General features: G+C 63.1%; 54 protein-coding genes, 2 tRNA genes and 2 pseudogenes (2 of these 58 only partly in view). 32 read left to right on the plus strand and 26 right to left on the minus strand.

Annotated features, from left to right (window positions below; translation table 11 throughout):
- Positions 1 to 93, minus strand: partial view of a YhbY family RNA-binding protein gene (locus ACTJK4_RS12200; protein WP_440818156.1) — the start only. 408 nt of this gene lie to the left of the window's left edge; the window shows 93 of its 501 coding nt (coding positions 1-93); its start codon is at positions 91 to 93; its stop codon lies off the left edge, out of view.
- A gap of 108 nt (positions 94 to 201) precedes the next feature.
- On the opposite strand from ACTJK4_RS12200, the gene ACTJK4_RS12205 reads away from it, so the two are divergent.
- The 11 genes from ACTJK4_RS12205 (at position 202) to phoR (ending at position 12,269) form a co-directional block, all read left to right on the plus strand.
- Positions 202 to 867: an RlmE family RNA methyltransferase gene (locus ACTJK4_RS12205; RefSeq protein WP_232040335.1), complete on the plus strand. Its 666-nt coding sequence runs from the start codon at positions 202 to 204 to the stop codon at positions 865 to 867.
- A 130-nt stretch (positions 868 to 997) separates the two neighbouring features.
- On the plus strand, positions 998 to 2,884 hold the full coding sequence (gene ftsH / locus ACTJK4_RS12210) for an ATP-dependent zinc metalloprotease FtsH (protein ID WP_232040334.1): 1,887 nt from the start codon (positions 998 to 1,000) through the stop codon (positions 2,882 to 2,884).
- A 130-nt stretch (positions 2,885 to 3,014) separates the two neighbouring features.
- On the plus strand, positions 3,015 to 3,890 hold the full coding sequence (gene folP / locus ACTJK4_RS12215) for a dihydropteroate synthase (RefSeq protein ID WP_440818017.1): 876 nt from the start codon (positions 3,015 to 3,017) through the stop codon (positions 3,888 to 3,890).
- A gap of 108 nt (positions 3,891 to 3,998) precedes the next feature.
- On the plus strand, positions 3,999 to 5,342 hold the full coding sequence (gene glmM / locus ACTJK4_RS12220) for a phosphoglucosamine mutase (RefSeq protein WP_260802311.1): 1,344 nt from the start codon (positions 3,999 to 4,001) through the stop codon (positions 5,340 to 5,342).
- A gap of 191 nt (positions 5,343 to 5,533) precedes the next feature.
- Positions 5,534 to 6,568, plus strand: coding sequence for a phosphate ABC transporter substrate-binding protein PstS (gene pstS / locus ACTJK4_RS12225; protein ID WP_232040331.1), 1,035 nt, complete (start codon positions 5,534 to 5,536; stop codon positions 6,566 to 6,568).
- Between the two features lie 117 nt (positions 6,569 to 6,685).
- A complete protein-coding gene (pstC, locus tag ACTJK4_RS12230; RefSeq protein ID WP_232040330.1) occupies positions 6,686 to 7,660 on the plus strand; it encodes a phosphate ABC transporter permease PstC in 975 nt (324 codons plus the stop codon).
- A gap of 38 nt (positions 7,661 to 7,698) precedes the next feature.
- Complete coding sequence (gene pstA, locus ACTJK4_RS12235) at positions 7,699 to 8,583, plus strand: phosphate ABC transporter permease PstA (RefSeq protein ID WP_440818018.1); 885 nt, start codon at positions 7,699 to 7,701, stop codon at positions 8,581 to 8,583.
- The gene (gene pstB / locus ACTJK4_RS12240; RefSeq protein ID WP_004634243.1) at positions 8,580 to 9,371 is read left to right on the plus strand and encodes a phosphate ABC transporter ATP-binding protein PstB; all 792 of its coding nucleotides are present in this window, start codon (positions 8,580 to 8,582) and stop codon (positions 9,369 to 9,371) included. The genes pstA and pstB overlap by 4 nt, the downstream gene beginning before the upstream one ends.
- Positions 9,372 to 9,411: 40 nt before the next feature.
- Positions 9,412 to 10,119, plus strand: a complete 708-nt coding sequence (gene phoU, locus ACTJK4_RS12245; protein ID WP_232040328.1) for a phosphate signaling complex protein PhoU — start codon at positions 9,412 to 9,414, stop codon at positions 10,117 to 10,119.
- 24 nt (positions 10,120 to 10,143) lie between these two features.
- The gene (gene phoB / locus ACTJK4_RS12250) at positions 10,144 to 10,857 is read left to right on the plus strand and encodes a phosphate regulon transcriptional regulator PhoB (protein WP_004634238.1); all 714 of its coding nucleotides are present in this window, start codon (positions 10,144 to 10,146) and stop codon (positions 10,855 to 10,857) included.
- Positions 10,858 to 10,940: 83 nt separating this feature from the next.
- Positions 10,941 to 12,269: a phosphate regulon sensor histidine kinase PhoR gene (phoR, locus tag ACTJK4_RS12255; RefSeq protein ID WP_260802313.1), complete on the plus strand. Its 1,329-nt coding sequence runs from the start codon at positions 10,941 to 10,943 to the stop codon at positions 12,267 to 12,269.
- A gap of 83 nt (positions 12,270 to 12,352) precedes the next feature.
- Here phoR and ppk1 read toward each other — a convergent pair whose 3' ends face one another.
- Positions 12,353 to 14,524, minus strand: coding sequence for a polyphosphate kinase 1 (gene ppk1, locus ACTJK4_RS12260; protein WP_232040326.1), 2,172 nt, complete (start codon positions 14,522 to 14,524; stop codon positions 12,353 to 12,355).
- 169 nt (positions 14,525 to 14,693) lie between these two features.
- Here ppk1 and ppx point away from each other — a divergent pair, with 169 nt between their 5' ends.
- Positions 14,694 to 16,217 (plus strand): exopolyphosphatase, encoded by a 1,524-nt coding sequence (gene ppx, locus ACTJK4_RS12265; protein WP_232040325.1) that lies wholly within the window; start codon positions 14,694 to 14,696, stop codon positions 16,215 to 16,217.
- An 87-nt stretch (positions 16,218 to 16,304) separates the two neighbouring features.
- Here ppx and ACTJK4_RS12270 read toward each other — a convergent pair whose 3' ends face one another.
- The 5 genes from ACTJK4_RS12270 to ACTJK4_RS12290 all read right to left on the minus strand — a co-directional run bounded on the left by ACTJK4_RS12270 (position 16,305) and on the right by ACTJK4_RS12290 (position 19,182).
- Positions 16,305 to 17,138 carry a GNAT family N-acetyltransferase gene (locus tag ACTJK4_RS12270; protein WP_092969910.1) on the minus strand — a complete coding sequence of 278 codons (834 nt, stop codon included), beginning with the start codon at positions 17,136 to 17,138 and terminating at the stop codon, positions 16,305 to 16,307.
- 128 nt (positions 17,139 to 17,266) lie between these two features.
- Complete coding sequence (sixA, locus tag ACTJK4_RS12275) at positions 17,267 to 17,740, minus strand: phosphohistidine phosphatase SixA (RefSeq protein ID WP_232040324.1); 474 nt, start codon at positions 17,738 to 17,740, stop codon at positions 17,267 to 17,269.
- A 140-nt stretch (positions 17,741 to 17,880) separates the two neighbouring features.
- A tRNA-Pro gene (locus tag ACTJK4_RS12280) sits at positions 17,881 to 17,957 on the minus strand.
- Between the two features lie 35 nt (positions 17,958 to 17,992).
- Positions 17,993 to 18,814 (minus strand): sulfite exporter TauE/SafE family protein, encoded by an 822-nt coding sequence (locus ACTJK4_RS12285; RefSeq protein ID WP_433864567.1) that lies wholly within the window; start codon positions 18,812 to 18,814, stop codon positions 17,993 to 17,995.
- A 2-nt stretch (positions 18,815 to 18,816) separates the two neighbouring features.
- A complete protein-coding gene (locus ACTJK4_RS12290; RefSeq protein ID WP_440818019.1) occupies positions 18,817 to 19,182 on the minus strand; it encodes an ArsR/SmtB family transcription factor in 366 nt (121 codons plus the stop codon).
- A 101-nt stretch (positions 19,183 to 19,283) separates the two neighbouring features.
- On the opposite strand from ACTJK4_RS12290, the gene ACTJK4_RS12295 reads away from it, so the two are divergent.
- Positions 19,284 to 20,144 (plus strand): MBL fold metallo-hydrolase, encoded by an 861-nt coding sequence (locus tag ACTJK4_RS12295; protein ID WP_440818020.1) that lies wholly within the window; start codon positions 19,284 to 19,286, stop codon positions 20,142 to 20,144.
- Positions 20,145 to 20,148: 4 nt separating this feature from the next.
- Here the strand turns inward: ACTJK4_RS12295 and ACTJK4_RS12300 are convergent, their stop codons facing one another.
- The gene (locus ACTJK4_RS12300; protein WP_440818021.1) at positions 20,149 to 21,045 is read right to left on the minus strand and encodes a LysR family transcriptional regulator ArgP; all 897 of its coding nucleotides are present in this window, start codon (positions 21,043 to 21,045) and stop codon (positions 20,149 to 20,151) included.
- 74 nt (positions 21,046 to 21,119) lie between these two features.
- Here ACTJK4_RS12300 and ACTJK4_RS12305 point away from each other — a divergent pair, with 74 nt between their 5' ends.
- Positions 21,120 to 21,761 carry a LysE/ArgO family amino acid transporter gene (locus ACTJK4_RS12305; protein ID WP_440818022.1) on the plus strand — a complete coding sequence of 214 codons (642 nt, stop codon included), beginning with the start codon at positions 21,120 to 21,122 and terminating at the stop codon, positions 21,759 to 21,761.
- Positions 21,762 to 21,771: 10 nt separating this feature from the next.
- Here the strand turns inward: ACTJK4_RS12305 and ACTJK4_RS12310 are convergent, their stop codons facing one another.
- Both ACTJK4_RS12310 and ACTJK4_RS12315 read right to left on the minus strand, forming a co-directional pair.
- Positions 21,772 to 22,008, minus strand: a complete 237-nt coding sequence (locus ACTJK4_RS12310) for a hypothetical protein (RefSeq protein WP_440818023.1) — start codon at positions 22,006 to 22,008, stop codon at positions 21,772 to 21,774.
- Between the two features lie 401 nt (positions 22,009 to 22,409).
- Positions 22,410 to 22,868 (minus strand): MerR family transcriptional regulator, encoded by a 459-nt coding sequence (locus ACTJK4_RS12315; protein WP_440818024.1) that lies wholly within the window; start codon positions 22,866 to 22,868, stop codon positions 22,410 to 22,412.
- A gap of 91 nt (positions 22,869 to 22,959) precedes the next feature.
- On the opposite strand from ACTJK4_RS12315, the gene ACTJK4_RS12320 reads away from it, so the two are divergent.
- Together ACTJK4_RS12320 and ACTJK4_RS12325 are read left to right on the plus strand one after the other, a co-directional pair.
- Positions 22,960 to 24,195 carry an NADH:flavin oxidoreductase/NADH oxidase family protein gene (locus ACTJK4_RS12320; protein ID WP_232040316.1) on the plus strand — a complete coding sequence of 412 codons (1,236 nt, stop codon included), beginning with the start codon at positions 22,960 to 22,962 and terminating at the stop codon, positions 24,193 to 24,195.
- A 90-nt stretch (positions 24,196 to 24,285) separates the two neighbouring features.
- Complete coding sequence (locus ACTJK4_RS12325; protein ID WP_440818025.1) at positions 24,286 to 25,119, plus strand: aldo/keto reductase; 834 nt, start codon at positions 24,286 to 24,288, stop codon at positions 25,117 to 25,119.
- Between the two features lie 22 nt (positions 25,120 to 25,141).
- Here the strand turns inward: ACTJK4_RS12325 and ACTJK4_RS12330 are convergent, their stop codons facing one another.
- On the minus strand, positions 25,142 to 25,561 hold the full coding sequence (locus ACTJK4_RS12330) for a hypothetical protein (RefSeq protein ID WP_232040314.1): 420 nt from the start codon (positions 25,559 to 25,561) through the stop codon (positions 25,142 to 25,144).
- A gap of 302 nt (positions 25,562 to 25,863) precedes the next feature.
- Between ACTJK4_RS12330 and ACTJK4_RS12335 the strand changes: the two are divergent.
- A pseudogene (locus tag ACTJK4_RS12335) lies at positions 25,864 to 26,100 on the plus strand (alanine-zipper protein); the annotation flags it as partial.
- Here the strand turns inward: ACTJK4_RS12335 and mdeB are convergent.
- Both mdeB and ACTJK4_RS12345 read right to left on the minus strand, forming a co-directional pair.
- Positions 26,055 to 28,754 carry an alpha-ketoglutarate dehydrogenase gene (gene mdeB / locus ACTJK4_RS12340; protein ID WP_440818026.1) on the minus strand — a complete coding sequence of 900 codons (2,700 nt, stop codon included), beginning with the start codon at positions 28,752 to 28,754 and terminating at the stop codon, positions 26,055 to 26,057. The pseudogene ACTJK4_RS12335 and the gene mdeB overlap by 46 nt on opposite strands.
- A 91-nt stretch (positions 28,755 to 28,845) precedes the next feature.
- Entirely contained in the window at positions 28,846 to 29,862 is a 1,017-nt protein-coding gene (locus ACTJK4_RS12345; RefSeq protein WP_440818027.1) for a 1-aminocyclopropane-1-carboxylate deaminase, read from the minus strand.
- A gap of 145 nt (positions 29,863 to 30,007) precedes the next feature.
- Here ACTJK4_RS12345 and ACTJK4_RS12350 point away from each other — a divergent pair, with 145 nt between their 5' ends.
- A complete protein-coding gene (locus ACTJK4_RS12350; RefSeq protein ID WP_440818028.1) occupies positions 30,008 to 30,529 on the plus strand; it encodes an Lrp/AsnC family transcriptional regulator in 522 nt (173 codons plus the stop codon).
- Here the strand turns inward: ACTJK4_RS12350 and ACTJK4_RS12355 are convergent.
- Complete coding sequence (locus ACTJK4_RS12355) at positions 30,526 to 32,025, minus strand: aminotransferase class V-fold PLP-dependent enzyme (RefSeq protein WP_440477135.1); 1,500 nt, start codon at positions 32,023 to 32,025, stop codon at positions 30,526 to 30,528. The genes ACTJK4_RS12350 and ACTJK4_RS12355 overlap by 4 nt on opposite strands.
- Before the next feature lie 146 nt (positions 32,026 to 32,171).
- Between ACTJK4_RS12355 and ACTJK4_RS12360 the strand changes: the two genes are divergently transcribed.
- Positions 32,172 to 32,642 carry an Lrp/AsnC family transcriptional regulator gene (locus ACTJK4_RS12360; protein WP_012435937.1) on the plus strand — a complete coding sequence of 157 codons (471 nt, stop codon included), beginning with the start codon at positions 32,172 to 32,174 and terminating at the stop codon, positions 32,640 to 32,642.
- Here ACTJK4_RS12360 and ACTJK4_RS12365 read toward each other — a convergent pair.
- Positions 32,593 to 33,561, minus strand: a complete 969-nt coding sequence (locus ACTJK4_RS12365; RefSeq protein WP_440818157.1) for an AraC family transcriptional regulator N-terminal domain-containing protein — start codon at positions 33,559 to 33,561, stop codon at positions 32,593 to 32,595. The two genes, ACTJK4_RS12360 and ACTJK4_RS12365, sit on opposite strands and share 50 nt — an antisense overlap.
- Before the next feature lie 168 nt (positions 33,562 to 33,729).
- On the opposite strand from ACTJK4_RS12365, the gene ACTJK4_RS12370 reads away from it, so the two are divergent.
- On the plus strand, positions 33,730 to 34,779 hold the full coding sequence (locus tag ACTJK4_RS12370) for an NAD(P)-dependent alcohol dehydrogenase (protein WP_440818029.1): 1,050 nt from the start codon (positions 33,730 to 33,732) through the stop codon (positions 34,777 to 34,779).
- Between the two features lie 144 nt (positions 34,780 to 34,923).
- On the opposite strand, the gene ACTJK4_RS12375 is transcribed toward ACTJK4_RS12370, so the two are convergent.
- Together ACTJK4_RS12375 and ACTJK4_RS12380 are read right to left on the minus strand one after the other, a co-directional pair.
- Positions 34,924 to 35,745 (minus strand): ImpA family type VI secretion system protein, encoded by an 822-nt coding sequence (locus ACTJK4_RS12375; RefSeq protein ID WP_440818158.1) that lies wholly within the window; start codon positions 35,743 to 35,745, stop codon positions 34,924 to 34,926.
- Between the two features lie 31 nt (positions 35,746 to 35,776).
- A pseudogene (locus ACTJK4_RS12380) lies at positions 35,777 to 36,046 on the minus strand (type VI secretion system baseplate subunit TssG); the annotation flags it as partial.
- Between ACTJK4_RS12380 and ACTJK4_RS12385 the strand changes: the two are divergent.
- Positions 36,019 to 36,549 carry an OmpA family protein gene (locus ACTJK4_RS12385; protein ID WP_440818030.1) on the plus strand — a complete coding sequence of 177 codons (531 nt, stop codon included), beginning with the start codon at positions 36,019 to 36,021 and terminating at the stop codon, positions 36,547 to 36,549. The pseudogene ACTJK4_RS12380 and the gene ACTJK4_RS12385 overlap by 28 nt on opposite strands.
- A 168-nt stretch (positions 36,550 to 36,717) precedes the next feature.
- Here the strand turns inward: ACTJK4_RS12385 and ACTJK4_RS12390 are convergent.
- Positions 36,718 to 36,794 (minus strand) — tRNA-Arg (locus tag ACTJK4_RS12390).
- Positions 36,795 to 37,458: 664 nt separating this feature from the next.
- Here ACTJK4_RS12390 and ACTJK4_RS12395 point away from each other — a divergent pair.
- Entirely contained in the window at positions 37,459 to 37,662 is a 204-nt protein-coding gene (locus ACTJK4_RS12395; protein WP_440818031.1) for a hypothetical protein, read from the plus strand.
- 17 nt (positions 37,663 to 37,679) lie between these two features.
- Here ACTJK4_RS12395 and ACTJK4_RS12400 read toward each other — a convergent pair whose 3' ends face one another.
- From ACTJK4_RS12400 to wrbA, 3 genes are read right to left on the minus strand one after another with little or no spacing between them, the layout of a single operon-like run.
- Entirely contained in the window at positions 37,680 to 39,092 is a 1,413-nt protein-coding gene (locus tag ACTJK4_RS12400; RefSeq protein WP_440818032.1) for an FAD-binding oxidoreductase, read from the minus strand.
- A gap of 6 nt (positions 39,093 to 39,098) precedes the next feature.
- Positions 39,099 to 39,491: a DUF2069 domain-containing protein gene (locus tag ACTJK4_RS12405; RefSeq protein ID WP_260802350.1), complete on the minus strand. Its 393-nt coding sequence runs from the start codon at positions 39,489 to 39,491 to the stop codon at positions 39,099 to 39,101.
- Complete coding sequence (wrbA, locus tag ACTJK4_RS12410; protein ID WP_260802351.1) at positions 39,488 to 40,081, minus strand: NAD(P)H:quinone oxidoreductase; 594 nt, start codon at positions 40,079 to 40,081, stop codon at positions 39,488 to 39,490. Before wrbA ends, ACTJK4_RS12405 begins: the two co-directional genes overlap by 4 nt.
- Positions 40,082 to 40,149: 68 nt before the next feature.
- On the opposite strand from wrbA, the gene ACTJK4_RS12415 reads away from it, so the two are divergent.
- Positions 40,150 to 41,475 carry a YihY family inner membrane protein gene (locus ACTJK4_RS12415; protein ID WP_260802352.1) on the plus strand — a complete coding sequence of 442 codons (1,326 nt, stop codon included), beginning with the start codon at positions 40,150 to 40,152 and terminating at the stop codon, positions 41,473 to 41,475.
- A gap of 4 nt (positions 41,476 to 41,479) precedes the next feature.
- Here ACTJK4_RS12415 and ACTJK4_RS12420 read toward each other — a convergent pair whose 3' ends face one another.
- Genes ACTJK4_RS12420 through ACTJK4_RS12430 form a run of 3 tightly spaced genes read right to left on the minus strand, consistent with a single transcriptional unit; the run spans position 41,480 to position 43,983 of the window.
- Entirely contained in the window at positions 41,480 to 41,797 is a 318-nt protein-coding gene (locus ACTJK4_RS12420) for an Mpo1-like protein (RefSeq protein WP_232040282.1), read from the minus strand.
- Positions 41,798 to 41,824: 27 nt separating this feature from the next.
- A complete protein-coding gene (locus ACTJK4_RS12425; protein ID WP_440818033.1) occupies positions 41,825 to 42,649 on the minus strand; it encodes an alpha/beta fold hydrolase in 825 nt (274 codons plus the stop codon).
- Complete coding sequence (locus tag ACTJK4_RS12430) at positions 42,649 to 43,983, minus strand: O-acetylhomoserine aminocarboxypropyltransferase (protein ID WP_440818034.1); 1,335 nt, start codon at positions 43,981 to 43,983, stop codon at positions 42,649 to 42,651. Before ACTJK4_RS12430 ends, ACTJK4_RS12425 begins: the two co-directional genes overlap by 1 nt.
- A 240-nt stretch (positions 43,984 to 44,223) precedes the next feature.
- Between ACTJK4_RS12430 and ACTJK4_RS12435 the strand changes: the two genes are divergently transcribed.
- The 4 genes from ACTJK4_RS12435 to aroC all read left to right on the plus strand — a co-directional run bounded on the left by ACTJK4_RS12435 (position 44,224) and on the right by aroC (position 48,362).
- Entirely contained in the window at positions 44,224 to 44,679 is a 456-nt protein-coding gene (locus ACTJK4_RS12435; protein WP_004634176.1) for a CBS domain-containing protein, read from the plus strand.
- A gap of 82 nt (positions 44,680 to 44,761) precedes the next feature.
- Positions 44,762 to 46,669, plus strand: a complete 1,908-nt coding sequence (locus ACTJK4_RS12440; RefSeq protein WP_433864536.1) for an MFS transporter — start codon at positions 44,762 to 44,764, stop codon at positions 46,667 to 46,669.
- A gap of 93 nt (positions 46,670 to 46,762) precedes the next feature.
- Entirely contained in the window at positions 46,763 to 47,176 is a 414-nt protein-coding gene (locus tag ACTJK4_RS12445; protein ID WP_440818035.1) for an FKBP-type peptidyl-prolyl cis-trans isomerase, read from the plus strand.
- Between the two features lie 85 nt (positions 47,177 to 47,261).
- Complete coding sequence (gene aroC / locus ACTJK4_RS12450) at positions 47,262 to 48,362, plus strand: chorismate synthase (RefSeq protein ID WP_232040277.1); 1,101 nt, start codon at positions 47,262 to 47,264, stop codon at positions 48,360 to 48,362.
- Between the two features lie 68 nt (positions 48,363 to 48,430).
- On the opposite strand, the gene ACTJK4_RS12455 is transcribed toward aroC, so the two are convergent.
- On the minus strand, positions 48,431 to 50,116 hold the full coding sequence (locus ACTJK4_RS12455) for an electron transfer flavoprotein-ubiquinone oxidoreductase (protein ID WP_440818036.1): 1,686 nt from the start codon (positions 50,114 to 50,116) through the stop codon (positions 48,431 to 48,433).
- Between the two features lie 223 nt (positions 50,117 to 50,339).
- Between ACTJK4_RS12455 and ACTJK4_RS12460 the strand changes: the two genes are divergently transcribed.
- Entirely contained in the window at positions 50,340 to 51,125 is a 786-nt protein-coding gene (locus tag ACTJK4_RS12460) for an SDR family oxidoreductase (protein WP_316871472.1), read from the plus strand.
- Between the two features lie 11 nt (positions 51,126 to 51,136).
- Here the strand turns inward: ACTJK4_RS12460 and ACTJK4_RS12465 are convergent, their stop codons facing one another.
- A complete protein-coding gene (locus ACTJK4_RS12465) occupies positions 51,137 to 51,682 on the minus strand; it encodes a LuxR C-terminal-related transcriptional regulator (RefSeq protein WP_004636022.1) in 546 nt (181 codons plus the stop codon).
- 153 nt (positions 51,683 to 51,835) lie between these two features.
- Between ACTJK4_RS12465 and ACTJK4_RS12470 the strand changes: the two genes are divergently transcribed.
- The 4 genes from ACTJK4_RS12470 to ACTJK4_RS12485 form a co-directional block, all read left to right on the plus strand.
- Positions 51,836 to 52,537 (plus strand): CoA transferase subunit A, encoded by a 702-nt coding sequence (locus ACTJK4_RS12470; protein WP_045203198.1) that lies wholly within the window; start codon positions 51,836 to 51,838, stop codon positions 52,535 to 52,537.
- A gap of 10 nt (positions 52,538 to 52,547) precedes the next feature.
- Positions 52,548 to 53,183, plus strand: coding sequence for a 3-oxoacid CoA-transferase subunit B (locus ACTJK4_RS12475; protein WP_232040273.1), 636 nt, complete (start codon positions 52,548 to 52,550; stop codon positions 53,181 to 53,183).
- 13 nt (positions 53,184 to 53,196) lie between these two features.
- Entirely contained in the window at positions 53,197 to 53,976 is a 780-nt protein-coding gene (locus tag ACTJK4_RS12480; protein WP_440075985.1) for a 3-hydroxybutyrate dehydrogenase, read from the plus strand.
- A gap of 145 nt (positions 53,977 to 54,121) precedes the next feature.
- Positions 54,122 to 54,886: the 5' portion of an alpha/beta fold hydrolase gene (locus tag ACTJK4_RS12485; RefSeq protein WP_232040271.1), read on the plus strand. Its footprint extends 105 nt past the window's final position; only the first 765 of its 870 coding nucleotides appear in the window; the start codon lies at positions 54,122 to 54,124; its stop codon lies beyond the right edge, outside the window.

Raw genomic sequence — 54,886 nt, forward strand, 5'->3', positions numbered from 1 at the left:
GCCCTCCGCACCGATGATGACGACCGGGTTCAACGCGTGCGCTTCGGAGCGCAGTTCCGATCGTTGGGCAGGGGTGAGGATAAGGGCGGGCATAAATAAGGGCGGAATCGCGCAAAAAGACAAACGGCGCGTATTATCCGCCAAAACCAGTCCTGGCTGCCATGTTTGGCGCGACATCCGGGCGAAATTGCAACCAATTCGATGGCAAAGAACAAGTTCAACCAGTCGTGGCTGCACGACCATATCAACGATCCGTACGTAAAGCTCGCGCAGCGCGAAGGCTATCGCGCGCGAGCCGCCTACAAGCTCAAAGAGATCGACGAGCAGGACAAGCTGATCAAGCCGGGCCAGGTCATCGTTGATCTGGGCGCCGCGCCGGGCAGCTGGAGCCAATACGTGCGCAACAAGCTGGCCGCATCGCCGCGCGCCAAGGATGGCCGTATCGATGGGGCAATCGTCGCCATCGACATCCTCCCAATGGAAGCCATTGCCGACGTCACTTTCATCCAGGGTGACTTTCGCGAGGACGACGTTTTCCGGCAGTTGGAAGAAATCGTGCTGGAAGCTAGTGGCGGCGGCAAAGTGGACCTTGTTTTGTCCGATATGGCCCCCAATCTCTCAGGCGTGGCGTCGGCAGACGCCGCGCGTATGGAGCACATCGCTGAACTGGCTGTGGAATTTGCCATGGCGCACCTGAAACCTGAGGGCGCACTGCTGATCAAATGTTTTCACGGCAGTGGCTATAGTCAGATCGTCGAGATGTTCAAGCGCCATTTCAAGATCGTTGCGCCGCGCAAGCCTAAAGCCTCCCGCGACAAATCGTCCGAAACATTCCTGTTGGGCCGGCAGCTCAAGCAACCGGGCTGACGGACGATACTCACAGAGGGCCCCCTGCTAGCACGGTGGTGCCTCGGTCTTGCGGGCAATCAACCCGCGGCGGTGTCCGTGCATTACAATGCCAAGCATCCCGTCAAGGCATTTCTAAAGGAGTCTCGCCTTGAATAACAACTGGTTTCAGAAGGCGGCCATCTGGCTGGTGATTGCCTTGGTGCTGTTCACCGTCTTCAAGCAGTTCGACAAGCCGCGCACCCAAGAGGGTGTGACGTACTCGCAATTCATGGATGACGCGAAGGCCGGCAAGGTCAAACGTGTCGAAGTCCAGGGCCGCACGCTGTTGGTCACGCCCAACGAGGGCAACAAATATTCCATCATCTCGCCCGGCGACATCTGGATGGTGGGCGACCTGATGAAGTACGGCGTGCAGGTGACCGGCAAGGCAGAAGAAGAGCAAGGTGTGCTTCTCACCGCGCTTTACTACCTCGGCCCCACGTTGCTGATCATCGTGTTCTGGTTCTACATGATGCGGCAGATGCAGGGCGGCGGGAAAGGCGGCGCCTTCTCGTTCGGCAAATCGCGGGCGCGGTTGATCGATGAGAACAACAACAGCGTCACGTTTGCTGACGTGGCAGGCTGTGACGAGTCCAAGGAGGAAGTCGTCGAGCTGGTTGACTTCCTGAAGGATCCGCAGAAATTCCAGAAGCTGGGCGGGCGCATCCCCCGCGGCGTACTGCTGGTGGGTCCTCCGGGTACCGGTAAGACGCTGCTGGCTCGCGCCATTGCCGGCGAAGCCAAGGTGCCGTTCTTCAGCATTTCCGGTTCGGACTTCGTTGAAATGTTCGTTGGCGTGGGCGCAGCCCGCGTGCGCGACATGTTCGAAAACGCCAAGAAGCAGGCCCCCTGCATCGTGTTTATCGATGAAATCGATGCGGTTGGCCGTCATCGTGGCGCGGGCATGGGCGGCGGCAACGACGAGCGCGAGCAGACCCTGAACCAGATGCTGGTCGAGATGGACGGCTTCGAGGCCAACTCGGGCGTCATCGTGATCGCGGCGACCAACCGTGCAGATGTGCTCGACAAGGCGCTGCTGCGTCCGGGCCGCTTCGACCGTCAGGTCTACGTTGGGCTGCCTGACATTCGCGGCCGCGAGCAGATTCTCAAGGTGCACATGCGCAAGGTGCCTATCGGCAACGACGTTGATGCATCGGTGCTGGCGCGCGGTACCCCGGGCTTTTCGGGTGCCGATCTGGCCAACTTGGTCAACGAAGCTGCGTTGTTTGCTGCACGCCGTAACAAGCGCGTGGTCGACATGCAGGACTTCGAAGATGCAAAGGACAAGATCTTCATGGGGCCGGAGCGCAAGTCGGCTGTGATCCGCGAAGAGGAACGCCGCGCTACGGCGTACCACGAGTCGGGTCACGCGGTGGTGGCCAAGCTGCTGCCGAAGGCTGATCCAGTGCACAAGGTCACGATCATGCCGCGCGGCTGGGCTGGCGGTCTGACATGGCAACTGCCGGAGCACGACAAGCACTATGCCTATAAGGACACGATGCTCGAAGAGGTCGCGATTCTGTTCGGTGGCCGTGCTGCAGAAGAGGTGTTCCTGGGTGCGATGAGCACCGGTGCTTCCAACGACTTCGAACGTGCCACCAAGATGGCCCGCGACATGGTGACGCGCTATGGCATGAGCGATGCGCTTGGCACCATGGTCTACGTCGATACGGAGCAGGACGGTTTCTTCGGCCGCATGGCATCCAAGACGGTGTCTGAGGCCACGCAGCAGAAGGTGGATTCGGAAATCCGCCGCATCGTCGACGAGCAATACGCCCTGGCCAAGGGGCTGCTGGAAGCGAATCGCGAAAAGGTTGAAGCCATGACTGCGGCGCTGCTCGAGTGGGAAACCATCGACGCCGATCAGGTCAACGACATCATGGACGGCAAGCCGCCGCGCCCGCCGCGCTACGGCTCGACCGGCGGTGGCAGCACCCCGCCGGGTGGTGGTACGCCGGCTGGTGTGAATCCGGGCAACGTGCCTGCCACGGCCTGATGACTCGTTAGTTTGTCGCCCCGGCGGTGACACAGAAGAGCCGGTGCAAACGCACCGGCTTTTTTGTTGGCGCTTTCCGGCATGCCTGGCGTAGCATTCCGGTCCTGCGCAGCATTTCCATCGATCTATCTTGTCCGCTTCCAATTCCACCACAACGCACTTCCAGTGCGGACGTTTCCGTTACGCACGTAACCGGCGTCCGCTGGTGATGGGCATTCTCAACGTCACGCCCGATTCATTCTCCGATGGAGGGCAGCACGCCACGCGCGATGCGGCCTTGCGCCATGCTGAAAAACTGATCGCAGAAGGCGTCGACATGATCGACATTGGTGGCGAATCGAGCAGGCCTGGTGCCGAACCGTTGAGCCTGCAAGCCGAGTTGGATCGCGTGATGCCCATCGTCGAGGCGCTGCGCGAATGCGGCAAACCGTTGTCCATCGATACTTACAAGCCCGAGGTGATGCGCGCCACGCTGGATGCAGGCGCCGATCTGATCAACGATATCTGGGGCTTTCGCCGGCCTGGCGCGATTGAAGCAGTGGCCAAGGGCGACGCGGGCCTGTGTGTCATGCACATGCAGCGTGACCCTGAAACGATGCAGGAATCGCCCAGCTATGCGGACCTGATGGGCGAGGTTGATACCTTCCTGTGTTCGCAAACGGAGGCGCTGATGGCCGCTGGCGTGGCGGTTGAGCGTATTTCGCTCGATCCGGGATTTGGTTTTGGCAAAACGCCGGATCACAATCTCACCATGCTCAATCGCTTGGCGGAGTTCAATCGGATCGGTTTGCCGCTGCTCGTTGGTTTATCGCGCAAATCGACGCTCGGCGCTGTGCTGGGTGGCAAGCCGCCGGCCGAGCGCGTGGCGGCCAGTGTAGCGGCCGCATTGCTGGCCGCAGAGCGAGGCGCGTTCATCGTGCGTGTGCACGACGTGCGGCCAACGGTGGAAGCGATTCAATTGTGGTGGGCGATGCGTCATGAACGCGTCGATCCGCCAGTCGCCTGAGAGCCGCCCCGGCCTCACGCGGCTGGGGGTCAAGCAAATAGAGGATTGCCCGGCGATGGCCGGCGCCTTACAAACAAAGAAAGAAACATTCTCCAGGAGAGACTCCCAATGTCCAGGAAGTATTTCGGCACCGACGGCATCCGTGGGCGTGTCGGTGAAAGCCCGATCACGCCGGATTTCGTGTTGCGCCTTGGGTATGCAGCAGGCCGTGTGCTGGCCCATGGCGGAGAGGCGCACGGCCATGGCCGTCCCACCGTGCTGATCGGCAAGGACACGCGCCTGTCGGGCTACATGCTGGAAGCCGCGTTGGAAGCGGGCTTTACCGCAGCCGGTGTTGACGTCCTGATGAGCGGGCCGCTGCCCACGCCGGGTGTGGCGTATCTCACGCGCGCACTGCGGCTGTCGGCGGGGGTGGTGATTTCTGCGTCACATAACCCGTATTACGACAACGGCATCAAGTTTTTCTCAGCCACCGGCGACAAGCTGCCGGACGAAACCGAACTGCAGATTGAGGCCGAGCTGGAAAGGCCGATGGAGTACGCAGCCTCAGACGCGTTGGGCCGTGCCCGTCGTATCGAGGATGCCGCTGGCCGCTACATTGAGTTCTGCAAGAGCACGTTCCCCAGCGACCTGAACCTGTTCGGCATGAAGGTCGTGCTGGACAGCGCGCATGGCGCGGCCTATCACATCGCACCGCACGTCTTCCATGAGCTGGGTGCGGACGTCGTGTCGATCGGCAACCAGCCGAATGGTCGCAACATCAACGACGGTTATGGCGCGACGGCGCCAGGCAAGTTGGTCGAGGCCACGCGCGAGCATGGGGCCGACATCGGCCTGGCCTTCGACGGCGATGCCGACCGCCTGCAGGTGGTGGACCGCAATGGCCGGCTCTACAACGGCGACGAACTGCTCTACGTCATGGTGCAGGCGCGCCGCGCGGCGGGCCAGACGGTGCCGGGTGCGGTCGGCACGCTCATGACCAATCTTGCTGTGGAGCTGGCGCTCAAGGCGCAGGGCGTTGAATTCGTGCGCGCCAAGGTGGGCGACCGCTACGTGCTGGAAGAGCTGAAGAAGAATGGTTGGCTCCTGGGCGGCGAAGGGTCGGGCCACTTGCTCTGCCTGGATAAGCACAGCACGGGCGACGGCATCATCTCGGCGCTGCAGGTGCTTGCGGCATTGCGTCGCAGCGGTCAGACGCTGGACCAGATGCTGGACGGCGTGCGCCTGTTCCCGCAAAAGCTCATCAATGTGCGGGTCGAAAAGGGTTTCGACTGGAAATCGCACGCTGGCCTGCAAGCGGCGCTGAAGACCAGCGAGGCAGAGCTTGACGGCAAGGGGCGGGTGCTGATTCGTCCGTCGGGTACGGAGCCGGTCGTCCGCGTGATGGTGGAAGCGCAGGACGCAGAGCTGGCCAACCAACATGCGGAGCGTCTTGCCGCGACGTTGCAGTAAGCTCCTGCCCTGTCAAGTCAGCGAGCAAGAAAGCGGCCTTCGGGCCGCTTTTTTTATGCGCGCGGGTCGACTTTCATGCTCTGCAGGTCAGTTATGAGAAGTTTTCGTGTTGTCACAGAACTGTCATCCAAGCCGCCTAAAGTTCGGATGTCAAAAATCTGTCATCGCTCAACCGCTCCTCTGGAGAACTCATGAAACTGGTCAAAACCGCAATCGCTGGCGTGGCTGCACTCGCTTTCGCTGGTGCCGCATTTGCTGTAGACATCACTGGCGCAGGTGCAACGTTCCCGGCACCCGTCTACAACAAGTGGGCGGCCGACTACAACAAGGCGACCCAAACCAAGGTGAACTACCAAGGTATCGGCTCGTCGGGCGGCATCAAGCAGATCACCGCCAAGACCGTCGACTTCGGCGCATCGGACATGCCGCTGAAGGACGAGGAGTTGAACAAGGATGGCCTGATCCAGTTCCCGACCGTGATCGGCGGCGTGGTGCCTGTGATCAATCTGCCGGGCGTGAAGCCGGGCGAGCTGACGCTGAACGGCCAGTTGCTGGGTGATATCTACCTGGGCAAGATCAAGAAGTGGAATGATCCGGCCATCGCCAAGCTGAATCCGAAGGCCAAGCTGCCGGACCAGGACATCCTGGTGGTGCGCCGTGCTGACGGTTCGGGCACCTCGTTCATCTTCACGAACTACCTGTCGAAGGTGAATACTGAGTGGAAGAGCAAGGTCGGTGAAGGCACGACCGTGAACTGGCCCACCGGTACGGGCGGCAAGGGCAACGAAGGCGTGGCTGCGTTCGTGCAGCGTCTGGGTGGTGCAGTGGGCTACGTTGAGTACGCCTACGCCAAGCAGAACAAGATGACGTACGTGAACCTGCAGAACAAGTCGGGCGCCGTGGTGCAACCGACCGCTGAAGCCTTCAAGGCTGCGGCTGCTGGCGCCGAGTGGAGCAAGTCGTACTACCAGATCCTGACGGACGAACCGGGCAAGGACGCATGGCCGATCGCTGGTGCGACGTTCATCCTGCTGCACAAGACGCAAGCCAAGCCGGCGCAGGGCGCTGAAGTCATGAAGTTCTTCGACTGGGCCTACAAGGGTGGCGATGAGGCTGCCAAGGGCCTGGACTACGTGCCGCTGCCGGACGCTGTGAAGAACCAGATCCGCGCAACGTGGAAGTCGAGCGTGAAGGATGCATCGGGTAAGGTTGTCTACAACCAATGATGGTTGCCTGCTGCATCAGGGTTCGTAAGTAGGTGCAGCACAAGGTGCGGGAGGGCGGTACGAATCGGCCGCCCGCACCATTTCAAAAGCTTCTTTCTCGGCTGACCGGTTTCCCTCATGGCCACGCTCTCTGATTCCTCTGGCGCTTCCCGTATGCGAGCACCCAGCCGCCTTGGCGATCTGGTGTTCGGCGGTCTGACCCGCCTTGCCGCAATCGTTACGCTGTTACTGCTGGGCGGCATCATCATCTCGCTCATCATCAGCTCCTGGCCCACGATTCAGAAATTCGGCCTGTCGTTCCTGTGGAATTCGGAGTGGGATCCACCCTCCGATATTTATGGCGCGCTGGTGCCCGTCTACGGCACGCTGGTCACGTCGCTGATCGCGCTCATCATTGCCGTGCCCGTGAGCTTCGGCATTGCGCTGTTTTTGACCGAGCTGTCGCCGGCGTGGCTGCGCCGACCGCTGGGTACCGCCATCGAGCTGCTCGCTGCAGTGCCGTCCATCGTGTACGGCATGTGGGGTCTGCTCGTGTTTGCTCCGATCTTCGGCGAATACTTTCAAAAACCGCTGGCCGCGACCGTCGGCAAGATCCCGTTCATCGGGGTGCTGTTCCAAGGAGCGCCGATCGGCATCGGCCTGCTGTGCGCTGGGGTGATCCTGGCGATCATGATCATCCCGTACATTTCGGCGGTGATGCGCGACGTGTTCGAAATTACGCCGACGCTGCTCAAGGAATCTGCCTACGGCGTGGGCTGCACGACGTGGGAAGTCATGTGGAACGTGGTGCTGCCGTACACCAAGGCGGGGGTGATCGGCGGTGTGATGTTGGGCCTGGGCCGCGCGCTGGGCGAGACCATGGCTGTGACGTTCGTAATCGGCAACACCAACCTGCTGTCCGATCCATCGTTGTTCTCGCCGGGCAACAGCATTACGTCGGCGCTGGCCAATGAATTTGCGGAAGCGGGGCAGGGCCTGCATACCGCGGCGCTCATGGAGCTGGGCTTGATCCTGTTCGTCATCACGTTCATCGTGCTGGCGGCCTCCAAGTTGCTGCTTCTGCGCCTGCAGAAGAGCGAGGGGCAAAAGTGAACCAACGCGATCTGCCTGACGCTATGAGACCCAACACCATGCGTACGTCTTCCATTCCTGCCGTCCGCGCCGACTCTGAAAAGGTCAAGGCACGCCTGCAGGCCCGCCGCCGCAACGTCAACTGGATTGCGCTGGCGCTGTCGCTTGCCGCCATGGCGTTCGGCCTGGTGTGGCTGGCATGGATTCTGTGGACCACGCTGTCGCTGGGTGTGGGCGGCCTGTCGATGTCGCTCTTCACTGAGATGACACCGGCGCCCAACACCCCGGGAGGCGGCCTTGCCAACGCCATCGCAGGGTCGTTCTTGCTGGTGGGCATGGCCACGCTGGTCGGTACGCCGCTGGGCATCCTGGCGGGCATTTATCTTGCCGAATACGGCAAGACTTCAATGCTTGCGAGCGCCACCCGCTTCATCAATGACATCCTGCTGTCGGCGCCGTCCATCGTGATCGGCCTGTTCGTGTATGCCGTCGTGGTGGCGCGCGTGCAGCACTTCTCGGGTATCGCCGGCGTGCTTGCACTCGCGCTGCTGCAGATTCCGATCGTGGTACGGACCACCGAAAACATGCTGAACCTGGTGCCCAACGCGATGCGTGAAGCTGCCATGGCGCTTGGCACGCCCAAGTGGAAGATGATCCTGTCGATTACGCTCAAGGCGTCGTATGCCGGCGTGATTACCGGTGTGCTGCTGGCCATCGCCCGCATTGCCGGTGAAACCGCGCCGCTGCTCTTTACCGCGTTGAACAATCAGTTCTGGAGCTTGGATCTGAATCAGCCGGTGGCCACGCTGCCGACCGTGATCTTCAAGTTTGCGATGAGCCCGTTCCCCGAGTGGCAGCAATTGGCCTGGGCCGGGGTGTTCCTGATTACGCTGGGTGTGCTGGGGCTGAACGTCCTTGCGCGTGCCTTGTTCACCAAGAAATGACCATGACTGCTACGTCCCTCGAAGTGCGCACGCAAAGCCCGAAGATCGATGTTCGCGACCTGAACTTCTACTACGGCAAGTTCCACGCGCTGAAGAACATCTCGCTGCAGATTCCCGAGAAGCAGGTGACGGCGTTCATCGGTCCGTCGGGCTGCGGCAAGTCGACACTCCTGCGTACGTTCAACAAGATGTACGCGCTGTATCCGGAGCAGCGCGCCGAAGGCCAGATCAACATGGACGGCGAGAACCTGCTGACCTCGCGCATGGACATCGCCCTGTTGCGTGCCAAGGTCGGCATGGTGTTTCAGAAGCCGACGCCGTTCCCGATGTCGATCTACGACAACATCGCGTTTGGTGTGAAGCTGTTCGAGCGCCTGTCGCGTTCCGAAATGGACGACCGCGTGGAATGGGCGCTCACCAAGGCCGCGTTGTGGAATGAAGTGAAGGACAAGCTTAACCAGTCGGGCTACGGCTTGTCGGGTGGTCAGCAGCAGCGTCTGTGTATCGCGCGCGGCATTGCCATCCGCCCTGAAGTGCTGCTGCTGGACGAGCCGTGCTCGGCGCTGGACCCGATTTCCACGGGCAAGATCGAAGAGCTGATCGCCGAACTGAAAGACGACTACACGGTCGTCATCGTCACGCACAACATGCAACAGGCGGCGCGTTGCTCCGACTACACGGCGTACATGTACCTGGGTGAGTTGATCGAATTCGGCGATACCGAAAAGATCTTCATCAAGCCGCAGCGCAAAGAAACAGAAGACTACATTACCGGCCGCTTCGGCTGACCTGCAACAACGCTGAAGCTGAAGCGACAAGGAGAAACCGATGTCTGAGAAGCATCTGTCATCGCAGTTTGACACCGACCTGACCTCCATCAGCACCAAGGTGCTGCAGATGGGCGGTCTGGTGGAAGCACAGATTGCACGCGCCATGCGTGCGCTGGCCAATTTCGACATCGCCATGTGCGATCAAGTCATGGCCGTGGAGCTGGAAATCAACGCGCTCGAGATCGAGATCGACAGCGATTGCAACAACATCATCGCGCGCCGCCAACCGACCGCACGTGACCTGCGTTTGGTGATGGCCATCTCCAAGACCATCACCAACCTCGAGCGTGCCGGCGACGAAGCCGAGAAGATCGCCAAGCGCACCAAGCGCATCATGCAAGACCCGTCGGCACATGCACTGAACTACGCCGGTGTGGAGCGCTCGGGTGAGATGGCCGCGACCATCCTGCGTCATGCGCTGGACGCCTTCGCGCGCCTGGATACCGCTGCTGCTGTGTCGATCCTGCAGGAAGACAAGGCCATCGATGAGGAATTCCGCGGCTTCATGCGCGAACTCATCACGTACATGATGGAGAACCCGCGCACGATTTCGGTGGCGCTGGATCTGCTGTTCATTGCCAAGGCTATCGAGCGTATTGGCGATCACGCCAAAAACATCGCCGAGTTTATTATCTACATCGTCAAGGGAACGGACGTCCGGCATGCTTCGCGTGAAGCGCTGGAACGCGAGATCCTGGGTGAGTAAAAGGGCAGGACTGGAGACGTGAGCATGCCGAGCAGTATTCTCGTCGTAGAAGACGAACCGGCGATCGCTGAACTGATCGCCGTCAACCTGCAGCACGCAGGTCACTACCCGATCCGCGCATACAACGCCGAGCAGGCGCTGTCGCTGATGAGCGATGTGCTGCCCGACCTCGTCCTGCTCGATTGGATGCTGCCGGGCAAGTCAGGCGTGATGTTCGCCAAGGAGCTGCGCGCCAACGAGCGCACGCGCCAGATCCCGATCATCATGCTGACGGCCCGCAGCGAAGAGCAGGACAAGATCATGGGCCTCGACAGTGGCGCCGACGATTACGTCACGAAGCCGTTCTCGCCCAAGGAATTGTTGGCCCGCATCAAGGCGGTTCTGCGCCGCCGGGCGCCGCAGCTGACCGACGACGTGGTGGCCATCAACGGTCTGAAGCTGGACCCTGCCACGCACCGTGTGACGGCCACGAACGTCGAAGCAGAAAACCCGATCAAGCTGGATCTCGGTCCGACGGAGTTCCGATTGCTGCATTTCCTGATGACGCATCCGGAGCGCGTGCACAGCCGCTCGCAGCTGCTCGACCAAGTGTGGGGTGACCACGTGTTCGTCGAAGAGCGCACGGTGGATGTGCACATCAAGCGTCTGCGCGCGGCGCTCGCTCCGGGTGGCTACAGCAACATGATCGAAACCGTGCGCGGCAGCGGCTATCGCCTGGCGCGCAATCCGGGGCAATAACGTAGCAGTCAGACGATCGCGCGAGCGGGGGGATCCATCGCGCGTTCACACGTCCGTCGCGGTCCAGCGCTTAGAATGCCTTCATGAACGTCTTCTGGACCCGCTTTGCCGTCTTTGCCGCCCTGATGGGCATTGTCACGGCATGCCTCTATCTCTTCGTCGACCACGTGGTTGCGCTGGCCGTGCTCAGTGCAATGCTGCTGGCGATGCTCCTCTATTACATCTATCAGATCCAACGCCTGTGGCGCGTGCTGGACTCGCCCGCCTATGGCGAGATCCCCAGCGCGCTGGGTCTGTGGGGCGAGGTCTACTACCGCCTGCACCGGTTGATGAAGGCCTGGCGCACCCAGGTGCTGCAGGTTGAGCAACAGCACAGCCGCTTCATCCAGGCCATCCAGGCTTCGCCCAACGGCGTGCTCATGCTTGACGGTGAAGACCAGATCGAATGGTGCAACGCGGTGGCGGAAGAGCACTTCGGCCTCTCTGCCAAGCGTGATTTGCGTCAACGCATTACCCACCTGATTCGCCGACCGGAGTTCGTGCGCTACCTGGCGCGCGGCGAGTTCGAGGAGCCGCTCACCATGCATGACGTGGGCCCGCACAAGCAAAGCATCATTTCTGCCCAGATTTTGCCGTATGGCGAAGACCGCAAGTTGTTGGTGTCGCAGGACATCACCAAGTTGGAGAACACCGAAGCGATGCGCCGCGATTTCGTGGCCAACGTCTCGCACGAGCTGAAGACGCCGCTGACTGTGCTCTCGGGTTTTCTTGAGACGGTGCGCGACCTACCGCTGCCGGAAGAAGACAAGAGGCGCTACCTGGACATGATGCATACGCAGGCCATGCGCATGCAGCATCTGGTGGAAGACTTGCTGGCGCTCGCCACGCTGGAAGGCAATTCCGAGCCGCCGTCATTGGCGCCCGTGCCGATGCAACGCATGATGCTGCAGCTCCAGCACGATATCGAAGCGCTGTCTGCGGGCCGGCACACCGTCAGCATGACATGCGACCCAGCCGTGAGCGTGTGCGGCGCCGAGCTTGAATTGCTTTCCGCGTTCAGCAATCTGGCATCCAACGCGGTGCGCTATACACCGGATGGCGGCACGATCCGCCTGGATTGGGGCGTGCGTGATGGGCACGCGGTGTACTCCGTCACCGACACAGGGATCGGCATTGCGCCCGAACATATTCCGCGCTTGACCGAGCGTTTCTATCGCGTGGACCGCAGCCGTTCACGCGACACCGGCGGCACCGGGCTGGGGTTGGCCATTGTGAAGCACGTGCTGTCACGCCACGGTGGGGAACTGCAGGTGACCAGCGAGCACGGCAAGGGCAGCACCTTCCGCGCCGTGTTCCCGCCGGAACGCACGGTGGTGCGCAGTGCCAGTGTTACCGATGAACGCGTGGCCTGAACGCTGGTTCTTTCCATCCATTGAACGCAAAAAAACGCACGCTGTTGAGCGTGCGTTTTTGTTTGCAGGCACGGGCTGGCGGATCAGCCCGCGGAGATCTCCACCGGCGCGCGCACCGTCGGTTCCGCAGCCGTTGCCGCCGCCACTGCGGCAGCCGTCTCCGCCGCCGCGGCAGCCTGCGGCGAGAAGTGGTTCAGCAGTTCCAGCTGGCTGATGCGCACGTGCTTGCCACGCGTCTGGCGCTGCACGTAGCTGCCATCCTGCTGCATGACCCATGCCGACGCGTTGTCGCGCAGATGCACCTGCAGGCTTTCCCTGATGACGCGCGCCTTGAGCTTGCGGTCGAGCACGGGGAACGCCACTTCCACGCGGCGGAACAGGTTGCGGTCCATCCAGTCCGCGCTTGAGAGATAGACGACTTCCTCGCCGCCAGCATGGAAGTAATAGACGCGGTGGTGCTCAAGGAAGCGCCCGACGATGGAGCGCACGCTGATGTTTTCCGACAGCCCTGGCACGCCCGGCTTGAGGCCACATACTCCGCGCACGATCAGGTCGACCTTCACGCCTGCGCGCGAGGCCTTGTACAGCTCGTCGATGATGGCCGGCTCCAGCAGCGCGTTCATCTTGCCGATGATGCGCGCACGTTTGCCTGCGCGAGCGGCACGCGCTTCGGCTCGGATGTGCTCGATCAGGTTGTCGTGCATCGTGAACGGCGAGTGCCACAGATGATGCAGCTTGATCTGCGCGCCCGTGCCCGTGAGCAACTGGAACACGTGATGCACGTCTTCGCAGATCTGCTCGTTGGCCGTCATCAGGCCGAAGTCGGTGTAGAGGCGGGCGGTCTTGGGGTGGTAGTTTCCCGTGCCCAGGTGCGCGTAGCGGCGCAGCTTGACCGCCTTGCCCTTGCCGGACACCTCACGACGCACCACCAGCAGCATCTTTGCGTGACACTTGTGGCCCACCACGCCATACACGACATGGGCGCCGGCCGATTCAAGCTGGTCCGCCCAGTTGATGTTCGTCTCTTCGTCAAAGCGCGCGAGCAGTTCGACGACAACGGTCACCTCCTTGCCGTTGCGCGCCGCTTTGATGAGCGCTTCCATCACCGTGGATTCGTTGCCGGTACGGTAGACAGTCTGCTTGATGGCAACCACGTCCGGGTCGCGCGCAGCTTGCTGCAGCAATTCCAGCACGGGCGTGAAGCTTTCGTACGGATGGTGCAGCAGGATGTCACCCTGGCGGATGGCGTCGAACACGTTCGAGCTGTTGGCGATCTGCCGCACCGTGGCCGGCACGTGCGGCGGGTACTTCAGCACCGGTTTGTCAACCATGTCAGGCACCTGCAGCAGGCGCACCAGATTCACAGGGCCCTTGACGCGGTAGCAGTCCGCATCGGTCAGCCCGAACTCCTGAAGCAGCCGCACCACCAGTGCCGGCGATGTGTCGTGCGCGAGTTCCAGACGCACCGCGTCGCCAAAATGGCGCGTGGACAGTTCGCCCTGAAGCGCTTCGCGCAAGTCCGTGATTTCATCTTCCGACACGAACAAGTCGGAGTTGCGCGTCACGCGGAATTGATAACAGCCGTGTACGTCGATCTGCGGAAACAGCTCATGCACAAAGCCCTGCATGAACGACGACAGCAGCACGAACCCGTACTGGTAGCCCGAGAGTTCCGGCGGCATCTGCACAAGCCGCGGCAGGGCGCGCGGCGCCTGCACGATGGCCAGTTCAGCCTCACGGCCGAAGGCATCCTTGCCCGACAGCTCGATGATGAAGTTCAGGCTCTTGTTGAGCACGCGTGGGAAGGGGTGAGCCGGGTCCAGCGCCATCGGCGTCAGGATGGGCACCAGTTCGCGCTGGAAGAAACTGCGGCACCAGGCGCGCTGGGCTTCATTCCAGTTGGTCGTCATGTGGAAGAAGACGCCTTCCTTCTCCAGCAAGGGCAGGATCTCGTCTTGCAACATGGCATACTGTTGCGCGACCAGTTGCCGCACACGCTCCGAGACCACGCCAAAAGCCTGCTGCACCGACAGCCCGTCAGGCGTGACCGATGAAGGGTTGTCGCGCATCTGTTCCTTCAATCCGGCAATGCGGATTTCAAAGAACTCATCGAGATTGCTCGACACGATGCAGATGAATTTCAGCCGCTCCATCAGCGGCACACCCGGGTCAGCAGCCTGGGCGAGCACACGGGCGTTGAATTCCAGGATGCCCAGTTCGCGATTGAGCAGATCGCCCGCGGGCAATGTCGACATGTTGTGTTCAGACGGATGACGATCCGGCCACTTTTTCATAATTCAGTGTCAAATTTGTGACACATTGGATTTGTCACGTTCGGGACACAATAAAGACATATTTTGTTGCGCATTGTTTCGAACGACAATACTCCGCGCCCCTGATTTTGCTCCTCTCCCGTTTTCATTCATGAGTCCCACCCCCCGTCTGCTGGCTGCTGTCGACATGGGCTCCAACAGCTTCCGGCTGATGATCGGCCGCGTCGACGAAACCCCTGGTGGTACCCAGATATTCCAGGTCGATGCGCTGCGCGAACCCGTGCGTTTGGCCGCCGGGCTTACGCAAGATAAATACCTGGATCAACCGGCACGCCGGCGTGGCGTCGATGCGTTGCGCCGCTTTGGCGATCGCTTGCGTGATTTCCCGCCGGAACATGTACGTGCCGTGGCCACCAACACCTTGCGCGTGGCCAAGAATGCGCAGGAATTCCTGATCGAGGCGGAAGCCGCCCTCGGGTTTCCCATCGAGGTGATTGCCGGCCGCGAAGAGGCACGGCTGATCTATCTCGGTGCATCGCATGACGCACCGGCGTGCCAGGGCAACCGGCTCGTCGTCGACATCGGTGGCGGCTCCACGGAGTTCATCATCGGCAATGGCTACAAGCCCAAGCTGATGGAGTCGCTGTACATCGGTTGCGTTTCGCACAGCCGGCATTTCTTTCCGAACGGTAACGTTGATGAATATGCGATGAAGCAGGCCGAGCTGGCGGCGCGTCGCGAGATCCAGGTGCTCGTGCAGCAATACCGCACGGCGGGCTGGAACCAGGCCGTCGGGTCATCGGGTACGGCGCGCGCGCTGGCCGAGCTGATCGAGCTGAACGGCTTCAATGACAAGAGTAACGAGCACGGCATCACGCGCGAAGGACTGGAGCGCCTGAAGCGCGCGCTCGTCAAGTCGGAGAACACCAACCGACTGAAGCTCAATGGTCTGAAGGCGGACCGGATTCCGGTGCTGCCGGGCGGCTTGTCGATCATGCTCGGCGTGTTTGCAGAGCTCGATGTCGACCGCATGGACGTGACCGATGGCGCCTTGCGCCTGGGCGTGCTGTATGACCTGCTCGGCCGTACGCACCACGAAGACATGCGCACGGTGACGATCGAGCAGTTCATGCGCCGCTACAGCGTCGACCGTGCGCAGGCGAGCCGCGTTCGCGATGCGGCAACCGCGCTGCTGTCACAGTTTCCCGATCCGCCCGACGAGCGCCGTGAAGACAATCTCGCGCTGCTGGGTTGGGCGGCAAACCTGCACGAGATCGGTATGAGCATCTCGCACAGCGGGTATCACAAGCATTCAGCGTACATTGCCAGCCATGCCGATATGCCGGGCTTCTCCAAGACCGACCAGGCGCGCCTTGCGACGCTGCTGCTAGGCCATGCCGGCAAGTTGGGCAAGCTCTCGGGCGGCGGCAAGTTCCTGGATTGGCGGATGCTGTTCAGCCTGCGTCTGGCGTTTGTGCTGTGCCGGCGGCGGGGAGCGATCCAACTGCCGGGCCTGCGCGTGCGCCATAGTGAGGGCGAGCTGAACGAAGGCGGTTTCGAGGTCGAGCTGCCGAAAAGTTGGATCGAGCAGAACCCGCTTGTGGAATACAGCCTGATGAAGGAAGCCGATGAGTGGCAGCGCATCGGCCGCCGCTACAAGGTGGTGTACGTGTAAGGCGTCTTGCCGCATCCAAAGCAAAACGGCCCGGAGTGACCCGGGCCGTTTTCTTTTGCGCGGCGCTGTTCGGAGTGATATCTGATATCAGCCGCGCAGGAAGTGCCGTGCGTAACGCGGGTTGATGTCCGACAGACGCAGCAGCGTGAGGAAGTCGGCGACGTTGAAGTCGGGGTCCCACGCCGGTGCGCCGCAGATGCGTGCGCCCAGACGCAGATAGCCCTTCACGAGCGCGGGCGGCTCGACTTCCAGATCCTGGTTCAGCTCATCTACCGGCAGCGCCACGCGCGGGAAGGCGTGGTACTCGATCGGTGCGAGCGAGCCGTCGTCAACGAAGCTGCGATACAGGCTTGCGGCAAAGTGCCCGCCATCGCCCATCGACACGCTTGCGCAGCCCAGCATCGACTCGAAGCCGTAGCGTTGCATGTACTCGCCCAGGCCGGCCCAGAGCGCCATGATGACGCTGCCCGAGCGGTAATCGCGGTGCACGCACGAGCGGCCGAGTTCTACCATCTTCGGGCGCAGGTGCGTCAGGCGAACGAGGTCGAACTCCGATTCGGAATACAGGCAGCCGATCTGCTTGGCGGCGTCCGGGCGCAGCACGCGATAGGTGCCGACCACGCGCAGCGTCTTCTGGTCGCGCACGATCAGGTGGTCGCACACCGCGTCGAACATGTCGACGTCGAGTTCAGTGTGGGCCGAGGGCAGGCGGGCGCCCATTTCTTCGGCAAACACCTTGTAGCGCAGGCGCTGCGCTTCGGTCACTTCATCCTGATGGCGCGCCCACGAAACGGCCAGAACAGGTTTGTCACGCGCCGGAACAGCGTCGGGTGAGCGAGGAAGGCCCCTCCGTGCGTTGCCCAGATTCAGGCTCGGCAGTGCGTCGATCAACGGCTGAGTGGGCGTCGGCAGGTCTCGCATTCGTGCATCCCCAAGGGTGGATTTCGGGGCGATTCTAGAGACGCTGCGTGACAGATCCGCGACAAAAGCGTGTCAATCGTGACCGTTGCGTGAATTTTGCGTGGCGATGCTGTGACGAGGGCGATGTGTCACACGAGATCGGGATTGACCACCGCGCGCAACACCGTCTGGGCTTCGTCTTCGCGCATGCGGCGGCACAGCCACCATACGCCGGCTTTCTTCACGCTCCAGTCCATCTCCGTGCCTGCGATGAGCAAGCTGGCAAGACGGCCCAGCCACGGCTGATGGCCGACCAGCAGCAGGTTCGTATTCGAGGGCCAGTCCAACGCGTCAAGGATCGCACTGACATCGGCGCCGGGCGCAAGCGCGGTCAGCGTCTGGAAATGCTCGGTGAGGGCGCGCGCGGTCTGTTGCGTGCGTACGGCAGGGCTGGCGAGCACGAGTGTGCCGTCCGGCAAGCGGGGGCGCAGCCAGTTGGCCATCTTCTCGGCTTGCTTGTGACCGCGCTTGGTGAGTTCTCTCTGCAGATCGGTGTTGCGCTGGATGCGCAGCGATGCGGCCACGTCTTCGGCTTCAGCGTGGCGCCACAGGATGAGGTTCATGGAGAAGTGAGCGGCATTGCCTGGATGCGGATGCTGTCTTTATAGCATCGTCAGATGACATCACGAGCTGCACCGAACCGCGCCAAAACAAAAACGGCCTACGTGGTCAACGTAAGCCGTTTTTGTTTGCTGCTCAATTCTGGTCGGGGCGGCAGGATTTGAACCCGCGGTCTTCCGGTCCCAAACCGGACGCGTTACCAGACTACGCTACGCCCCGAAGACCGCGATTGTACCGCTTTCGCAACACGCCGGTCAAATCAGAGTTCGGACAATCATGCCGAGCGCCACGGCGCCCGCAAATGCAGCGAATCCTTGCTGCAGGGCAGGCCCCGCCAAACGCCGCGCAAAGCGCCGGCCCACCAGCATGCCCGTCAACGCGCCGGCCGCAAACGGCAGCGCGATATGCCAATCGACATGCCCGCCAATGGCCGAGGCGACCACACCGCCCGTCGACACCAGCGCAATGACCGCCAACGAGGTGGCGACGATGGTTTGCATCGGCAGATCGGTCGCGCGGCGCAATGCGGGCACGATGACAAAGCCGCCGCCCACACCAAGCAATCCCGACAGGAAGCCTGCGCCCACGCCCGACGCGGCCAATGCACGCGCGCACGGCAGCGTCCAGACCAGCTTGGCCGTGGTGGTATCAAGGTGACAGGGTGGTGCGGATCGTCTTGGCTGGGGTTCGGTCGATGGCGCGGCGCGTGCTTGCCGAAACATGCGCAGCGCCACGTAGGCGAGCACCACTGCAAACAGCAGCGTGAGCGGCGTGTTCGGCACGCGGTGCGCAACCCAGATGCCGAACGGCGAGATCACCACGCCGCATAGCGCCATCAGCCCGGCGGCCTTGTAGCGAACCCTGCCTTCCCGCAAGCCGAGCATCGCGCCCAGCCCGGCGGACAGTCCCACCGCCAGCAGTGCAATCGGCGCAGCCTGCTGCACCGACAGGTGCAATCCGAAGATCAGCAGCGGCACCGCGACAATGGCCCCGCCCGCGCCCGTCAGCGCCAGAATGAGCCCCACCACAGAGCCCAGCCCCGCGCTGATGATCCAGCCCGCTTCGATTGGCGACATGATCATTGTCCCGCCATCTTCTTCAAGACCTTGCCGCAGTACAGCTCGGAGAGTGTCTGCATGATCTGGATGACCTCGAAGCTGGCGAGCCGGTAGTAGATGTATTTGCCTTCGCGCCGCGTGGTGACAAGGCCCTCGTCACGCAGCACGCCCAACTGCTGCGACAGGCTGGGCTGACGCAGGCCGACCAGTGCCTCCAGCTCGCCGACATTGCGCTCGCCTTGCGTGAGTTGGCAGAGCAGCAGCAGACGGTCTTCGTGGGCCATGGCCTTGAGCACGGCGCACGCCTGCGAGGCCGAGGCGCGCAGCATGGAAATGGCCGCCGCGGGCAGCGGCACAACATCGGGACTGGCAGTGGAATGACTCATCGGGGCGCCGTCGAGGTTTCTGTTCGCGCTGTTTGCACTATTGGCAGACAGAATGTCAGGCGATATTCTATAAAAATATAGATTGTTCGGGAACGTTCACCATGCATGCCCAGATCGAATCCTTTTTCGACGCCGATACCTGCACCATGACCTACGTGGTGCACGCGGGCCCCGGCACGGCCTGCGCCGTGATCGACTCGGTACTCGACTACGACCCGAAATCGGGCCGCACGACGACCCGCTCAGCCGACCGCGTTGCCGCGTTCATCGAAGCGCAGGACTTGCGCATCGAATGGCTGCTGGAGACGCACGCGCATGCCGATCACCTGTCGGCCGCGCCGTATCTGCGGGGGCGCTTCGGCGGGCGCATCGCCATCGGGGAGCGCATTCGCGTCGTGCAGGGTGTGTTCAAGCCGATCTTCAATCTCGAGCCCTCATTCCTGCTCGATGGCTCGCAGTTCGATCATTTGTTCGCGCCCGACGAGGTGTTCCATATCGGCAATCTGGAAGCCAAGGCGCTGGCCGTGCCGGGTCACACGCCGGCAGACATGGCGTATCAGGTGGGCGATGCAGTGTTTGTGGGCGACACGTTGTTCATGCCGGACGTGGGCACGGCGCGCTGCGATTTTCCGGGTGGGAACGCGGGCACGTTGTATCAGTCGATCCGCCGCCTGCTGGATTTCCCGCCGCACACGCAGCTCTACATGTGCCACGACTATCCGCCCGCCGGCCGTGAAGCCATCTGCCACACAACAGTGGCCGAGCAGCGCCGCGCCAACATTCATGTGCGCGATGGCGTGACCGAGGCTGAGTTCGTGCAGATGCGCACGCAGCGCGACGCCACGCTCGGCATGCCCACGCTGATGCTGCCAGCCATCCAGGTGAACATTCGCGCGGGCATGTTGCCCCCGGCCGAGCCGAATGGCGTGCAGTACCTCAAGATTCCGCTGAACGCGCTGTAACCGGTCAGGGCGCGAGCAGCGCGGCACGCGCGGCGCTCAAGACCTGGCGGCTGAATTCATCCAGCAGCGCGGATGCCGCCCGCGCATGCTGCCAATACAGCGGAACGTCCAACGGCGTATCCGCCACCAGCTCGACGAGCGAGCCGTCTTCAAGATGCTGCGCAATCAGCGCATGCGGATGCAGCCCCCATCCCATGCCGGCCACGGCCGCGGTCACAAACGCCTTTGACGACGGCAACAGATGGCGCGGCATTTCTACATGCCGATGGCACAGGCGCCTTGCCCAGGTTGCCTGCAGCGCATCTTTCGTGTTGAACACGAGGCAGGGCGCCTTCGCCAACGAACCTGCGCCGACGCCGTCTGCGAAATGTTCGCGCACGAAAGCCGGGCTGGCCGCAGCCAGATAACGCATGGCTCCGAGTGGGCGGCTGTTGCAGCCTGTGGTCGGCCGCGCCGTGGCCGTCACGGCAGCCAGCACGGCGCCGCTGCGCAGCCATTCGCTGGTGTGATCCTGGTCGTCAACCGCCACCTCCATCAACACCGGATGTGCTGCTGCGAACGTGGCGATGGTCGGCGCGAGCCAGGTCGCCAGGCTGTCCGCGTTCACGGCAATCGGCAGCGCAACGCGGGCGACACCTTCTGGTGCCAGTGTCGGCAACGCGCCTTGCAGTTCCTGTTCGAGCAGGCGAACGCGGTCTACGTGCTGGCACAGCCGCCGGCCGGTTTCAGTCGGGCGGCACGGCTGATCACGCACCACGAGCGCGCAGCCAACGCGTTCTTCCAGCAACCGAATCCGTTGCGAAATGGCCGATGGCGTGACATTGAGTGCGCGGGCAGCCCGCTCGAAGCTGCCTTCTCGGATGACGGCAGCCAAAGCCGCCAAAGCGGAATAGTCGAGCACAAAGATTAGTAAAACTGAATTGGATGAAGGAAAGATAGTTTGTCTTCATCAAGCCGGACCGGCAAGCTGCGCGCATGACAACATCGATTGCGACTTCCTCTTCCGTGTTCCTGCAGGGCTTGGCCCTGAGCCTGGGGCTGATCGTGGCCATTGGCGCGCAAAACGCGTTCGTGCTGCGCCAGGGGCTGCGCCGTGAGCACGTGGGCAGCGTGGTGCTGTTCTGTGCGATGGCGGATGCGCTGCTGGTCCTGGCGGGCGTGCTTGGCATGGCGCACGCATTGGGCGAGCGGCCCAGTCTCGCGCGCATTCTTGCGTTGGCGGGTGCCGCATTCCTGCTGCTGTACGGGTTGCAGGCACTGCGGCGCGCACGGCATTCCAGCCGGTTACGGGCCGCCGCAGATGGCGATGGTCTCAGCCGAGGCGCGGCGTTGGCACAGGCGGCGGCTTTTACGTTGCTCAATCCGCACGTCTATCTAGATACGGTGTTGCTCGTGGGCAGCATTGGCGCTCAGCAGGCCGCGGCATTGCGTGGCTGGTTTGTGGCGGGTGCAGGTTCGGCCAGCCTGTTCTGGTTCGTGACGCTGGGGTTTGGTGCGCGTTGGCTCGCGCCCTGGTTTGCCCGGCCGAGAGCATGGCAGGTGCTGGACGGGTTGATTGGCGTGACGATGCTGGTGCTGTCTGCCTTGCTGCTGCGTCATGCGCTGGGCGGGGTTTGAGTCGATTCCGTTACCGTAACGCCGCCGCCGTCTGCATGCCCTTGCGCACACGGAGCACACCCAGCGATTTCAACAACGCATGCCCCTGCAGCGTCACGCGCGGCGCGGTCACCCCCGGGCTAGGGCGTTCCAGCGTGAGCAGTTGCAGTGCCAGCAGCGTTTCAACGTCCACCGTATCCAGATCGCGCGGCTGCGAGTCGCCACATACCAAAACCAGCGTCGCGATTTCGTGGGGGCTCAGCATCATTGTCTCCAGCTTGATTGGTATGGGGCGGCGCCCGTTTTGTCGCGCGGATGGCGTTTGTACAAGGCCGTGTGCAAGCGCTACTGCATGGCCTGCATCGGAAGGTGCCCACAGCCGATCTGCGGAGTGCTGTCAGACGATCTGAAGTGCGTTTCCTTTGGCTCTGACGCCGGCATTTTCAGCGTCGGGCGCGGGGGAGGACGCAATTGCCATTCCCGAGACCGCGATGCGGCGCCCACGAACACGTATGTGTTTCGCTGCCTATGGCGCATTCAGCACGACATGGAGGCGAGGAGTCGAGATGACGACCTGGTCGGGAAGCTGGCGAGGGCCAGCGGGCTTGGCCGCACGCAGCGATGACGAACGCCGACACGTTCGAGCGCGTCTCGGAATAGTCGCGCGCCTCAGCCGCGCTTTCTTGCCGGGCGCGTCGGCGGTTCTGCAGCGGGCTGCTTGAGCGGTCGCATGTTCATCTTGTCGAAGACGCGGCGGGCGCGTTCGGCGCAGTCTTCACCGTCGGCCTCATGGTCGACTTCGCGAATGAGCGCAAGCAGGTCGCGCTTGTTTTGCGCCAGGTGCTGCTCAAGCACATCAATTTCCGCCACTTTGCGGCGTAGGGCCAGCAGCAGTTCTTCGCGTGGCCACGCGCCCTGGTGTCCGGGCAGCAGGGCGCGAATTTCTTCGAGCGAGAACCCCGCGCTTTGCGCGCGCAGGATGATCTCCAGCCGCGTTACGGATTCTAGTGCGTATTCCCGATACCCATTGGATTGCCGCTCAGCCGGCTGCAACAGGCCGCTGGCTTCATAAAACCGGATGCGGGAGGCGGCCACGCCGCTCAGGCGGGCCAATTCACCAATCTTCATGTGCGTGCTCCGCAGGCTTGACATTCAAGTTGACTTTAAGCTTAGGGTTCAGGTGTCGTCAAACGTCGAATCCCGATAGGGGATGCCACCCATGAAGCTCTTCACGCCCCTCGTTCTGCCCAACGGCGCGGTGATCCCGAATCGCCTGGCCAAAGCCGCCATGGAAGAAAACATGGCCGATGCCGATCACGCGCCGTCGGACGCGCTGCTGCGCCTGTATGAAGCGTGGGCCGCAGGCGGCGCCGGCTTGATCCTGACCGGCAACGTGATGGTCGACCACCGCGCCATGACCGGCCCCAACGGTGTCGTGCTGGAAGACGGCGCGCATCTGGAGCGCTTCCGCCGCTGGGCGCAGGTCGCGCGGGCGCATGGCGCGCATGCGTGGGTCCAGATCAACCATCCGGGGCGCCAGATGCCGGCATCGCTCGGGCAACCGACGCTGGCGCCGTCGGCGGTTCCCCTCGCGCTTGGCGCGCTGTCCAAGCAGTTCCCGGTACCGCGTGAGATGACTGAGGCGGATATCCGCGAAGTCCAGCAGCGCTTCACGCGCAGCGCGCAACTGGCCGAGCAGAGCGGCTTCACCGGTGTGCAGATCCACGCAGCCCATGGCTACCTGCTGAGCCAGTTCCTTTCACCTATTTCGAACCTCCGGCAGGACCAGTGGGGCGGTCCGATCGAGAACCGCGCGCGCCTGCTGCTCGATATTGTGCGCAGCGTGCGCGCCGCTGTGTCGCCGCAGTTTGTGGTGGCGGTCAAGCTGAACTCCGCCGATTTCCAGCGCGGCGGCTTCAGCCCGGACGATGCAAAGCAGGTGGTCGAGTTGCTCAATCCGCTGGGTGTCGATCTGGTGGAACTGTCCGGCGGCAGCTATGAAGTGCCCGCCATGCAAGGGCAGGCGCGCGACGGCCGCACGCTCGCCCGCGAAGCGTATTTCCTGGAATTTGCGCGCGACATTGCTGCCATTGCGCGCATGCCGCTGATGGTCACGGGCGGCATCCGGCGCCGGGCGGTGGCGGAGCAGGTGGTCGACAGCGGTGTCGATATGGTCGGCATTGCGACTGCGCTGTCCATCGACCCCAATCTGCCGCGCGACTGGGCGGGCGGCAAGAACAGCGCGCCGGTGCTGCAGCCCATCACATGGAAGAACAAGGCGCTGGGCGCACTCGCCAACATGGCTGTCGTCAAGTTCCAGCTCAGCCGGCTGAGCAAGGGGCGCACGACGGCCCCCGGCGTGTCGCCCCTGCGGGCGCTGATCGAACAGCAACTGGCCGCGGCCTGCCAGTCGCGGCGCTATCGCCGGTGGGCGGCGCAACGTCAGGCGCGCTAGCCGTATTTTCTGACCGGACGGGCGCGGCCTTAACGGTGCGCCGCGTCTCTTGTAGATTCATGTTTTGCCTGACCGATCGGAAAGCACGACATGAAACACGTCACTCTGCCCAACGGCGAACGCGTCCCTGCACTCGGCATGGGCACCTGGAACATGGGCGACGACCGCGCCACGCGCGCCGAAGAAATCGCCACGCTGCGCCTGGGCCTCGACCTGGGTTTGCGCCTGATCGACACCGCCGAGATGTACGGCGAAGGCCTCTCCGAATCGTTGATTGGCGAGGCCATTGCCGGGCGGCGCGATGAGGTCTTTCTCGTCAGCAAGGTCTATCCGCACAACGCGAGCCGGCGCGGTATTGCTGCCGCGTGCGAGCGCAGCCTGCGCCGCCTCGGCACTGATCGCCTCGATCTGTACCTGCTGCACTGGCGCGGCGATGTGCCGTTCGAAGAAACATTGGAAGGCCTGCGGGCCCTGCAGCGCGACGGCAAGATCCGCCAATACGGCGTGAGCAATCTCGACCTGTCCGACATGGAGGAATGGTGGGACGCGCCCGGCGGCGATCAGATTGCCGTCAACCAGCTGCTCTACAACCTCAGCCGGCGCGGTATCGAATGGGATTTGTTGCCCTGGCTGCGCGAGCGCCGTGTGCCGGTGATGGCCTATTCGCCCATCGAGCAGGCGCGGCTCGTTCGGCATCCGAAGCTGGTGCACTTCGCGCAGGCGTGCGGCATGACGCCGGCACAGGTGGCGCTCGCGTGGCTGCTGGCGCGCGACGGCATCATCGCGATTCCCAAGACCGGCCACCGTGACCGGTTGCGCGAGAACATCGGCGCGCTGTCGCACACGCTCACGGCTGAGCAGCTTGCAACACTGGACAGCATCTTCCCGCCGCCCAAAGGGCCGCGCGCGTTGGAGATGCTCTAAGCGTCCTAAGCGCGCTAAGTGCTCAGCGCGACTTCGCCAGGTAGCGCTCGTGGTCGACGTAGCCCATCAGGTAGACGCGGGCTTTCTCGCGGGTGTCTTTGGTGACGCGGTCGGCTGCCTTGCGCGCGCCGGATGAAGACATCGACGCGCTCAGGTGGTCGCGGAAACCGTCGTGCATGGTGCGCAGATCGCCCTCGCAGGCATCGAGCGCGGAGGCGACCACGGACTTCGTCTGCGTGGTGCCCGGCACGCCGCTATCGGCCTGGCGCTGCACGCACGCCATGTAGTTGGCGCGCAGCACCTGCCAGCCGTTGTCTGCGCTGGCGTCGGTGGTTGCCGCAGCGGCGGTGGGCGAATCAACGGGCTGCTGTTGCGGGTGCGATGCGCACGCACCGAGCAAGGCCAGCAGGACGAGAGACGGGCAGGTGAGGGCTTTTTTCATGGCATGGACTGTACTGCACGGCCCCGCTGCTTGCGCTATGCGAAGTCGACCGGGATGCACGCCGTAACATTTGGAAACGAAAAAAGGGTGCTGACGAGACGCCCTTGGCCGAACCCGCCGCACGATCGATTTCAGAAGACCCTGCTAGGGCCTGTTTCGCTTCGCCGATGCATCGACCGCAGCCAACGCCGCGATTCAGCGTGCCACGCGCCGACAGCAAAGCGCGACGCGCGATGCAAAAAGGTCGGGCAGTCGAGCAAAAAGCCTCGGGGGCCGAGTTCTGAGCCTCGACCGTCGAGCAAAAAGCTGGACACACGGAGCAAAAAGCTCGACACGCCGAGCAAATAGCTCGACACGCGGAGCAAATAGCTCGACACGCGGAGCAAAAAGCTCGGCACGCGGAGCAAAAAGCTCGGCATGCGGAGCAAATAGCTCCAAACGTCGAGCTTCGATCTCCGCGAGTCGAGCTAAAAGCCCCGCGAGTGCGGGTTCTTCAGCGCATCCAGGGCGCGTCGGCCATCGTGGCGTGTTTGCCGTAGCGTGCCACCGCCTCACGCACCACGGCGTGATCCAGTTCACCGTCGTCGGCGAGCGCCTTCAGTGCGGCGATGACGATGGATGCGCGGTCCACTTCGAAGAACTCGCGCAACGCCCGGCGCGAATCGCTGCGGCCGAAGCCGTCGGTGCCGAGCGTGACGTAGCGGCGCGGCACGTGCGCACGGATCAGCTCCGGCACGGCGCGCACATAGTCGGTGGCGGCAACGACGGGGCCGCGCGATGCGCGCAAGACGGTTTCCACATACGAAGGCGCGGCTTCGCCGCCCAGACGGGCAACGCGCTCGGCAGCGATGGCCTCGCGGTGCAGCTCGGAAAAGCTCGTCACGCTCCAGGTGGCAGCGTCGATGTTCCAGTCGTCCTGGAGCATCTGCGCGGCGGCCATGACTTCGCCCAGGATGGCGCCGGAGCCCAGCAACTGCACGCGCGCGGTCGGCATGCTTTGCGGTGCCAGCGGATACATCCCTTTGAGAATGCCCTCGCGCAGGTCGCCCTCCGGCATCGACGGCTGCGCGTAGTTCTCGTTCGTCACCGTCAGGTAGTAGAACGTGTCCTCCTGGCGCTCCAGCATCGCGCGCATGCCTTCGTCGAGGATGACGGCCACCTCGTAGGCAAAGGCCGGGTCCCACGCGCGGCAATTGGGCACGGTGGATGCGGCAAGATGGCTCGCGCCGTCCTGATGCTGCAGGCCCTCACCGCCGAGCGTTGTCTTGCCGGCGGTGGCACCGATCAGGAAGCCGCGCGCACGCTGGTCCGCCGCTGCCCAGATGAGATCGCCGATGCGCTGGAAGCCGAACATCGAGTAGTAGATGTAGAACGGCAGCATCGGCAGATCGTGCGTGCTGTAGGCGGTGGCGGCGGCAATCCACGACGAGATGGCGCCGGCCTCCGAGATGCCTTCCTCCAGGATTTGCCCGCCCGTGTCTTCGCGGTAATACAGCATCGAACCCAGATCTTCCGGTTCGTATTGCTGGCCCAGCGGCGAATAGATGCCCACCTGGCGGAACATGCTCGCCATGCCGAACGTGCGCGCCTCGTCCGCCACCACCGGCACCATGCGCGGGCCCAGCGTGTCGTCTTTCAGCAGGTTGCCGAACATCCGCACGATCGCCATCGTGGTCGACATCTCGCGCCCCTCGGCTTGCAGCGCGAATTGTCCCCAGGATGGCAACGCAGGCACGGTCAGCGCCTGTGTTGCCGCCTTCCGCCGTCTGGGCAGATAGCCTCCGAGGGCAGCCCGGCGCGCATGTAGGTATTGCATCTCCGGGCTGTCTGGCGCTGGCTTGTAAAACTTCAATTGCTCGACGTCGGTGTCGGACAGCGGCAGGCGGAAGCGATCGCGAAACGCCTTGAGCTGATCGACATCGAGCTTCTTCTGCTGATGCGTCGTCATCCGGCCTTGCCCAACGCTGCCCATGCCGAAGCCTTTCATCGTCTTGGCGAGGATCACCGTGGGTTGGCCCTTGTGCTGCAGCGCGCGGGCATAGGCGGCGTGGAGCTTGCGCACGTCGTGGCCGCCGCGGCGCAGGCGGTCGATGTCTTCGTTGCTGAAATGCGAGACGAGCGCGGCAAGTTCCGGGTTTTGGCCGAAGAAGCGCTCCCGGTTGTAGGCGCCGTCGTTGGCGGAGAAGGTCTGGAACTGCCCGTCGACGGTCTGCGCGAATGCACGCAGCAAGGCCCCCGAATGGTCGCGGGCGAAGAGGGCATCCCAGTCCGAACCCCACAGCACCTTGATGACGTTCCAGCCGGCACCGGTGAACTGCGCTTCGAGTTCGTCGACGATGCGGCCATTGCCGCGCACGGGGCCGTCGAGCCGCTGCAGGTTGCAGTTGATGACGAACACGATGTTGTCGAGCCGCTCGCGTGCCGCCAGCGATAGCGCGCCGATCGATTCCGGCTCGTCCATTTCACCGTCGCCAAAGAAGCCCCACACCTTGCGTTCTGCGGTCTGCAGCAGCCCGCGGTTGTGCAGGTAGCGCATGAAGCGCGCCTGGTAGATCGCATTGATTGGCCCGATGCCCATCGACCCGGTCGGGAACTGCCAGAACTCGGGCATCAACCACGGATGCGGATACGAGCACAGCCCCGGCCCGGTGATTTCGCGCCGATAGTGTTGGAGGTGCGTTTCACTCAGGAAGCCTTCGAGATACGCACGTGCGTAGACACCGGGCGACGAGTGCGGCTGGAAGTAGACGAGATCGCTGCCGTGCGCCGCGTTGTCTGCCCGGAAGAAATGATTGAAGCCGACTTCGAACAGATCGGCGGCCGATGCGTAGCTGGCGATGTGCCCGCCCAGCTCGCCGTAGGCCTGGTTGGCGCGCACGACCATGGCGAGTGCGTTCCAGCGCAGCGCGGCGGCCAGCCGCTCTTCGGTATCGATGTCGCCGGGATACGGCGGCTGGGCCTCAACGGGGATCGTGTTGACGTAAGGCGTGACGCGGGCGAGGGCGGTGCCGACGCCCAGCTTTGCGGCGCGCTCCGCCAGACGGTCAAACAGGAACTGCGCGCGCGCGGTGCCGGCATGCTGGACGACGGCTTCCAATGCGTCGAGCCATTCGGCGGTTTCCCCTGGGTCGCTGTCTTCGGTGCGATGCGCGAGGGAGCGCATCGACGCGGCTCCTGTCGATAAATCCGTCATGACGGGTCCTGCCTGAAGGAAGGATGGGAAGGCGGGCCGTGATCACGCGATGCACGCCCGCGCCCGAATGCGCCGCGGCGGCGGCGCTGCATCAACCGTTGCGGAAGATGAAGCTGTAAGCGTTGAGTGCCGGCACGCCGCCCAGGTGGGCGTAGAGCACGCGCGAGCCCTCAGGAAATTCACCGTTGCGCACCATGTCGATCATGCCGTGCATGGATTTCCCTTCGTACACCGGGTCGGTGAGCATGGCTTCCTGGCGTGCGCACAGGCGAATGGCTTCCAGCGTGCCCTCATTGGGCAGGCCGTATTCCGGGCCGCCGTAGCGCGTGTCGAGCACCACGTCTTTCTCGGTGATGTCGCGGCCCAGGTCGACAAGTTCGGCGGTGTGCTGCGCGATGCGGAGGATCTGCGCGCGCGTCTGTTCGGGCTTGGCCGAGGCATCGATGCCGATCACCTTGTCGGCCCGGCCATCCGCCGCAAAGCCGACGACCATGCCGGCTTGCGTGCTGCCCGTGACGGAACACACCACGATGTAGTCGAACTTGAAGCCCAGCTCCGCTTCCTGCTGGCGCACTTCTTCGGCAAAGCCGACAAAGCCCAGACCGCCGAGCGGGTGCTCGGAGCAGCCGGCCGGAATCGGGAACGGCTTGCCGCCGCGCTTGCGCACGTCTTCCATGGCTTGTTCCCAGCTGGGCCGGATCCCGATGTCGAAGCCCGCGGCATCGAGGCGCACGTCGGCGCCCATGATGCGCGACATCTCGATATTGCCGACGCGGTCATACACGGCGTCGGAGTAGTTCACCCAGTTCTCTTGCACCAGCACGCACTTGAGGCCCAGGTGCGCTGCCACGGCGGCCACTTGGCGCGTCTGGTTCGACTGAATGCCGCCAATGGACACCAGCGTGTCGTACCCGCCTTCCAGCGCTTCAGGGACCAGGTATTCGAGCTTGCGCGTCTTGTTGCCGCCGAAGGCCAGGCCGCTGTTGCAGTCTTCGCGCTTGGCAAACAGCTCCACCTTGCCACCCAGGTGCGCGCTCAATCGTTTGAGCGGCTGGATGGGCGTCGGGCCGAACGTCAGGGGATAACGGGGAAATCGCTGCAGGTTCATGAGGTGGCTCCTTCAGTGCCGCAAATGGCGGGATGTCGGAAACCAATGGTACGCAGAACGCTACGAAATGAGGTTGCAAAGATCGTCTACTATCCGGAACGTAACGTGTAGTAGATCGGAATTGAAATCTATTTATTTCTTGGAAATGAAAAAGAGCGAAACAAAATTGCAGGAAGATTCTGGCGCGTCGGCGGCTTCTGCGCGCCACGCCTTGGATCGCACCGATCGCGCGATTCTCAGGGCGCTCCAGCGCGATGCGTCCATCTCGAACGTGGCGCTTGCGGCCAAGGTGAACCTCAGCCCGCCGGCCTGCCTGCGCCGTGTGGAACGGCTCAAGGAGCTGGGGCTGATCAAGGGGATTGTTGCGCTGCTCGATCCGCGTGCGCTGGATCTGGGGTCGCTGGTGATGATCGGCGTCGTGCTGGATCGCTCGACGCCGGAATCATTCACGGCATTTGAAAAGGCGGTGCAGAAGGTGCCCGGTTGCCTGGAATGCCACGTCGTCACGGGCGAATTCGATTACTTCATGCTCGTGCGCACGAAAGACAACGAAGGCTACAACCGGCTCCACGCCGAGCAACTGCTGTATCTGCCGGGCGTGCGGCAGATCCGGACGTTCATGGTGCTCAAGCAGGTGCTGTCGACGACGGAGCTTCCGGTGGCTTAGCCGGGCGAGGCTGAGGCTCGGCCCTTGCGCTGCTCCATCAGACGGTTCCACAGCATGCCGGCCCGGTTGCCGCTCCTGCAATACGCGAGGATGGGCTTGGGCAGCGTGTCGACCAAGGCGCCGAATGCTGCGACTTCTGCATCGCCAATGCCGTTCGGCTCGACCGGCAGGTAGCGCGCTTCCAGGCCCAGTTCGCGGGCGGCAGCGGCAATGTCTTCAAAGGCGGGCTGATCGATGCTTTCGCCATCCGGGCGGTTGCAGATCACCGAGCGGAAACCGGCGTTGCGGATGGCCTTCAGGTCCGCCGGCATGATCTGCGGCGCAGGGGTCAAGCCGCTGGACGCCGTAGCGCGGCATTGCGCGATCGCGCGCTGGAAGCACGCCGCGGCAAAGTCGACGTCCTGTTCGGTCGCAAAGCGGCCCAGGCTGATGCGCACGGTGCGGCCGGCGGCATCGGCATCCAGGCCGATGGCCGTCAGCACGTGCGATGGTGTGCCCGCTGCGGAGTTGCACGCCGATGTGGACGACACGGCAAGGTCATCGCCGAGCATCATCGGCATGAAGCCCGGCGCGTTGACCGTCAGGCTGAGGGTGTGGGGAATGCGTCGAGCCACGTCGGCGTTCTGCACCACGTCGCCGAGGGCGAGCATCGCTGCCTTCAGCCGCTGGCTCAGCGCACCAATGCGAGCGGTTTCGTGCTCCAGTTCAACGGCCGCCAATTCACACGCCACGCCCATGCCGACAATCTGATGCGTCGCCAGCGTGCCCGAGCGCAGACCACGCTCGTGGCCGCCGCCGTGGATTTGCGGCGCAATGCGCGAGGCGATGTCGCGGCGGACATACAGCGCGCCGATCCCCTTGGGCCCATAGACCTTGTGGGCAGACATCGAGAGCATGTCGATGCCGAGCGCGCGCACATCGATCGGCGTCTTGCCGAGTGCCTGTGCGGCGTCGACGTGGAACAGCGCGCCGGCTGCATGCACGATCTGCGCGATCGCGCCAACGTCGGTCAGCGTGCCCAGCTCGTTGTTCACCAGCATGAGCGAGACGAGCCCGGTGTCGGGCGTCATCGCAGCGGCCACGGCGTCGGGCGAAATTTCGCCGTCGCGTGTTGGCGAGAGATACGTCACCGAACAGCCACGCGCCGCCAGGTTCGCCATCGTGTCGAGAATGGCCTTGTGTTCGATGCGACTCGTGATGAGGTGGCGCTTGCTGGTGGCGGCGTCTGCGTAGCCCTTCAGCGCGAGGTTGTTGGATTCGGTGGCGCCCGACGTCCAGATGATCTCGTCGGCATCGGCGCCAATGAGGGCGGCAACTTGCTCGCGCGCTTGCTCGACCTTGTTCCGCGCAACGCGGCCGGTCGCATGCGAACTCGACGCCGGGTTGCCGAAGGCGCCTTCCATGCCCAGGCAGGCGGTCATGGCTGCAATCACGCGAGGGTCGGCCGGCGTGGTGGCTGCGTAGTCGAGGTAGTGGAGGGTGTTGCTGTCGCTCATTTTCGGTTCTGTGCTGCGGTGGAGGCAGGGAAAATGATACGGCGGACAGCCCAGAAAATTAATTCAAAGTTTCCTGGCAAATGCTCGATATGGCAGAAAATGTTCCCTAGAATTCAGGCTTTATAGAAGAAAATTTCTCTACCGAAATGGACGCCATTGACCGCGAACTACTGAGGCTGCTGCAGGCCGATGCGACGCTGCCCATCGCCGAGCTTGCGCAGCGCGTGAACCTCTCGCAGACGCCGTGCTGGAAGCGGGTGCAGCGGCTCAAGGACACGGGCGTCATCCGCGCGCAAGTGGCGCTGTGCGACGCGCGCAAGCTGGGCGTCGGCACCACGGTGTTCGTGGCCGTGCGCACCGATCAACACACCGAGAAATGGGCGCAGCGTTTCACGCAGGTGGTGCGCGATATGCCGGAGGTGGTGGAGGTCTACCGGATGAGCGGCGAGATGGACTATCTGCTGCGCGTTGCGGTGGCGGGCATCGAAGACTACGACCGCGTGTACAAGCACCTCATCAAGTCCGTGCCGCTGTCGGATGTGAGTTCATCGTTCTCGATGGAGCAGATCAAGTATTCGACGGCCTTGCCGGTGCGGGATGGGGGGCAGGGGGATTGAGGGTGCGCCGGTGGCGCAGGCCGTCGATGTCTCGCTTGGGTGGCGCGCCGAACAGGCGGCTGTATTCGCGGCTGAACTGCGACGGGCTTTCGTAGCCGACCTTGAATGCCGCGCTCGCTGCGTCCAGGTGTTCGTTCAACATCAGCCGCTTGGCTTCATTCAAGCGCAGCCATTTCTGATACTGCAGCGGGCTCATTGAGGTGAGCTGGCGAAAGTGATGGTGGAATGTCGGCGCACTCATCTGCACGCGCGCGGCGAGCGCTTCAATGCGCAGCGGCAGCATGAAGTTCTGCTTCAGCCAATCGATGGCTTTGGTGATGCGATAGCCCTGGCTGTCGACCGAGGCAATCTGCCGGAGCCGGCCGGCTTGATCGCTGGTTAGCAATCGGTAGTGGATCTCACGCTGGATCAACGGGGCGAGTGCCGGGATGGCGTCAGGCTCGTCCAGCAGCGCCAGCAGGCGCGTGAACGGGGCAAGGATGGTGGGCGTTGCCGTGCCGAGCCCCGCGCTCATCCCGACCGAGCGGTCGCGTGGCGGCGGCAGGCCTCCTTGCGCGATGAGTTCGGCCAGCATGCGCAAATCCAGCTTCAGGACCAGACCGAGGCAGGGCTGCTCGCAACTGGCCACTTTCACTTCCGATGCGGCCGGCAGATCCAACGACGTGATCAGGAAATGCGACGTGTCATACGGATACGCCTCCCCGCCGATCAGCATCTGCTTTGCGCCCTGAGACACGAGAACGATGCTCGGCTCGACCACGCAAAAAGAGGGCGGCGCCGGAGTTTCACGTCGAAAGAAAACGAGGTCGCCAATGGGCGTGGAGTAGTCGCCCGGCCCGGTCGTGTGCGCCGCGATGATACGGGACAGCACAGCGTGTGCCGCGTCGCGCTCTCGTTGCATGTCGTCGGTCAATGTCATGCGAATGAAACCTCCTTGGCGGACTTTACTGCGGGGGCAGCGTGCCGACCACAAAAACCGCGGCGGCTCATCGGATCAGGCAAGAAAACCAGCGGAATGCGCTATCGGTTCCTTGGGCGGCCTGAAGAGAATGCCCTATCCGTCAACGAACAATCCACGGAAGACACCATGCAGATTCATGCCTATGGCGCCCACGCCGGCGACAAACCTCTCGAACCGCTCCAGATCACGCGCCGCAGCCCCGGTGCGCACGACGTCCAGATCGACATTGCGTATTGCGGCATCTGCCATTCAGACTTGCACCAAGTGCGTGCGGAGTGGGCCGGCACGCAGTTTCCGTGTGTGCCTGGGCACGAGATCGTCGGCCGCGTTTCCGCTGTCGGCGCGCACGTGTCAGGTTTCGCGGTGGGTGACCTGGTTGGTGTCGGCTGTATTGTCGACAGCTGCCGGCACTGTGAAGAGTGCGAAGCCGGTCTGGAGAACTACTGCGACAGCATGGTCGGCACCTATAACGGACCGACGGCAGATGCACCGGGCTGGACGCTCGGCGGCTACTCCGAAAAGATCGTCGTGGATGAACGCTACGTGCTGCGCATTCGGCATCCGGAAGAGCAGCTAGCCGCCGTGGCACCGCTGCTGTGCGCGGGCATCACGACCTATTCGCCGCTACGCCACTGGAATGCCGGCCCTGGCAAGAAAGTCGGCGTGGTCGGTATCGGCGGTCTCGGCCACATGGGTATCAAGCTTGCGCACGCCATGGGCGCGCACGTGGTGGCGTTCACCACGTCCGAATCCAAACGCGAAGCCGCCAAGGCGCTGGGCGCCGATGAAGTTGTGGTGTCACGCAATGCCGGCGAGATGGGCGCCCATGCCAAGAGCTTCGACTTCATCCTCAATACCGTGGCAGCGCCGCATGACTTGGATGCGTTGCTCGCCCTCCTCAAGCGCGACGGCACGATGACGCTGGTCGGCGCGCCGGCCACGCCGCATCCGTCGCCCAACGTGTTCAATCTGATCATGAAGCGGCGCTCGCTTGCTGGCTCGCTGATCGGCGGCATTCCCGAAACCCAGGAGATGCTCGATTTCTGCGCGGAGCACGGCATCGTCTCCGACATCGAGTTGATCCGCGCAGACCAGATCAACGACGCCTACGAACGCATGCTTAAGGGCGACGTGAAGTACCGCTTCGTGATCGACAGCGCAACGCTGGCTGGTTGAGCGATCTGATCTGTCATAACGGGAGTGTAGGGCGAGTTGGATGGATGCCCACTGCCGCACCGGCGGTGCATCGTGCGCCGGTGCGGTTTCGCATGACAACCCAAACTGACGGGCAGCCTACGCTTTTTGTGAACGTGGGGCTCTTCAGTGCTCCCGCGCCCAACGTTCAACAAGGTCTGCCGGAATCGCCTGAAACACCTCATCAAAGCGCTTGCCGGTCAGCCGTTCGGCTTGCTCGAGCAGAAGCGCCACAGGGCTACTCGGCTCATGCGCCTCAAACCAGATCCGGGCGGTTCGAATGGAGGCAAGGGCGGTATTACGGTCCATGACGGGCTCAGGTGGGTTGCTATCAAGCGGCGTTACTACCGGGCCCTCGGTGGTGGTGCCCATCAAGCCTTGTGAGGCGGCTGGCGAGCGTTCCGAGATCGGACGTGCAATCACAGTAGGTGCTGCCGGTGGCGACGCACCAGTCACCGTATCCAGCAGTCGCAACAAGGTGCCCAGGTCAGGGTAGTCGTCCGGAAGGTGATGTCGCGCCCAAGAGTCGATCGATGACGCAAAGGCTTGCGCCTCGTCCAGCGCGGACAGTACTGCGTCGTTTTGTTTGCGCAGTTCGTGGAGCTGGTGCCGCACTGACTCCGGCGCCACGGCGTCTGCCGCGCGTGGAGTGCTCAATGATCGCTCGACGTCGCGCACTCGCAGGCGCAGCGCGCCGTTGGTTGAGATCGCCAGGTCCCGCACGTCTTGCATCAGCCCTAGCGGATCGGCCAAGGCGGCCAGTGCGTTAGCACGCACGGCCGGGTCCGCTTCACCGTCCACCACCACTTGCGGGTATATGGTCTCCGGCCATGTCTCAAGCAATCGACACAGAATGGCCAGCCCGTCCCGCAAGCCAATTGCCTGGTCCAACCGGACCCGGCTCCGCACCAGCAGCACGAGGGTACGAATATCCCGCGTGCGCAGCAGTAAGCGACGGCAGTCCCGCTCGACTTCCGTCCAGCCGGAATTTGTGCTGCCGGTCTGGCACCATCGCGCCCAACATGGCGCCTTGCCCCATCATGCTGGGTGCGCCCGGATGCCCCAATTGAGAAAGCTCGTCTGGGTCAACCGCAATCCAGTGCAGAACAAACTCCTCAAGATGGACCGGCACGCCAAAGAAATGGGCCAGCGTCGCGGCAATGCCGTCCGGGCAGCGCGATTCGCGCACGTGGTGAGCGCTGGCGGCCAACCGCGCATGCGGTGGCAACGGGCTTCCTGCAATCTCGTCTGGAGGCACTGTCCGCGCAATTGGTCAAGCAGCGTGAATCGTTGGGGGATCGCATTGCGCGCGCGCTGGCTCCCGAGGCCGGCGTGGCCCCGGTCGGCATCAGCACAAAAGACGATCGAATCTATCTCGCCTTCAATAGCGATGAAGGTTTCGCCTCCGGCCGAGCAGATCTCACGCCGACGCTCGCGCGCCAGCTTGACCGGCTTGCCACCGTGCTCGCCGACACGCGTGGCAAGGTCACCGTGCTCGGGCACACCGACGATGCCCCCGGACCGCGCGATCGCATGGAGTCGAACCTCGCGCTGTCAACCGCACGCGCCAGGGCGGTGGGGCGGCATCTGCAAGAGAGCGGGATCACCTCGGACCGCTTGTCCATCATTGGTCGTGGCGTGAAAGATCCCGTTGGAGATAACCGCACCGCCGCGGGTAGGGCGTTGAACCGGCGCGTGGAGATCGTTCTTGAAAGCGTGCCAAATTCACAGCCAACAGGCCCTCAGCGATAGGGGCAAGGAGGCTAATCTGTACGGCGAGTGGGGGGAGGCAGTGGCGTTGGTGGTCAGTCGAGATCGTGGGATACGTGCCAAGGATGCAACCTGAGCACACTTTCCCGTGCTCACTCGTTAAATCGTCGCGGTGACGCTCAACGTAAGTGCTTGATCCATAAGGATCGGTGGCCTGCCCAGAGGGATTCGAACCCCCGACCGTCGGCTTAGAAGGCCGATGCTCTATCCAACTGAGCTATGGGCAGATATGCAGACATGCAGGCTGCCCAGGCAACCCAAAAACGCGCGGCCTCCGGGTACCTGGGAGGCCGCGATTCTAACAGATGGGATGTTGCGCAGCGCTAGTGCTGGGGCGGGATTTCCGGTGGTAGCTCCCCGGGTGGCAGTTCGATTGGGGGTGTTTGGGGTTGAGGGTCGTGCACCGGGTCGTGGGCCGGTTCGTCGGGCGGCGGCATTTCCGGCGGCGGGTGCGGGGGCTGTTCGGGGGGCTGCGGCGGCGTGATGTGGGCACGCTTGGTCAGATCAGGCGAAGCGGGCATGGGCTGCCTCCATACGTGGGTCGAGTTTCGGGTTTGCCCTAATCGAGCCCGCAAGCGTCGTTCCCGCGCATCATCCAAAAGGTGATACCTAAAATACGTACCCCCCAATTGGGGGGATTTTTGATACATTTCGTGGCGTCGGGTAGTGCCACACAACAATAACGTTTCATTCGAAATTCCGCGCAATGACGCGGGACACCGTGCCTACGCACGCCAAACGGGCGTGACGAAGCCTTTTCGGTTCGGACCAGACGGGAAAAGAGGGAGTCTTGTTTGGGCAGCCAGGGAGCAATCCATGGGGCTGCTGTGTTTCGCCATGGCTGCAGGGGGCTGGGCGAGGCGCTAGCCATGGGGCAGGGAGGAAACCACAATGAGCACACGTCATGCACGACGCCCGGCAGGGTCGTCACGTAGCACTTACATCCGTAGCGCCCAGAGCGGGCGCATCGGTGACCGTTCCAACACCGGCGATCATCGTCTGCCGCCCAGCGGCGTACCGCGCATGCTGTTGTGGATGCTGGCCGCGACAGTTCTCTTCGCGGTGGCGAACTACACGCTGAAGCTGTTCGGCTGAAGCAAGGCAGAATCGCCTTACAACACCTTCCCCGGATTCATCAGGCCGCGCGGGTCCAATGCCTGCTTGATCGCACGCATCGCCGCCAGTTCAACGGGGCTCTTGTAGCGCGCGTTGTCTTCGCGCTTGAGTTGCCCGATGCCGTGTTCGGCCGAAATTGAGCCGCCATGCGCATGCACGCTGTCGTGCACGATGCGGTTGATGCCGTCCTGATTGGCCAGGAACGCGTCGTGCGCATGGCCTTCCGGCGGCGATACGTTGTAGTGCAGGTTGCCGTCGCCGAGGTGGCCGAACGTCACCATGCGGATGTTGGGGTAGGCCGCGGCCAGCGCGCGGTCGGTCATGTCAATGAAGTCGGCAATGCGCGAAATCGGCACCCCAATGTCGTGCTTGATGTTCTTGCCTTCATCGGCCTGCGCCAGCGGAATATGTTCGCGCAGGCTCCAGAAGTCGCGCGACTGGGCTACCGATTCCGCCACCGCCGCATCGTCGATCACGCCGCGCGCGAGCGCGTCTTCCATGAGCGATTCGAACAGCGTGCGCGCGTGCTCTTCGCTTTCCAGATCGGACAGTTCCAGCAGCACGTATTGTGGATATGCCTGCGTGAAGGGCACGCGCAACTGCGGGTAATGCTTGCGCACCAGCTCCAGGCAAAACGCCGACATCAGCTCGAAGCCCGTCAGCAGCGTCCCTGCGTGGCCCTGCGCCAGCGATAGAAACTCCAGTGCCTGACGCGGCGATTGCAGCGCCGCCAGCGCCGTCACCTTGGCGCGCGGTTGGGGAAACAGCTTCAGCATCGCACCGGTGATGATGCCGAGCGTGCCTTCTGCGCCGATCAATAGGTCACGCAAGTCGTAACCCGTGTTGTCCTTGCGCAGGCCGCGCAGGCCGTTCCACAGTTCGCCGTTGGGCAGAACTGCTTCGATGCCCAGGCACAATTCGCGCGCGTTGCCGTAGCGCAAGACGGCGGTGCCGCCGGCGTTGGTCGAAAGATTGCCGCCGATCGTGCAACTGCCCTCGGCTGCCAGGCTTAGCGGGAAGAGTCGGCCCGCATCGGCGGCGGCCTGCTGCACGTTGGCCAGGATGCAGCCGGCATCCACGGTGATGGTGTTGTTGATCGGGTCGACGGCGCGCACGCGCTGCATGCGCTGCAACGAGATCACCACCGCGTTGCCTTCCATGTCGGGCGTGGCGCCCCCGCACAAGCCGGTGTTGCCGCCTTGCGGCACGATCGGCACGCCATGTTCGCCGCACAGACGCACGAGCGCAGCCACTTCGTCAGCGCTGGCGGGGCGCAATACTGCGCGTGCGCGACCCGAGAAACGCTTGCGCCAATCGGTGAGGTAAGGCGCCTGGTCTTCCGGTGCGGTCAGGACGTGCGTTGCACCGATGGCATCAATGCAGGCTTGCAGGAATGCATCGTGAGTCATGTCGGGTCAGGTGCCGTGGCCGGCGCGGGCTTTCGCAGCGCGCTTGAACGGGCGCAGGTAAAAGATGGTTGCGGTGAAGAACACCACGCTGAGTACGACCTCGCCCCAAGCTAGCGAGCGCGACAGCCCAACGTCCGATGTCGCCCGTACGATGCCCTCGGTAAAGAACAGCAGGATGAACATCGACGCCCATTGCATCGTGTAGCGGTTCTTGCGCAGGACACCGGGCAGCGGCCACGCCAGCAGCAGCGCCTTGAGCGCCAGCCACGAGCCGCCGGGGCGCACGGGCGCGAGCCACAGCTCCCACGCGGCGCATAGGACGATCAATACGATGAGGCTGCCTGCACTGAGCAGCGCCAGTGCCCGGGATTCGGCGACGACGTTGTTGGCGGGGGTCATGCGGCGAGCTTGAGAGCGGTCTGCGCCAGCCTCCGGCCCATGGCCGTGGCGAGCGTGCGTTCGTGGGCGGTAAGCGGTGCGGTATCGCCGCGATGCGCAACGTGTGACGGCCCGTACGGTGTGCCGCCGGCATCGGTGGAAAGCAGTTCGCTGTGCTGATACGGCAGACCTAGCACGACCATGCCGTGGTGCAGCAGCGGCAGCATCATCGAGAGCAGGGTGGTTTCCTGCCCGCCATGCATGCTGCCTGTGGAGGTGAACACGCATGCCGGTTTGCCGGCCAGCGCGCCCGCCAGCCATTGCGGCGTGGTGCCATCCAGGAAGTACTTGAGCGGTGCAGCCATGTTGCCAAAGCGCGTGGGCGAGCCCAGCGCCAGGCCCACGCATTCCTCCAGGTCGCGTACTTCGACGTAAGGCGGCCCGCTATCGGGCACGTCGGGCTGCGTGACTTCGCAGACGGTGGAGACGGCGGGCACCGTGCGCACCCGCGCTTGGGCGCCGTCGACGCTTTCAATGCCTTGCGCAATGGCTTCGGCCAATGCGCGCGTGCTGCCGTGACGGCTGTAGTACAAGACCAGGATATCTTTCATAACAAAGCGTTGAGAGCGTCGCGGTATTATAGTTGCGCCCCCCAACCCCGCCTCCCGCCTCATTTTTCATGCTTTTCAACACCCGTGCGCTTCGTCAATGGAATGCCGCCAAGCTGCGTGCGCTGGCGCGTTACGCCCTGCGCCGCGCCGGTGAAGACCACCTGCCGCAAGTGGCCAGCAGCCTGACATTCACGACAGTGCTGTCGCTGGTGCCCATCCTGACGGTGGCGTTTGCGCTGTTCACGGCATTCCCGATGTTCAAGAGCTTCCGGGCGGACATCGAAGGCTACATGTTCAGCAATCTCGTGCCGGGCAGCATCAGCCGGCCGATCCTGACGTATCTCAATCAGTTTTCAAGCAACGCCAAGGGGCTGACGGCAGCAGGCCTGATCGGCCTGGTCGTGACGTCGGTGATGACCATGCTGACCGTCGAGAACGCATTGAACGCCATCTGGCGCGTGCGCCATCGACGGCCGCTCGCGCAGCGCGTTCTGGTGTTCTGGGCGCTGATGACATTTGCGCCGGTGCTGATCGGCGCGAGCCTGTCGGTCAGTTCGTACCTCGTGTCGATCTCGGCGGGCTATGTGCACAAGCTGCCGTTCGGCCTGGGCGTGATCGTGAGCCTGGTGCCGATCCTGCTTTCGGCGATTGCGTTTGCGATGCTTTACGTGTTCGTGCCGAATACCAATGTGGAACGGCGCGATGCCTTCGTTGCCGGCCTGATTGCAGCGGCGGCGTTTGAAATTGCCAAGCGCGTTTTTGGCGCGTACGTCGCGCATATCCCCACATACACAGCTGTCTACGGCGCGTTTGCCACGCTACCGATCTTCCTGACGTGGATCTATGTGAGCTGGCTGGTGACGTTGCTCGGCGCGACCATCGCATCGACGCTGCCGATCATCCGCCAGGGCTACTGGCAGCGCCGCACATTTCCGGGCAGCGAGTTCTTTGATGCGCTCGGTGTCCTGTTGCTGCTGTATCGCGCACGCGAACAGGCGCCGCGTACGGTGGCCGAACGCGATATCGGCCGGCGCCTGCAATTGGAAGCCGATTACCTGGTCGACCTGCTGACCAAGCTGAAGGCGCTGCACCTGATCGGCAAGCTACAACAGGATCGCGGCGAGGCCCATTGGGCGCTGCTGTGCGATGCGCACACGACCACGCTGCGACCGCTCTATGAAAGGCTGGTGCTGAACCTGCCACGCTTGCCGCGCACCGCCCTGGCACGCCACCTGGGTAGCACGCACGCGCTGGTCAGCCAACTGCAGAATCCGGCGCTCGACGCCACGTTGGAGAGCGTTTTCACGACGGGCGAACGCGGCGTGGCGGCGGCAGCGCAGGCGGCTACCGCACCGGCGGCGTCTGCAATGGCCGCTGCCAGCGCCGACGCCTGACGCCTCAGAACGGGATCTTCCCCGTCCAGATGTCGCGGTACATCACCCAGTCGCCTATCAGGCTGTAGAACGGATGGCGAAACGTGGCGGGCCGGTTCTTCTCGAATCCGAAGTGCCCGACCCACGCGAACGCGTAACCGCTCACGGCCGCGCCCAGCAGCCACCACAGGTTGCCCGTGAAAACCAGCAGGAGCAGGCATACCAACGCGACCGTCGAACCGGCAAAGTGCAGGCGCCGGCAGGTGCGATCCTGGTGCTCGCTCAGGTAATACGGATAGAACTCAGCGAAGCTGCCGAAGCTTTGGGTGTCGGTGGTGGCCATGATGCGTCTCCGGGAGGCGACTGCGACTTATGCGACGACCGGGTCTCGTTCGCGCGCAAAGGCGATCAGCGCGTCGAGTGTGCCGTCTGGGCATTCTCCCATGATCGCGTGCCCGCCTGGCAGCCCGACAACGCGGCTGCCGGCCAATCCTGCTGCAACCTGGCGGCCAGCTTTCGCCGGCGTCATCTGGTCTTTCTCTCCAACGATTACGAGTGACGGGCACTTCACGGCCGCCATGGCTTCGGTGCCACGTGCATAGGCGTTGCAGGCCGCAAAGTCTGTGTGGAAGACGGGCGCCTCGGTACCGTGCGCAATCCGCTCCATCAGCCGCTGGCTGCCGCCATGCATCCAGAAGCCTGGCCCGGGCGACGATGGTTTGTTTGCGAGGCTGGAATGCGACCACGTATTCACCATGTCAATGGCGCTGGCCGTGTTGTTGAGCGCCGCATCGAGCAGCGCATCCGACACCTTCATCGGCCAAGCCGTTGCCACCAGGGCGACGCGGCGCACGCGACTTGCGTACCGTGACGCGCACTCCAGTGCAATCAACGAGCCCATGCTGTGGCCGACGACGATGACTGGCTCCTCGACGCCAGCCGCGTGCACCAGTGTCATCACCCAGTCGGCCATGGCTTCCACCGTCTGCAGCGGGGCGCCAGCGCTGCGGCCGTGTCCGGGCAGATCCACCGCCAGTACGCTGAAGCCGTGGTGCGCAAACCAGCGCGTCTGCAGCCCCCAGACCGAATGGTCGTTCTGCGCGCCATGCACGAACACGACGCACGGCAATTCGGCGTTGAACGGCTTGCCGCCGGTGTAGGCGTAGGCGCGATCGCCTTGTACGGTCCATTCCATTAGCGGGCTCCCGTTGCGTTGGCAGCGGCTTTGCCCGGCGCGGCGGACATCGCGCGCTCGGCGGCTTTCAGGCCGCGCTTGAGATCGTCGATCAGGTCGTCGGCGTCTTCCAGACCGATGGACAGGCGGATCGTGCCTTCGCTGATGCCGGCTGCAGCCAGCGCGTCGGCATCCATGCGGAAGTGCGTCGTCGATGCGGGGTGGATGACCAGCGAGCGCGCATCGCCCACGTTGGCAAGGTGCGAGAACAGGCCGAGCGATTCGATGAACTGCTGGCCGGCACGCCGATCGCCACGCAGATCGAAGCTGAACACCGCACCGCAGCCGCGTGGCAGCAGTCGCTTGGCCAACGCGTGGTCGGGGTGCGATTCCAGCTCGGGGTAGGCGACCGACGCCACCATCGGATGGCTCGCCAGGAAGGCGACGATGCGGCGGGCGTTGTCCACGTGCCGTGCCATGCGCAGGGGCAGTGTTTCGATGCCTTGCAGCAGTTGCCACGCGGCCATCGGGTTCATGCAGGCGCCGAAGTCGCGCAGGCCCTCTCGGCGCGCGCGCAGCAGGAAGGGCGCGACAGTGCTTTCCTCGGCAAACACCATGTCGTGGAAACCCGTGTACGGTTCGGTCAGCTCGGGGTGCTTGCCGGCGGCCACGTAGTCGAACGTGCCGCCATCGACCAGCACGCCGCCGATGGTCGTGCCGTGTCCACCCAGGAACTTGGTGGCCGAGTGGTAGACGAGATCCGCGCCATGCGCGAAGGGCTGCAGCAGCCAAGGCGTGGTGAAGGTGGAGTCGACCAGCAGCGGCACACCTGCGTCATGGGCAATCGATGCAATGGTCGGGATGTCGAGCACATCCAAGCCAGGATTGCCGAGCGTCTCACCAAACAGCAGGCGGGTGTTCGGGCGAATGGACGCGCGCCAGCCGTCGATGTCGCCGGGCTTGACGAAGGTCGTCTCGATACCGAAGCGGCGCAGCGTGTAATGCAGCAGGTTGTGCGAGCCGCCATACAGCGCGGAGGAGGCGACGATATGCGAACCGGCGCCCATCAGCGTGACGATGGCCAGATGCAGCGCCGCCTGGCCCGACGCTGTAGCGATGGCGCCTACGCCGTTTTCCAGCGCAGCCATGCGCTCCTCGAACACGGCAACGGTCGGGTTGGAGATGCGCGAATAGACGTGGCCCGCGCGTTCCATATTGAACAATGACGCCGCGTGTTCGCTGTCGCGGAACACAAACGACGTGCTCAGGTGGATGGGCGTGGCGCGCGCGCCGGTGGCCGGGTCGGGTGCGGCACCGGCATGCAGGGCCAGCGTGTCGAAGCGGGCTTTGGACATGGATTCAAGCACCCGGAATGGGCGCGGGAGCGGATTTGGACGGGGCATGCTAGCACTGCTCCCTGTTGCAGCGCATTCCGGGCAAACGCCGAGCGGGCGCGGTTTTTGACAGGTTTTTTCTGCGCTGCATGCTTGTCGAAGCGATCCGGTTTGGGCTAGGATCGAAGCACAACCATAACGACAACCCGCGCGCGGTCGCTCCCCCGGCAGACCGGCACCCCGAACTCTGGGAGACGCAACATGAAAGTCAGCGACATCCTCCACGTGAAGGGCAACACGCTCTACACCGTGGCACCTGAAACCAAGCTCCAGGTGGCAGTGCAGACGATGGCGGAAAAAGACATCGGCTCGCTTGTGGTCATGGAGTACGGCGAACTGGTCGGCATGCTGACCTTCCGAGAAATCATCAAGGTTGTTGCCAAGAACCACGGTTCCGTGGGCGAGGGCACGACCATCCGCAAGGTGATGGACGATCATCCCGTTACCTGCACGCCCGAAACCGAGGTCAATGAAGTGCGCCGCATCATGCTGGAGCACCATGTGCGCTACCTGCCGGTGCTCGACAGCCGCACGCTGATGGGCGTGATTTCCTTCTACGACGTGGCCAAGGCCGTGTTGGAGGACCAAAGTTTCGAAAACAAGATGCTCAAGGCGTACATTCGCGACTGGCCCGAAGAAAAGGCCAACGAAGACTGATCTGCGCGATCTCTTTACCGCACTCCTGAAACCCGCCCGCCGTTGCGAGCGGGTTTTTTGTTGAACCCAGAACCGCCCGCCGATGAGCCAATCGAGCCAGTTTTCCCTGCTGAAGCAGCGTCGCTTTGCACCGTTCTTCTGGACCCAGTTCCTGGGCGCGATGAACGACAACGTTTTCAAGGTGGCGTTTTCTTCGTTGGTCACGTATCACGCTGCGCTGTTCGGCAATGCGGACCCCGCTTCTGCGGCGTTCCTGATCTCTGCAATCTTCATTGCGCCGTTTGTGCTGCTGTCGGCCACGAGCGGACAGATTGCCGATCGCATGGACAAGGCGCGGCTGATCCGGCTGGTGAAGACGTTGGAAATCGCCATCATGACGATCGGCTGCGCGGGTTTCGCGCTGCGCCATGTTGAACTGCTCTACCTGTGCACGTTCTTGATGGGCGTGCACTCGACGCTGTTCGGGCCCGTGAAGTACGCCTATCTGCCTCAGCACCTGCAGTCGACAGAACTGGTGGGCGGTAACGGGTTGGTGGAAATGGGCACCTTCGTCGCCATCCTGATCGGCACCATTGGCGGCGGCGAGCTGGCCAATTACACCCGCAACGGCGAGCTGATCGGCCCGCTGTTCACCGGTATTGCGTGCATTGTCATTGCTGTGGCGGGCTGGATGACGGCGCGCGGTGTGCCGGTCTCGCCGGCGTCGCAGCCGGACTTGCGCATCAACTGGAACCCCATCTCAGAGACTTGGCGCAACCTGAAGCTTGCCAGCAACCAGCGCGCGGTGTTCCTGAGTTTGATGGGCATTTCGTGGCTGTGGTTCGTGGGCGCGACGTTCCTGACGTCGTTTTTTGCCTTTGCGCGTAACGTGCTCGGCGGCGATCAGAACGTCGTGACGCTGCTGCTGGCTGTGTTTTCAGTCGGCATCGGGTTGGGCTCGGTGCTGTGCGAAAAGCTCTCGGGGCGCAGGGTGGAAATCGGCCTTGTACCGTTTGGCTCGATCGGCATGACGGTGTTCGCGGTGGATCTCTACTTTGCTTCGCATGCCGAGGCATTGGTCGCCCATGACGTGCTGACCGGCATTTCCGGTTTCCTGCAGAACCACCGCCATTGGCGCGTGCTGGCCGATCTGTTTCTGCTGGCCATGTTCGGCGGCTTCTACAGCGTGCCGTTGTATGCGTTGATCCAGAGCCGCTGCGAACCGACGCACCGCGCGCGCATCATTGCCGCCAACAATATCCTCAACGCGCTGTTCATGATCGCTTCCGCCGTGCTGGCGATGGTGCTCACGCGGGCCGGGTTCACGATCCCGCAGTTGTTCCTGGTCACCGGCATCCTCAACGCCGTGGTGGCGATTTACATCTACACGCTGGTGCCGGAATTCCTGATTCGGTTCGTGATGTGGCTGCTGATCCATACCGTCTACCGCGTGAAGGTGGAGGGCTCGGAGCAGATTCCCGATGAAGGCCCATGCCTGCTGGTCTGCAACCATGTGAGCTTCGTCGATGCCGTGGTGGTGGGCGCATTCGTGCGCCGGCCTGTTCGTTTTGTGATGGACCACCGCATCTTCAAGGTGCCGTTGCTGTCGTGGTTCTTCCGCACGGTCAAGGCGATTCCGATTTCGCCGATGCATGAAGACCCGGAAATGCTCAAGCGCGCCTACGACACGATTGCCGCCGCGCTGGCGGAGGGCGAGGTCGTCTGCATCTTCCCCGAAGGCAAGATCACTGCCACGGGCGAGATGAACCCGTTCAAGGACGGTATGCGCCGCATCATCGAACGCACACCCGTGCCGGTGGTGCCGATGGCGTTGCGCGGGCTGTGGGGCAGCTTTTTCTCACGCAAGGGCGGGGCGGCGATGTCGCGACCGTTCCGACGCGGCTTCCTCAACAAGCTGGAGCTGTGCATCGGCACTCCGGTGCCAGCGCATGCCGTGTCGCCCGAAGCGATGCAGGCCGCCGTGCTGGCGCTGCGCGGGGAGCGGCTCTAGCGCTCGGCCCGCCTTAGGACTTCGATACACTGCCGGTTGGCCTGCAACCGGCCTTCAAGCTTTTCCTGACCTCCAACTCTCCCGTTACCTGCCATGAAACACGTTTCCCCGCTGCTGTGCGCTTCGTTGCTTGCCCTGGCTGCCGTGACCGCGCAAGCCGCATCACCGGCATCCGAGACGCTGCCTTCCGGTGTGATCGTCCAGACACTGACCAAGGGCACCGGCCCGTCGCCCAAGGCCAGTGACACGGTCAAGGTGCACTACCGCGGCACGCTCACCAACGGTACCGAGTTCGACAGCTCCTACAAGCGCGGCCAGCCGATCTCGTTCCCGCTGAATCGCGTGATTCCGTGCTGGACCGAAGGCGTGCAGAAGATCCAGTTAGGTGGCAAGGCCAAGCTGACGTGCCCGGCAGCCACCGCCTACGGCGAGCGCGGCGTGCCCGGCACGATTCCGCCCAATTCCACGCTGACCTTCGAGGTCGAGCTCCTGGGTATCGGCAGCTGATTTGGCGGCCGGTGGATCGGCCTTACAATAGCGTTTTCCTGATGTTTCGCGCCGCGGCCATCGCGGCGCCTTCCTGAGCACGATCATGTCTGGCAATACCCTGGGCCTGCTGTTTTCCGTCACCACTTTCGGCGAGTCGCATGGCCCGGCCATCGGCGCTGTCATCGACGGGTGCCCGCCCGGCATGACGCTGTCGGCAGAAGACATCCAGCCCGATCTGGACCGCCGCAAACCCGGCACCTCGCGCCACGTTACGCAGCGCAAGGAAGAAGACCTCGTCGAGATCCTCTCCGGCGTGTACGAAGGCAAGACCACGGGCACCCCGATCTGCCTCTTGATCCGCAATACCGACCAGCGCAGCAAGGATTACAGCAACATCGCCGAGACCTTCCGTCCCGGCCACGCCGATTACACCTACTGGCACAAATACGGCATCCGCGATCCGCGCGGCGGCGGCCGTTCTTCCGCCCGTTTGACGGCACCGACAGTGGCTGCAGGCGCCGTCGCCAAGAAGTGGCTGCGAGAGAAGTTCGGCGTTGAGATTCACGGCTTCATGTCGCAACTGGGCGATATCCAGATCCCCTTCATGGACTGGAACGAGGTGCCGAACAACCCGTTCTTCGCGCCGAACGCCGAGATCGTTCCCGAGCTGGAAACCTATATGGATGCCCTGCGCAAGGACGGCGATTCCGTCGGCGCGCGCATTGAGGTGGTGGCTACCGGTGTGCCGGTCGGCTGGGGCGAACCGCTGTTCGACCGGCTGGACGCAGACATCGCCCACGCCATGATGGGCCTGAATGCGGTGAAGGGCGTTGAGATTGGTGCTGGTTTCCACGCAGTCAGCCAGCGCGGCTCCGAGCATGGCGACGAGCTGACGCCGGAGGGCTTCGTCGGTAACAACGCCGGCGGCATCCTGGGCGGGATTTCGACAGGGCAGGACATTTCCGTGTCGCTGGCGATCAAGCCGACATCGAGCATCCGCACGCCGCGCCGTTCGATCGACAAGGCGGGTGATCCGGCTGTGGTGGAGACGTTCGGCCGCCACGACCCGTGCGTCGGCATTCGTGCGACGCCAATCGCCGAGGCGCTGCTCGCGCTGGTGCTGATCGACCACGCGCTGCGCCATCGCGCGCAATGCGGTGATGTGTCGGTGCAGACGCCGGCCATTCCGGCAAAAGCTTCCTGAATCGATTCGCTCAGACAACAAAAAAGACGGCTTCAAGCCGTCTTTTTTGTTGGGCGCTCGCCCGGTACTTACATGCCGACGTAGTTCGGACCGCCACCGCCTTCCGGCGTGACCCACACGATGTTCTGCGTCGGGTCCTTGATGTCGCAGGTCTTGCAGTGCACGCAGTTCTGCGCGTTGATCTGCAGGCGCTCGGTGCCCTCATCGTTCTTGACGAACTCATACACGCCAGCCGGGCAGTAGCGCTGTTCGGGGCCGGCAAACTGCGTCAGGTTGATGCGCGTCGGTACGGTCGGATCCTTCAGCGTCAGGTGGGCCGGTTGGTTCTCTTCGTGGTTGGTGTTCGAGATGAACACCGACGACAGGCGATCGAACGTGATCTTGCCGTCCGGCTTCGGATACTCGATCTTCGGGCATTCCGATGCCGGCTTGAGCGACTGGTTATCCGACTTCGTGCCGTGCAGCGTCCAAGGCGGGTTGCTGACGCCAATCTTGGGCAGCAGCCACTGCTCGATGCCGGTCATGATCTTGCCCAGCGTCGGGCTCTTCTTGAACCACAGCTTGAAGTTGCGCGACTGGTCCAGTTCTTCCTTCAGCCAGCTCTGTTCGAAGGCTGCGGGGTAGGCAGACAGCTCGTCAGCGGAACGGCCGGCCGTCACGGCTTCGAACACCGCGTCGCCGCACATCATGCCGCTCTTGATGGCCGCGTGGCTGCCCTTGATGCGAGCGGCGTTCAGGTAGCCAGCATCGCAACCGACCAGCGCGCCACCTGGGAACACCGTTTTTGGCAGCGCTTGCGGCGTGCCGTTGTTGATGGCGCGGGCGCCGTAGCCGATGCGCTTGCCGCCTTCGATATGTGCCCGGATGGCCGGATGGGCCTTCCAGCGCTGCATTTCTTCGAACGGGCTCATCCACGGGTTCTTGTAGTCCAGCCCGATCACGAAGCCGAGCGTGACCTTGTTGTCTTCGAGGTGATACAGGAAGCCACCGCCAAAGGTGTCGTCTTCCATCGGCCAGCCTGCCGTGTGCACCACGAGACCGGGTTTGGCCTTGGCTGGATCGATTTCCCAGAGTTCCTTGATGCCGATGGCGAAAGTCTGGGGGTCCTTGCCTGCGGTGAGCTTGAACTTCTCCAGTAGCTGCCGGCCGAGATGGCCACGCGCGCCTTCCGCGAAGATGGTGTATTTGCCGAGCAGTTCCATGCCGAGCTGGAAGTTCTCGGTCGGCTCGCCATCTTTGCCGATGCCCATGTTGCCGGTGGCCACGCCGCGCACCGCACCCTTGTCGTCGTAAAGCACTTCTGCGGCAGCGAAACCGGGGAAGATTTCCACGCCCAGCGCTTCGGCCTGCGTGGCCATCCACTTGACCACGTTCGACAGCGAGACGACGTAGCAGCCGTCATTGTGGAAGTTGCGCGGCACGAGCCAGTCGGGCGTACGCTTGGCGTCGGTCTCGCTCAGGAAGAGCACGTCGTCGCCGGTGACCGCCTGGTTGAGCGGGGCGCCGTCAGCTTTCCAGTTCGGGATAAGTTCGTTGATGGCGCGCGGGTCCATCACCGCACCCGACAGAATGTGTGCACCGGGCTCGGAACCCTTTTCCAGCAGGACGACGGACACGTCCTTGCCCGTCTCCGCAGCCAGTTGCTTGATGCGAATTGCTGTCGCCAGGCCGGCGGGACCGCCGCCGACGACAACGACGTCATACTCCATGGACTCTCGCGGGCCGTATTGTTCGAGGAGCTGCTGCTGGTTCATAAGTGTCTCTTCGCTGCTTTTGGGACAGTTAGGGGCGTTTGCTTATTGGTATGACGGATTGCTGCATTAGAATTTTCCGCATTGTCCGGGACACGCCCGGATGCGGCAAGGAAAATTTCTGAACGATCGTTCGATTTTTTGCTAAGCTGCGCCCAAATCACACGCCGGTGTTGCTTCGGAGCAGCTCGGCGCATGTCGAACCAACACACGGGGAACACGCATCATGGGTTTGTCGATCAATCTGGAAGGCAAGGTCGCGCTGATCACGGGCGCATCCAGCGGCCTCGGAGCGCGCTTTGCACACACGCTGGCGGCCGCCGGCGCGAAGGTCGTGCTGGCCTCGCGCCGTGTCGAGCGCCTGAAAGAACTGCGCGCCGACATCGAATCGAAGGGCGGCAGCGCCCACGTCGTGCGCCTGGACGTGACGGATCCAGACAGCATCCGCGCCGCCATCGCGCACGCTGAAACGGAGGCAGGCACCATCGACATCCTTGTCAATAACTCGGGGGTGTCGACCACGCAGCGCATGGTGGACGTATCGCCCGACGACTTCGACTTCGTATTCGATACCAACACGCGCGGCGCCTTCTTTGTGGCACAGGAAACGGCCAAGCGCATGATTGCGCGCGCCAAGGGCGCCGAGAAGAACGGCTCGCCGCTGCCGCAGTCGCGCATCGTCAACATTGCCTCGGTGGCAGGGCTGAAGGTGCTGTCGCAGATTGGCGTGTATTGCATGAGCAAGGCGGCCGTGGTGCACATGACCAAGGCCATGGCGCTGGAGTGGGGCCGTTACGGCATCAATACCAACGCGATCTGCCCGGGCTATATCGATACCGAAATCAATCATCATCACTGGGAAACCGAACCCGGCCAGAAACTGGTGCAGATGCTGCCCCGCAAACGCGTCGGCAAGCCGGAAGACCTAGATGGCCTGATTCTGCTGTTGGCGTCGGATCAGTCGGACTTCATCAACGGTGCCGTCATCAACGCCGACGACGGCATGGTGTAAGACGTTGGGGCTTAATGCCCCATCAGCCGCTGCACAAGTTCGAGTGAGGTGTTGGCGGCGTACTTCTTCATCAACCGCGCGCGGTAGATTTCGACCGTGCGCGGGCTGATCTCCAACTGCTTGCCGATCTGCTTGCTGGTCTTGCCCTCGACCAGTTGCGCGGCGATGTCGCGTTCACGCGGCGTGAGCGCTGCCGTGACGGGGCGATGTGCTGACAGGTCTTCGAAGGTCCAGATGCCTTCGCCCAGCGGTTTCGCGCGGTCCAGCGCGCGGCCGGTGACGTGGCACCAGAACAGCTCGCCATTGGCGCGTTTCATGATGCGTTCATCGGAGTAGCTGCCGCGCGCATTCATGACGGGGATGATGCGCGCGCCGGTGCGCTCGTATTCATCGTGCGTCGGATAAAGCAGCTCGAACGACTGCCCGATCATCGTCGTGCGTGCGTGGCCGAAGATGCGTGCGGCTTCATCATTGACGTCGAGCATGACCCGCTCGCGGGACATCACCATGCCGACAGGGGCAAGCTGGAACGCAGTCTGATAGTCGAGGGCGGGCATATGTATTCGTACGTATTGCTGCGTCGCGCGACGCTTGCGTATTCTCGCCAGATTGTATCGTTACTATTTTCCGGCGCTGCATCGCACAAACCCCAACTGTGTGATCGGTCAAAACCCTGCCGGATTTGTTGGACCACCAAGGAAGGAGCACGCATGAACAAAATCTTCGCCAGCGCCAGCGAGGCGCTCGCGGGCGTCGTCAAGGACGGCCAGACCATCGCCGTGGGCGGCTTCGGCCTGTGCGGCATTCCGGAAGCGCTGATTGCCGCGCTGCGCGATTCGGGGGTCAAGGGCCTCACATGCATCTCCAACAACGCGGGCGTGGATGGCTTTGGCCTGGGCCTGCTGCTGGAAACCCGTCAGATCAAGAAGATGATTTCGTCCTACGTGGGCGAAAACAAGGAGTTCGAGCGCCAGTATCTGGCCGGCGAACTCGAGCTGGAATTCACCCCGCAAGGCACGCTGGCCGAAAAGCTGCGCGCTGGTGGCGCTGGCATCCCGGCGTTCTTCACCAAGACCGGCGTCGGCACGCTGGTCGCCGAGGGCAAGGAGCTGCGCGAGTTTGACGGCGAGACGTACGTCATGGAGCGCTCGCTGGTGCCCGATGTGGCGCTGGTGAAGGCGCAGGTGGCTGACAAGTCCGGCAATTTGCGGTTCAACCTGACCGCACGCAACTTCAACCCCGCTGCGGCTACGGCCGGCAAGATCTGCATCGTCGAAGTCGAAGAGATCGTTGAAGTGGGCGATTTGGCACCGGACGACATTCATCTGCCGGGTATCTACGTGCACCGCATCGTGCTGAATGCCACGCCCGAGAAGCGCATCGAAAAGCGCACCATCCGAGCAGCCAACTAAGGAGACCGACATGGCCTGGACACAAGACCAAATGGCGGCGCGCGCTGCCCAGGAGTTGCAAGACGGCTTCTACGTCAACCTCGGCATCGGCATCCCGACGCTGGTTGCCAATCACACCGGCGACAAGGAAGTCTGGCTGCAAAGCGAAAACGGCATGCTGGGCATCGGCCCGTTCCCCACGGAAGACGAAGTGGATGCCGACCTGATCAACGCAGGCAAGCAGACCGTGACCACACTGCCCGGCAGCGCCATCTTCGGCAGCGACCAGAGCTTTGCGATGATTCGCGGCGGCAAGATCAACCTGTCGATTCTGGGTGCGATGCAGGTAAGCGAGACGGGCGATCTGGCCAACTGGATGATCCCCGGCAAGATGGTCAAGGGCATGGGCGGCGCGATGGACCTCGTGGCCGGTGTCAAGCGCGTGATCGTGCTGATGGAGCACACCGCCAAGAAAAAGGACGGCACTGAAGACCTGAAGCTGCTGCCTAAGTGCACGCTGCCGCTGACCGGCGTGGGTGTGGTCGATCGCATCATTACGGACCTTGGCGTGATCGACGTGACCGCGCAGGGCCTGAAGCTGATCGAAACCGCGCCGGGCGTTTCGCGCGAAGAGATCCAGGCCAAGACTGGCGTCAACCTGCTGTAATTCGGAGACCGCAATGCTGCAAGGAAAAACTGCCCTGGTTACGGGCTCGACCAGCGGGATCGGTCTGGGCATCGCCTGCTCGCTAGCCGCGCAGGGCGCCAACATCATCATCAACGGCTTTGGCGATGTTGAAGCGCCCAAGGCGCAGATCGCGGCCGCCGGCAAGAACGCCATCCGCATCGGATACCACGGCGCCGACATGAGCAAGCCGGCCGAGATCGAAGCGATGTTCGCCTATGCCGACACCGAGTTCGGCGGTGTGGACATCCTCGTCAACAATGCCGGCATCCAGTACGTGGCCAATGTCGAGGATTTCCCGACCGAGCGTTGGGACGCCATCATCGCCATCAACCTCACCTCGGCTTTCCACACGACGCGGCTTGCCGTGCCGGGCATGAAGCGCAAGAACTGGGGCCGCATCATCAACATCGCTTCGGCGCATGGGTTGGTGGCATCGGCGCAGAAGTCGGCGTATGTTGCGGCCAAGCACGGTATCGTCGGCTTCACCAAATCGGTGGCGCTGGAGACGGCGCAGACGGGCATCACGTCCAACGCGATCTGTCCGGGCTGGGTGCTGACACCGCTGGTGCAGAAACAGATCGATGCGCGCGCCGAGAAGGAAGGCCTGTCCGCAGTCGAAGCCAAGAAGGATCTGCTGATGGAAAAGCAGCCCTCGGGCGAATTCGTCACGCCTGACCAGCTCGGTGCGCTGGCGGTGTTCCTGTGCAGCGATGCGGCCGAACAGGTGCGCGGCGTGGCGTGGAACATGGATGGTGGCTGGGTCGCGCAGTAAGCCGATCTGCTTCAGAAAAAGCCTCGCTTCGGCGGGGCTTTTTTGTTTGGGATGGACGGTGCATGTCTGCTGCACCGCCGCATGCTTGCGGGCCCGCGTACAATCAGGCTTCGCTGTCTCCGTCATTCCTATGTAGGAGTTGTTCATGCCAGTTTCGCCGCGCCTTGCTTTCGTGCAGTGCCTGAGCCCGTCCGGCTTGCACCGGATGGCGTATCACGAGTGGGGCGATGCGCAGAATCCGCGAGTGCTGGTCTGCGTGCATGGCCTCTCGCGCACCGGGCGCGATTTCGACGTGCTGGCGCAGGCGCTGTGCAACGACTATCGCGTCATCTGTCCCGATGTGGTGGGTCGGGGGCGCTCCGATTGGCTGGCCGATCCGAAAGGTTACGTGCTGCCGCAGTACGCGTCCGACATGGTCACGTTGCTCGCGCGCGTGAATGCCGAGTCTGTCGACTGGTTTGGTACCTCGATGGGTGGCCTGATCGGCATTGGCTTGGCAGGCTTGCCGCAGTCGCCGATTCGCAAGCTGCTGCTCAACGATGTAGGCCCGCGGGTGACGGAGTCGTCGTTGACGCGCATTGGCGCTTACCTCGGTCTGAATGTCCGCTTCAAGACCTTCGATGAAGGATTGGCGTACCTCAAGACGATCAGCGCATCATTCGGCCCCCACACGCCGGAGCAATGGCGTGCGTTGAATACCGCGATCCTGAAACCGCAGGGCGGCGAGTGGATCCTGCATTACGATCCGCGCCTCGCCGAGCCCTTCAAGAACACCACGCCCGACATGATCGCTGCCGGCGAAGCCACGCTGTGGAAGTTGTTTGAGGCGATTCCCGGCGAGGTGCTGGTGGTGCGCGGCGCGCATTCCGATCTGCTTACGCGCGAGACCGTCGAGGCCATGATGCAGCGT

It is taken from the genome of Ralstonia sp. 22111, from assembly GCF_052045895.1.
Lineage (GTDB): Bacteria > Pseudomonadota > Gammaproteobacteria > Burkholderiales > Burkholderiaceae > Ralstonia > Ralstonia wenshanensis.

Bases quoted from the DNA above. Each gene is read 5' to 3' on its own strand.
- ppk1 (WP_232040326.1), bottom strand. From the start codon at position 14,524: ATGTCGACATTGCCCGCGGGCGATCTGCTCAATCGCGAACTGGGCATC.
- sixA (WP_232040324.1), bottom strand. From the start codon at position 17,740: ATGAACCTCATCCTGTGGCGCCACGCTGAAGCCGAAGACGTGGCCGCA.
- ACTJK4_RS12405 (WP_260802350.1), bottom strand. From the start codon at position 39,491: ATGACCCCCGCCAACAACGTCGTCGCCGAATCCCGGGCACTGGCGCTG.
- phoU (WP_232040328.1), top strand. From the start codon at position 9,412: ATGTCTGAGAAGCATCTGTCATCGCAGTTTGACACCGACCTGACCTCC.
- ACTJK4_RS12445 (WP_440818035.1), top strand. From the start codon at position 46,763: ATGAAACACGTTTCCCCGCTGCTGTGCGCTTCGTTGCTTGCCCTGGCT.
- ACTJK4_RS12325 (WP_440818025.1), top strand. From the start codon at position 24,286: ATGAAACACGTCACTCTGCCCAACGGCGAACGCGTCCCTGCACTCGGC.
- ACTJK4_RS12395 (WP_440818031.1), top strand. From the start codon at position 37,459: ATGAGCACACGTCATGCACGACGCCCGGCAGGGTCGTCACGTAGCACT.
- ACTJK4_RS12345 (WP_440818027.1), bottom strand. From the start codon at position 29,862: ATGAACCTGCAGCGATTTCCCCGTTATCCCCTGACGTTCGGCCCGACG.
- ppx (WP_232040325.1), top strand. From the start codon at position 14,694: ATGAGTCCCACCCCCCGTCTGCTGGCTGCTGTCGACATGGGCTCCAAC.
- ACTJK4_RS12295 (WP_440818020.1), top strand. From the start codon at position 19,284: ATGCATGCCCAGATCGAATCCTTTTTCGACGCCGATACCTGCACCATG.
- ACTJK4_RS12465 (WP_004636022.1), bottom strand. From the start codon at position 51,682: ATGCCCGCCCTCGACTATCAGACTGCGTTCCAGCTTGCCCCTGTCGGC.
- pstS (WP_232040331.1), top strand. From the start codon at position 5,534: ATGAAACTGGTCAAAACCGCAATCGCTGGCGTGGCTGCACTCGCTTTC.
- ACTJK4_RS12460 (WP_316871472.1), top strand. From the start codon at position 50,340: ATGGGTTTGTCGATCAATCTGGAAGGCAAGGTCGCGCTGATCACGGGC.
- ACTJK4_RS12470 (WP_045203198.1), top strand. From the start codon at position 51,836: ATGAACAAAATCTTCGCCAGCGCCAGCGAGGCGCTCGCGGGCGTCGTC.
- ACTJK4_RS12480 (WP_440075985.1), top strand. From the start codon at position 53,197: ATGCTGCAAGGAAAAACTGCCCTGGTTACGGGCTCGACCAGCGGGATC.
- ACTJK4_RS12315 (WP_440818024.1), bottom strand. From the start codon at position 22,868: ATGAAGATTGGTGAATTGGCCCGCCTGAGCGGCGTGGCCGCCTCCCGC.
- ACTJK4_RS12290 (WP_440818019.1), bottom strand. From the start codon at position 19,182: ATGAGTCATTCCACTGCCAGTCCCGATGTTGTGCCGCTGCCCGCGGCG.
- ACTJK4_RS12455 (WP_440818036.1), bottom strand. From the start codon at position 50,116: ATGAACCAGCAGCAGCTCCTCGAACAATACGGCCCGCGAGAGTCCATG.
- ACTJK4_RS12320 (WP_232040316.1), top strand. From the start codon at position 22,960: ATGAAGCTCTTCACGCCCCTCGTTCTGCCCAACGGCGCGGTGATCCCG.
- ACTJK4_RS12440 (WP_433864536.1), top strand. From the start codon at position 44,762: ATGAGCCAATCGAGCCAGTTTTCCCTGCTGAAGCAGCGTCGCTTTGCA.
- ACTJK4_RS12365 (WP_440818157.1), bottom strand. From the start codon at position 33,561: ATGACATTGACCGACGACATGCAACGAGAGCGCGACGCGGCACACGCT.
- ACTJK4_RS12285 (WP_433864567.1), bottom strand. From the start codon at position 18,814: ATGTCGCCAATCGAAGCGGGCTGGATCATCAGCGCGGGGCTGGGCTCT.
- wrbA (WP_260802351.1), bottom strand. From the start codon at position 40,081: ATGAAAGATATCCTGGTCTTGTACTACAGCCGTCACGGCAGCACGCGC.
- ACTJK4_RS12205 (WP_232040335.1), top strand. From the start codon at position 202: ATGGCAAAGAACAAGTTCAACCAGTCGTGGCTGCACGACCATATCAAC.
- pstC (WP_232040330.1), top strand. From the start codon at position 6,686: ATGGCCACGCTCTCTGATTCCTCTGGCGCTTCCCGTATGCGAGCACCC.
- phoB (WP_004634238.1), top strand. From the start codon at position 10,144: ATGCCGAGCAGTATTCTCGTCGTAGAAGACGAACCGGCGATCGCTGAA.
- ACTJK4_RS12355 (WP_440477135.1), bottom strand. From the start codon at position 32,025: ATGAGCGACAGCAACACCCTCCACTACCTCGACTACGCAGCCACCACG.
- mdeB (WP_440818026.1), bottom strand. From the start codon at position 28,754: ATGACGGATTTATCGACAGGAGCCGCGTCGATGCGCTCCCTCGCGCAT.
- ACTJK4_RS12305 (WP_440818022.1), top strand. From the start codon at position 21,120: ATGACAACATCGATTGCGACTTCCTCTTCCGTGTTCCTGCAGGGCTTG.
- ACTJK4_RS12435 (WP_004634176.1), top strand. From the start codon at position 44,224: ATGAAAGTCAGCGACATCCTCCACGTGAAGGGCAACACGCTCTACACC.
- pstB (WP_004634243.1), top strand. From the start codon at position 8,580: ATGACCATGACTGCTACGTCCCTCGAAGTGCGCACGCAAAGCCCGAAG.
- ACTJK4_RS12400 (WP_440818032.1), bottom strand. From the start codon at position 39,092: ATGACTCACGATGCATTCCTGCAAGCCTGCATTGATGCCATCGGTGCA.
- ACTJK4_RS12425 (WP_440818033.1), bottom strand. From the start codon at position 42,649: ATGGAATGGACCGTACAAGGCGATCGCGCCTACGCCTACACCGGCGGC.
- ACTJK4_RS12270 (WP_092969910.1), bottom strand. From the start codon at position 17,138: ATGCGAGACCTGCCGACGCCCACTCAGCCGTTGATCGACGCACTGCCG.
- ACTJK4_RS12415 (WP_260802352.1), top strand. From the start codon at position 40,150: ATGCTTTTCAACACCCGTGCGCTTCGTCAATGGAATGCCGCCAAGCTG.
- ACTJK4_RS12310 (WP_440818023.1), bottom strand. From the start codon at position 22,008: ATGATGCTGAGCCCCCACGAAATCGCGACGCTGGTTTTGGTATGTGGC.
- aroC (WP_232040277.1), top strand. From the start codon at position 47,262: ATGTCTGGCAATACCCTGGGCCTGCTGTTTTCCGTCACCACTTTCGGC.
- glmM (WP_260802311.1), top strand. From the start codon at position 3,999: ATGTCCAGGAAGTATTTCGGCACCGACGGCATCCGTGGGCGTGTCGGT.
- ACTJK4_RS12350 (WP_440818028.1), top strand. From the start codon at position 30,008: ATGAAAAAGAGCGAAACAAAATTGCAGGAAGATTCTGGCGCGTCGGCG.
- pstA (WP_440818018.1), top strand. From the start codon at position 7,699: ATGCGTACGTCTTCCATTCCTGCCGTCCGCGCCGACTCTGAAAAGGTC.
- ACTJK4_RS12420 (WP_232040282.1), bottom strand. From the start codon at position 41,797: ATGGCCACCACCGACACCCAAAGCTTCGGCAGCTTCGCTGAGTTCTAT.
- ACTJK4_RS12360 (WP_012435937.1), top strand. From the start codon at position 32,172: ATGGACGCCATTGACCGCGAACTACTGAGGCTGCTGCAGGCCGATGCG.
- ACTJK4_RS12430 (WP_440818034.1), bottom strand. From the start codon at position 43,983: ATGTCCAAAGCCCGCTTCGACACGCTGGCCCTGCATGCCGGTGCCGCA.
- ACTJK4_RS12475 (WP_232040273.1), top strand. From the start codon at position 52,548: ATGGCCTGGACACAAGACCAAATGGCGGCGCGCGCTGCCCAGGAGTTG.
- ACTJK4_RS12330 (WP_232040314.1), bottom strand. From the start codon at position 25,561: ATGAAAAAAGCCCTCACCTGCCCGTCTCTCGTCCTGCTGGCCTTGCTC.
- phoR (WP_260802313.1), top strand. From the start codon at position 10,941: ATGAACGTCTTCTGGACCCGCTTTGCCGTCTTTGCCGCCCTGATGGGC.
- ACTJK4_RS12370 (WP_440818029.1), top strand. From the start codon at position 33,730: ATGCAGATTCATGCCTATGGCGCCCACGCCGGCGACAAACCTCTCGAA.